39 protein-coding genes (1 of these 39 only partly in view) are annotated in these 57671 nt (G+C 59.3%); 29 read left to right on the top strand and 10 right to left on the bottom strand.

What is annotated here, in order from left to right; translation table 11 throughout:
• The 7 genes in view from ABHR76_RS01175 to ABHR76_RS01145 are tightly spaced (at most 27 nt apart) and all read left to right on the top strand, a layout consistent with a single transcriptional unit that may run on beyond the window.
• Positions 1–443, top strand: partial view of an AAA family ATPase gene (locus ABHR76_RS01175; RefSeq protein WP_346976571.1) — the 3' portion only. It extends 1513 nt beyond the left edge of the window; the window shows 443 of its 1956 coding nt (coding positions 1514–1956); the start codon falls outside the window, past its left edge; the stop codon is at positions 441–443.
• Positions 440–1201 carry a PP2C family protein-serine/threonine phosphatase gene (locus ABHR76_RS01170; RefSeq protein ID WP_346976570.1) on the top strand — a complete coding sequence of 254 codons (762 nt, stop codon included), beginning with the start codon at positions 440–442 and terminating at the stop codon, positions 1199–1201. Before ABHR76_RS01175 ends, ABHR76_RS01170 begins: the two co-directional genes overlap by 4 nt.
• Positions 1202–1203: 2 nt before the next feature.
• On the top strand, positions 1204–4734 hold the full coding sequence (locus tag ABHR76_RS01165; protein WP_346976569.1) for a protein kinase domain-containing protein: 3531 nt from the start codon (positions 1204–1206) through the stop codon (positions 4732–4734).
• Between the two features lie 14 nt (positions 4735–4748).
• Complete coding sequence (locus ABHR76_RS01160) at positions 4749–5360, top strand: hypothetical protein (protein ID WP_346976568.1); 612 nt, start codon at positions 4749–4751, stop codon at positions 5358–5360.
• Positions 5361–5379: 19 nt separating this feature from the next.
• Positions 5380–6621, top strand: coding sequence for a hypothetical protein (locus ABHR76_RS01155; protein WP_346976567.1), 1242 nt, complete (start codon positions 5380–5382; stop codon positions 6619–6621).
• A 21-nt stretch (positions 6622–6642) separates the two neighbouring features.
• Positions 6643–7548, top strand: a complete 906-nt coding sequence (locus ABHR76_RS01150; RefSeq protein WP_346976566.1) for a hypothetical protein — start codon at positions 6643–6645, stop codon at positions 7546–7548.
• 27 nt (positions 7549–7575) lie between these two features.
• On the top strand, positions 7576–8640 hold the full coding sequence (locus ABHR76_RS01145) for a hypothetical protein (RefSeq protein WP_346976565.1): 1065 nt from the start codon (positions 7576–7578) through the stop codon (positions 8638–8640).
• Between the two features lie 92 nt (positions 8641–8732).
• On the opposite strand, the gene ABHR76_RS01140 is transcribed toward ABHR76_RS01145, so the two are convergent.
• From ABHR76_RS01140 to ABHR76_RS01115, 6 genes are all read right to left on the bottom strand, one after another.
• On the bottom strand, positions 8733–9746 hold the full coding sequence (locus ABHR76_RS01140) for a DUF4357 domain-containing protein (RefSeq protein ID WP_346976563.1): 1014 nt from the start codon (positions 9744–9746) through the stop codon (positions 8733–8735).
• 37 nt (positions 9747–9783) lie between these two features.
• Positions 9784–12183, bottom strand: coding sequence for a hypothetical protein (locus tag ABHR76_RS01135; protein WP_346976562.1), 2400 nt, complete (start codon positions 12181–12183; stop codon positions 9784–9786).
• 60 nt (positions 12184–12243) lie between these two features.
• Complete coding sequence (locus ABHR76_RS01130; protein ID WP_346976561.1) at positions 12244–13515, bottom strand: hypothetical protein; 1272 nt, start codon at positions 13513–13515, stop codon at positions 12244–12246.
• A 191-nt stretch (positions 13516–13706) separates the two neighbouring features.
• The gene (locus ABHR76_RS01125) at positions 13707–15593 is read right to left on the bottom strand and encodes a hypothetical protein (RefSeq protein ID WP_346976560.1); all 1887 of its coding nucleotides are present in this window, start codon (positions 15591–15593) and stop codon (positions 13707–13709) included.
• Positions 15569–17095, bottom strand: a complete 1527-nt coding sequence (locus ABHR76_RS01120) for a hypothetical protein (protein ID WP_346976559.1) — start codon at positions 17093–17095, stop codon at positions 15569–15571. Before ABHR76_RS01120 ends, ABHR76_RS01125 begins: the two co-directional genes overlap by 25 nt.
• 277 nt (positions 17096–17372) lie before the next feature.
• Positions 17373–17816, bottom strand: coding sequence for a hypothetical protein (locus ABHR76_RS01115; protein WP_346976558.1), 444 nt, complete (start codon positions 17814–17816; stop codon positions 17373–17375).
• Between ABHR76_RS01115 and ABHR76_RS01110 the strand changes: the two genes are divergently transcribed.
• The 13 genes from ABHR76_RS01110 (at position 17808) to ABHR76_RS01050 (ending at position 34010) form a co-directional block, all read left to right on the top strand.
• Complete coding sequence (locus ABHR76_RS01110) at positions 17808–18056, top strand: hypothetical protein (protein WP_346976557.1); 249 nt, start codon at positions 17808–17810, stop codon at positions 18054–18056. The two genes, ABHR76_RS01115 and ABHR76_RS01110, sit on opposite strands and share 9 nt — an antisense overlap.
• Before the next feature lie 225 nt (positions 18057–18281).
• Positions 18282–20162 carry a DUF6273 domain-containing protein gene (locus tag ABHR76_RS01105; protein WP_346976556.1) on the top strand — a complete coding sequence of 627 codons (1881 nt, stop codon included), beginning with the start codon at positions 18282–18284 and terminating at the stop codon, positions 20160–20162.
• Between the two features lie 153 nt (positions 20163–20315).
• On the top strand, positions 20316–21629 hold the full coding sequence (locus ABHR76_RS01100) for a WG repeat-containing protein (protein WP_346976555.1): 1314 nt from the start codon (positions 20316–20318) through the stop codon (positions 21627–21629).
• Positions 21630–21631: 2 nt separating this feature from the next.
• Positions 21632–23260, top strand: coding sequence for a zinc ribbon domain-containing protein (locus ABHR76_RS01095; protein WP_346976553.1), 1629 nt, complete (start codon positions 21632–21634; stop codon positions 23258–23260).
• A 289-nt stretch (positions 23261–23549) separates the two neighbouring features.
• Positions 23550–24095, top strand: coding sequence for a hypothetical protein (locus tag ABHR76_RS01090; RefSeq protein WP_346976552.1), 546 nt, complete (start codon positions 23550–23552; stop codon positions 24093–24095).
• 96 nt (positions 24096–24191) lie between these two features.
• A complete protein-coding gene (locus ABHR76_RS01085) occupies positions 24192–24740 on the top strand; it encodes a GNAT family N-acetyltransferase (protein WP_346976551.1) in 549 nt (182 codons plus the stop codon).
• Between the two features lie 607 nt (positions 24741–25347).
• Positions 25348–27612, top strand: a complete 2265-nt coding sequence (locus ABHR76_RS01080; RefSeq protein ID WP_346976550.1) for a DEAD/DEAH box helicase — start codon at positions 25348–25350, stop codon at positions 27610–27612.
• A gap of 449 nt (positions 27613–28061) precedes the next feature.
• Complete coding sequence (locus ABHR76_RS01075; protein WP_346976549.1) at positions 28062–28574, top strand: PTS sugar transporter subunit IIA; 513 nt, start codon at positions 28062–28064, stop codon at positions 28572–28574.
• 18 nt (positions 28575–28592) lie between these two features.
• Positions 28593–29447, top strand: a complete 855-nt coding sequence (locus tag ABHR76_RS01070; RefSeq protein ID WP_346976548.1) for a PRD domain-containing protein — start codon at positions 28593–28595, stop codon at positions 29445–29447.
• A 99-nt stretch (positions 29448–29546) separates the two neighbouring features.
• Entirely contained in the window at positions 29547–31163 is a 1617-nt protein-coding gene (locus ABHR76_RS01065; RefSeq protein ID WP_346976547.1) for a PTS transporter subunit EIIC, read from the top strand.
• Positions 31164–31166: 3 nt separating this feature from the next.
• Positions 31167–32549, top strand: coding sequence for a 6-phospho-alpha-glucosidase (locus ABHR76_RS01060; protein ID WP_346976546.1), 1383 nt, complete (start codon positions 31167–31169; stop codon positions 32547–32549).
• A gap of 304 nt (positions 32550–32853) precedes the next feature.
• Positions 32854–33075 carry a type II toxin-antitoxin system RelB/DinJ family antitoxin gene (locus ABHR76_RS01055; RefSeq protein WP_022093947.1) on the top strand — a complete coding sequence of 74 codons (222 nt, stop codon included), beginning with the start codon at positions 32854–32856 and terminating at the stop codon, positions 33073–33075.
• Between the two features lie 23 nt (positions 33076–33098).
• A complete protein-coding gene (locus tag ABHR76_RS01050) occupies positions 33099–34010 on the top strand; it encodes a CPBP family intramembrane glutamic endopeptidase (RefSeq protein WP_346976545.1) in 912 nt (303 codons plus the stop codon).
• Here the strand turns inward: ABHR76_RS01050 and ABHR76_RS01045 are convergent.
• Complete coding sequence (locus ABHR76_RS01045) at positions 34007–36139, bottom strand: YgiQ family radical SAM protein (RefSeq protein WP_346976543.1); 2133 nt, start codon at positions 36137–36139, stop codon at positions 34007–34009. The genes ABHR76_RS01050 and ABHR76_RS01045 overlap by 4 nt on opposite strands.
• A gap of 253 nt (positions 36140–36392) precedes the next feature.
• Between ABHR76_RS01045 and ABHR76_RS01040 the strand changes: the two genes are divergently transcribed.
• The 3 genes from ABHR76_RS01040 to ABHR76_RS01030 all read left to right on the top strand — a co-directional run bounded on the left by ABHR76_RS01040 (position 36393) and on the right by ABHR76_RS01030 (position 40089).
• A complete protein-coding gene (locus ABHR76_RS01040) occupies positions 36393–37109 on the top strand; it encodes a YoaK family protein (RefSeq protein WP_118377270.1) in 717 nt (238 codons plus the stop codon).
• A 165-nt stretch (positions 37110–37274) separates the two neighbouring features.
• A complete protein-coding gene (gene fucO, locus ABHR76_RS01035; protein WP_195234670.1) occupies positions 37275–38441 on the top strand; it encodes a lactaldehyde reductase in 1167 nt (388 codons plus the stop codon).
• Positions 38442–39045: 604 nt separating this feature from the next.
• Positions 39046–40089: a M42 family metallopeptidase gene (locus tag ABHR76_RS01030; RefSeq protein WP_346976541.1), complete on the top strand. Its 1044-nt coding sequence runs from the start codon at positions 39046–39048 to the stop codon at positions 40087–40089.
• 136 nt (positions 40090–40225) lie between these two features.
• Here the strand turns inward: ABHR76_RS01030 and mnmA are convergent, their stop codons facing one another.
• Positions 40226–41449 carry a tRNA 2-thiouridine(34) synthase MnmA gene (mnmA, locus tag ABHR76_RS01025; protein WP_346976574.1) on the bottom strand — a complete coding sequence of 408 codons (1224 nt, stop codon included), beginning with the start codon at positions 41447–41449 and terminating at the stop codon, positions 40226–40228.
• Positions 41450–41506: 57 nt separating this feature from the next.
• The gene (gene cysK, locus ABHR76_RS01020; RefSeq protein ID WP_346976540.1) at positions 41507–42445 is read right to left on the bottom strand and encodes a cysteine synthase A; all 939 of its coding nucleotides are present in this window, start codon (positions 42443–42445) and stop codon (positions 41507–41509) included.
• Between the two features lie 253 nt (positions 42446–42698).
• On the opposite strand from cysK, the gene ABHR76_RS01015 reads away from it, so the two are divergent.
• The gene (locus ABHR76_RS01015; RefSeq protein ID WP_022094857.1) at positions 42699–43127 is read left to right on the top strand and encodes an RrF2 family transcriptional regulator; all 429 of its coding nucleotides are present in this window, start codon (positions 42699–42701) and stop codon (positions 43125–43127) included.
• A gap of 138 nt (positions 43128–43265) precedes the next feature.
• On the opposite strand, the gene ABHR76_RS01010 is transcribed toward ABHR76_RS01015, so the two are convergent.
• A complete protein-coding gene (locus ABHR76_RS01010; protein WP_346976539.1) occupies positions 43266–43631 on the bottom strand; it encodes a phage holin family protein in 366 nt (121 codons plus the stop codon).
• A gap of 324 nt (positions 43632–43955) precedes the next feature.
• Between ABHR76_RS01010 and ABHR76_RS01005 the strand changes: the two genes are divergently transcribed.
• The 5 genes from ABHR76_RS01005 to ABHR76_RS00985 all read left to right on the top strand — a co-directional run.
• Positions 43956–44255, top strand: a complete 300-nt coding sequence (locus ABHR76_RS01005) for a YerC/YecD family TrpR-related protein (protein ID WP_022094855.1) — start codon at positions 43956–43958, stop codon at positions 44253–44255.
• A 183-nt stretch (positions 44256–44438) separates the two neighbouring features.
• Positions 44439–47573 carry a PD-(D/E)XK nuclease family protein gene (locus ABHR76_RS01000; protein WP_346976538.1) on the top strand — a complete coding sequence of 1045 codons (3135 nt, stop codon included), beginning with the start codon at positions 44439–44441 and terminating at the stop codon, positions 47571–47573.
• A gap of 3 nt (positions 47574–47576) precedes the next feature.
• A complete protein-coding gene (locus tag ABHR76_RS00995; protein ID WP_346976537.1) occupies positions 47577–51203 on the top strand; it encodes a UvrD-helicase domain-containing protein in 3627 nt (1208 codons plus the stop codon).
• 175 nt (positions 51204–51378) lie between these two features.
• Positions 51379–55182 (top strand): DNA polymerase III subunit alpha, encoded by a 3804-nt coding sequence (dnaE, locus tag ABHR76_RS00990; protein WP_346976536.1) that lies wholly within the window; start codon positions 51379–51381, stop codon positions 55180–55182.
• 28 nt (positions 55183–55210) lie between these two features.
• Positions 55211–57671 (top strand): SNF2 helicase associated domain-containing protein (locus ABHR76_RS00985; RefSeq protein WP_346976535.1); only part of this gene is annotated, 2461 nt, incomplete at its 3' end.

Raw genomic sequence — 57671 nt, 5'->3', positions numbered from 1 at the left:
ACGAGATTTGCGAGCGTGTGCGCACCGAGATGGATCGCGAGTTTAAGCCCGAGTTCTTGGGCCGTATCGGCGACAACGTGGTGATCTTCAACTTTATCGACGATGCCGTGGCGCTTCAGATCCTTAATTCCAAGATCGATGCCGTTAACCGCAACGTGCATAAGGCACAGCCCGATATTACGGTTGAGGCGACCGACGCTGCCCGCGAGCTGCTGCACTCCATTGCCATGACGGATGCTGTCAAGGCTAAGGGCGGCCGCGGCATTGGCAACTTGGTGGAGAGCGGCTACCTTAACGGGCTTTCCGATTTTCTATTTGAACACCGCGCCGAGTGGCGCGGCCGTCCCGGTATGGTGGCACGCGCCGTGCCGCAGGGCGAGGGCGATGATGCGCATATCGCATTTGAGCTCGTGCCCGGATCGATGGGAGGCGATTGGCGATGACGAAGTTTATCGCTGCAGCAAAAACTCAAGCAGGAACCAATCACCCCGTCAACGAGGACCGTTTGCTTCTTGACGGTAACGTTCTTTGTTATGGCCTGGTGGGCGATTGCGAGCACGAGATGGGCTGCATGGCAGTCTTTGACGGCGTGAGCGAAGGCGGGCACGGAGCGGCCGCCTCGACGCTCGCTGCTCAGGCGTTTGCACAGGCGACTCAGGTTTTTGAAGCCGATTCGATTGATGTCCTGCAGGATCGTTTACGCATGGCGGGCGAGCGCGCTGAGAACGATGTTGAGTCCTATGCGGCCCGTTATGGCCTGCCCGTTGCCGCATCCACGGTTGCCGGGCTTATGGTGGCACATGATGGGTCTGCCGCAATCTTTAATGCTGGCGATTCGCGTGTGTATCGCTTGCGCGATGGCGTACTTGCGGTATTGAGCTACGACCATACGCCCGAATCCCGCCTGGGTGGCGTTGGTTTTGAGTACAGCGATGAGTCGGTCTCGCATTGCATTGAGCTGGCGGTCGGTCTTAATCAAGGCGGACGAAACTTAGAGATCAATACGGCCACGTTGTTTCCGGGCGATCGCTATTTAATCTGCTCTGATGGCATAGATGGGGAGATTGACCTTGCGCGCCTGCAGCAGATGCTTGCGAGCGATTCGACCTGTGCGCAGCTGTGCGAGGAGCTGTATGCCGAGGCCCGAATGAACGGTTCGACGGATGACGCGACGCTGATCGTGATTGAGATAGGGGAATAAAGATGTCTGATGAGACGATAACGGTACACCGAGATGGTGGCACCGGCAACGATGAAACCGTGACGGTCCGCCGTGGGGACGTACCCGTAAACGGTGAAACGGTCACCGTGTATCACGGCAATCAGGCTCCTGTACCGGGTGAGACCGTGACGGTGCGCCGAGGCGCTGCTCCGGTGTCCGGCGAAACGGTGACCATTCGCCGCGGCGACGCCCCGTCGGCAGGCGAGACGGTAACGGTGGGTCGCTCGGTTCCTAGAGCAAACGGCGAGACGGTGACGGTAAGTCATCCGGTTTCTGCGACTGGTGGCGAGACCGTTACGGTTGCAAGGCCGATGGCTGCTCCCGCTGTCGGCGAGACGGTCACGGTTTCCCGGCCGGTGACGTCCGTGGCGGGCGAGACCGTAACGGTGCCGCGATCTGCCGCTTCTGGCGGTCAAACGATAACGGTCCCACGCGGTGCGGTGGCAAATCCCAATGGCGAAACGGTGACTGTTTCTCGTGGGGACGTTCGCGCCGCTTCCTCCGTGCCCGCATCTCCCTTCGTCCCAGAAGATGTGACGATTACCTCGCATGATGGCCAGCAGTTTATTGTTCACCTGGGCCAAGTTGTCGGTCATGGTGGTCAGTCCACGGTCTTTGCTGCCGAGCGGGTGGATGACGGCCTAGCATGTGTTGCCAAGGTGTTTCGGCCTCTTATAGAAAAAGACCGCACGGAATACGAGAAGACTGTGCGTGCCGTCATGAGCCTCAATGGTCGTCCCGTGTCAGAAACGCATTTGCTGCCTATTTTTGCCTATTTGCACCAGGGCTTGAGCGCGACTGAAGTAGGGGCCATAGCTCCTCAGCTTTGGGATATTGCCATCACTCCTAAGGCTACCTGCCTCAGTGATCGACCCCGCAGCAAGCATATGGTTAAAAGTCGCGTGATTCCGGAGCTGAGCCAAGCGATTAACCTACTACACACCGAGTTTGGCATCGTTCATCGTGATGTGAAACCGTCGAATGTCTACCTGTACGATAAGCAAATCGCACTTGGCGACTATGGGTCCGCTCGTTCTCTTTCCGGAATTGATAATCGTACGACTAAAACCGAGACGCGATCAAACGGGTATACGCCTGGTCACGGCAGAATGGTCGACCCTCGCAACGATTGGTATTCGTTTGGCTATACCATTTGGACTCTTTATGAGGGCAATGTCCACCCGCTCTATGAGCGTTTGAAGGACGACACGTTTTTCGAGTTTCAGGACGCGGGTCAACCTGCTGAGTTCACTCACCCTGATGACGCTACCTTGGGAAATTTGCTTCAAGGCCTTACGTTTGAGCTTGCAAACAAGCGCTTCGGATACGAAGAAATTAAAGACTGGATCGCTGACCCCGACCACTTCTACCGTCAGCTGCCCATCTTCGATTTCAAGAGTGACCATGCGCCGTATGAATTTGTTGGCAGGCTTTATACCGATCCTGTGTCGCTCGCTCGCGGACTCGCGTCTCATTGGGACGAGGCAAAACAGCGCATGCAGCAGTGGCAGCTCGAGCGTCAGATGCGTAAATGGAACGAAAATGACCTTGAGACCAAGATTCATCAGATTACCGAGGCAAAAGCGAAGGGCGGGGAAAAACCGAATTACGATTTCAACCTCGCATGTGTGATTTACGAAATGTCGGGCGGCAAGATCATTTCGTGGCGCGGCGAAGATGTTTCGCTGGGCGCTGGCAAAAACGATCTTCCGGCGCGCATTGCCAACATGGCAAATGCAGAAATAGATCGCTATGCGGTGAAGTCGGGGCTTGACGGCACCGAGTCTATGGGTGTGCTCCCCTCGGGCTTTCTTTCCTACGTTCTTTCCCGCCAAGGCGAGCACGACGATTCGGTTGCAACTATTGCCGAGAATATCAAGGCAATTGAGGATCTTGCCGTTGCTTCCGACGGCCCGCATTTTGCTGCCTGCCTATTGAAGGGCTTTCTTACGTTCGACGAGTTGGCAACTCACGCTGCGGCCCAGCAAGAGATCAAGAGACTCATTGGGAACCCCGGGGCATTTTTTGCCACTTGCTCAACGTCTCGCACTGTCGATGAGTTCTTCCTGCTCTTTGCAGGAGACGTTTCCATGGACGCTATTATCAAGGCACGCGGTGACGCCCAGAGTGGCGGGACAATTGACGTTGATGTCGTACTCGATTTCATGGACCGTGTCGCCGACAACAAGGCTTCCGTGCGTGCGTTCTACCGCAAATACGGCAATATGGCTGGCTGGATTTGGCTTTCCGAGCACACCGCCCTTTACGAGGCGCTTCCGGGCTCTGCCGGAGAATCCGCAATCGTCAATCTTCGCGGCCTATCTCCTTCGGCGCAAGCATCGGTTGCTTCGCTCATGCAAGCGGGGTCCAATATCCGAATCGAAGGCAGCAAGCTTCGTGCCGACATGGAGGTGACACCTGTTCCCTATGTGAATGGCTGGCAGACGAGGGACGTTCTTCTTACTCGACCGCTTACGTTGAATGCTCTTTTCTGTGCCGAGGCGCGAGGAGAGACAGTGCCACGCGGATATGTGGCAGAACTGCTTGCAGGCGGTGCGGACGAACAGCTACTCGATGGCATCGGAATCAGGCTTTTGGCTCATGCGAACCTGACGCCTTCCGCCAGTTATTCTCAATTTCTCGAGGACGAGAGAAACGACGCAGATGGCGCGCTCGAAGGTGCTATCCAACGGGATACTCAGGACTACAGCATGACCGAAGGCATCGCTGATACTGCCGCGCGTATTGAAGCTGTAAAGAAAGAGCAGAGCCGGGTGCTGCGCTGGACATGCGTTGTGGCAGTAATCTACTTCGTTGCCATCCTATGCGCACGTGGCTCTTTTGGACAGTTCATCGTTATGTGTGGCACCCTCGCCCCGCTCGCAGTACTGTTCTTGGTCGCGGCGTTTGTTGGAATCTTCGGCTTCTTGGCCTTGAACCTGCTCCGTTCCTTTTCCGCGGTTGACCGCGTTCAATCGCTCGACAGCGATTTGGCGGCCAACGCAGATCTTCTCGAAAGCCGTCTGGTTCAACTCGTCGATTTTGATGGCCGCACGGGCGCAACGGTGGAAAAGCTCTTGATGGTGGGCGTTGACGAAGATCTTCCGATGACACAGGGAACCGATTTTTCGTTTGGTTCTGAAGGCAAGGCCTTCTACGCCGATCCTGAAGTTATGGATAGGCTTGGCAGATTGGCAATTCGCCTTTTGCTTATCACGTCGGCCGTGATTAGTGCGTCTGGGTTTATGGGCACTGTGTTCATTGACGGTGATGTGATAGCCAAAATCGAGGTCGTCTCCGCTATCGCCGTTGATGCACTCATCTGCATTTACGTGCTGGGCGATGACGAACATCCTGGCAGCGCCGCGTCAATACTGTCATGGTCTTGGATCTGGTTGGGCCCGCTGGTCATCGCGTTTTTGCTTTGGGGCGTCGTATCGGTTCTTCAGGCGTTCGGAATGGTGGGCGCTATTATCGCCGTAGTATTTCTCATCGGATGTTTTATTAAGTAAAGGGAAATTCAACCATGCCAACTTTAAATTTTCGTAAGCTGATTCCGGGAGGCTATTCGGGGGCCGGCCCGAATGCCGGCAATTCGGCTGCGCCGCGGAGAAACGATGGCCTTCATGGCACCGAGCGACGTGCCATGGGCGCTTTTGACGACATGTTGGGTATTGAGAACGTGGCATCCCAGCGCGGCTCTCAGGCGAATACACGTTCTCGCTCGAACATGGCGCAACGTGAAATCCGAAATGACGTGGTGATCAATGAGGGCTTGGGCTCGTATGACGGACGCCCGTGCTCCATCAGGATTTTCGAAAATCACCTCGAGATTGTCGCCAAGCGTGAGGGCTCGACGCTCGATAATCACCCCGCGCTCAAGATGCTTGTCCCCGGCATAGGCAACAGCAAGGCGGTGGCGGGTAGACTTTTCGCTCCGGGTAATTCCAATCCGCCGATCATCATTCCCTTTAATTCGTTGAGCGGTTTCCAGGAGGTGAGCGGGTTTATGCCCACGTTTGTCTTCAACCGGCGTAATCCTCAGACCAGAAAGATGGAGACGCACACCATCAAGACGATGACCAGGGAGTTTAGGTATGCGCTTAACCGCTATGCCCAGACACACTTCCATTATTAATTAGGTAAAGGCAGAACACATGGCAGACGATAACCAGCAAGAGGGCATGTCGGCGCAGGAGAGACTTGCGCGCCTCTATAGCTCTCGCGTTGATGATCAGCAGGGGGATACGGTGCCGACTGCGGGACAGGCGACGGGGGCACGTGTTTCGGCAGGTACCCCGCAGACACAAGCCTCTTCCGCCCAGGAGCGTCTCGACCGCCTGCGTGCGCGACGCGCTGGCGTGCCTCTTCCGGGCGATCCGGAGGCAGCTACTCCGGTAAACAACGAGGGCGCGAATCGCCCTCGCTTTAACATCAATCTTTCGCGCATCGTGGACGCGATTCCCACTATTGTTCGGTTTTTCCCACTGCGTATTTTTACGGTTTGGGGGCTCTGCTCGGTCTGGTACCGCATGTACTTGAACGTTGGCGGAGACGATGTGTTGCATACGGGGCTTCCGGCGCCGGGGTATAGCGCATTCAATCCATTCGCTCTGGGCGCTGTTGTATTCATTGGTCTTCTCGTAGTTTTGACGGAAATCATTGCCGGCCCGTTGAGCCTGATCATTAAGCAGCTAATCATCGGCGCCACGTATTTCTTCCGCGGTTCCGCCGCCACCCGCGAGGCCCGCGACCGTGCGCATGCGAACTTCAGCCTGCGCCGGCTCGTCACCGAGACGGTCCGCGGCTACCACAGCGGCTACTCGGTCTTCGGCTCCATGGCCCGCGCCGCCCGCGGCGCCCGCAACAGCGCCTCCACGCTCGACTACGGCGTCGGGGCCTTCACGGGGGAGGACCCCAACGCGCCCGTCTACGACGACGGCCTGGGCGACCGCCCCTCGCGGATGGAGCTCACCGACGAGGCGGCGTCGAGGGTCTGGGACCTGTACTACCCGGCCTACGGCGCCGAGGGCCCCATGTCCAACCTGCACGAGGCGCTCGCCTCGGGCGACCCGCAGGACTACACGACCCTGATGAGCCTCGCCCTCAACGTGGCGGAGTGGTGCGAGCAAAACGGCACGCCCGACACGCACGGCTGGTTCGACGACCCCGCCTACCCGGGCGACTACGTCGACGCCGGCACGTTCTACCTCATGGCGTACTCGTTCTGGGAGCAGGCGGCCGAGGCGCGGCGCGTGGGGCCGATCGAGCCGCTCGCGGACGACATGAGCCGCTTCATCCTGCGCCACCTGAGCGACTGGTCGCGCGAGAACGCCCACGCCTACCGCTGGCGCGGCGACTGGCGCGACGCGGACTACTTCGACAAGGACCGCCTGTAGGCGGCGGAGGGGGAAACACGGATGGCAATTAATCAGAACGGGTCTGACCGCGGAGGCGCCGGGTCTAACGGATCGGATATCAACGATATCGTGAACCGCATGGGCGGTCCGCGCGTAGTGGTTGTCCTTGCCGTGGTGGTAATCATTGCCATTGTGGCGGTCACGTCCATCACAAGCGGCATTTCCGACACCAATCGGCAGACCGAGCAGCGTGCCGAGGCCAAACAGCAGCAAGAAGACGAGGCGGCACGCGCTCAGCGTAAAAAGGAAAAAGAAGAGCGCCACCAGGAAGAAGCGAAAAAGGCCACAGTGCTCACGCTCGATGAGATTACGGACGAGGCGCTGCGCTCGGACTTAGCGCTCGATGCAGATGAGGACGGCAATATTTCGCAAGAGACTGCGGATGAAGCTAGATCAATCGACGTCGAGTCGTTTGATTCGCTTCCGCTGTTGGCCAACTTCCACAACATCACGACGTTTGGCATCGGCGACTACGACAGCGAAAGCTACGACATAAGCTCCATTAGCAATATCACTCATCTGTCCATTGGCGACTGCTCGGTGCCTCAGGTTGATCTCACACGTTTTCCTCAGCTACAGCGCGTTACTGTAAACAGGCTCGAGAGCCCCGTCGATACCTTGAATGCCAAAAACATGTCCTCGTTGACGAACGTCCAGATCGAAGGCCTTGATGGCAGCATTGGGACGCTTGACCTGTCGGGTGATGTGAACCTTGAGGTCCTGAAGATCAGGAGCAGAGTCGAAACGCTCAATTTGTGCGGCGCGGGCAGGAAAGATGCCTTCGATATTACGTTTACGCCCAATCGCGTTGGCAAGATCTTGTATGACAGCGACACAAGCAGCAGCATGGTCGAGTTTTTGCAAAAAATGAGCAGTGACTACGGCTACACCATGGAGCAACAGTAGCGATGCGCTCAAGTGAGGAGAAGCGTTATGGCGAACTTCAAGCCTGATATGTCATGGCGGGATAACGAACAGGTTCATCGTGTGATCGAGCAGCCTTCGGGCGGGGCTAATGAGCAGTCTGCCGAGACGCCGGATATGCGCGTGAATATGCGTCCGAACGGGCAGGCAACCGGACAGTCTGCTGGGCAAGCACAGCAGGCGTCGGAGCGTTCGACAAGTCGGATTCCTCGCCCTGCCGGGCAACCGAATGGGCAGGCAGCCGAGCGTGCAAATGAAGCCGTTTCTTGCTTGGGTGGCGTTCGCGCCCTGGTAGTGCTTGCGGCGGTTGTGGTCATAGGTGCCGTTGCCGCCTTCGCCGTGATTGGCGGCGTTGGTGATGTGCAGGGCGGCGGGGGAGCCTCGTCGAGCGCCTCTAAAGAGTCGAGCTCAACTGACGCCTCTGACTCCGAGACCAAGAAAGAAAAAGGCCTCGTCGATGTTGATGCGATCTCGGATGATACCCTGCACGGACTGCTTGCCGACTACGATAACGATGACGATGGCCAGCTGACCGCCAAGGAGACCCAGCGCATCACGAGGCTGGTCGTAACCGACGAGGTGACGGATTTCACGCCCATTAGCAAGCTGGACAAGCTCGATACGCTCGGCATCAATACCCTGAGCGCCAAGAGTGCGGACTTTAGCGAGCTCGAGGCACTCGAGGTGCTCAAGTTTGGCGACATGACGACTCAGAACCTCGATCTGAGTGTCTGCCCCAAGCTCAATTCCTTTTGTATTGAAGGCCTTAAGGGCGCTGTCAATTCCATCAACGCTTCGGGTCTTAAGAACCTGATGTTCTTTACCGTTGACCAAGGGCTTCAGGGCGATGTCGAGAAGATCGATCTTTCGAACGATGACATTCTTGGCGCACTCGAGATTACCTGCAATGTCGGCGAGCTCAACCTGTCGGGTTGCAGCCACTCGTTCCCCAAGCTCAACATTGCCGCTGATCACATCGACAAGATCGTGGTCGACAGCAACACCAACGCGGACCTGGTGGCAACCCTACGCGACCTTTGCACCCAGAAGGGCTGGACGCTGGAGGAGCGGTAGAGTCCTTTGGAACGCCAAGGTAATACCTGCTGTAAAGCTATAAGCGAACGAAAAGAAGCGGGCTCGGTTATTTCCGAGCCCCGCTTCTTTGTCTATTTCTGAGGAGCGGCTGCCTTCTCTTTTTCCTCCTTGAGCAGCTCGCCAAGCTTCTTGCCGTCTTCGGTCTTCCAGTCTTCCTTTCCATTGCTGCTTCGGCCGAGTACGAATGCCGAGGCCGCGGAAGGACTCTTGAACACAAGATCTTTTACGAGGACAAAGTCTTCGTTGATCGCGTCCTTCTCTTGCTCGCGACGTTTAGGAACGGAAGCGGGGCAAGTCGCTGTCAAATCTCTGACAAGTTCACTTCCTGCTTTTACGATATAAGCGTGCTCTTTCGTGCAGATGCAAGTCGCTTTGATGCCCTTTGATTGAGCCTTGAGCACGATGCCAGCAATCTTTTCGGACTCGATTTTATCTGCCTCGTTTTCTTCATCCTCTTCTTTATTGATTTCGCCAGAAAGAATAGGGTTGGATACCTTATAGATCTTGTCGGCGAGCCACGTGGCTATGCAACTTTCGACATAGTCGTAATCTGAGTCATTGGCTTTGGCCAGCACTTCAACCAGCTTGGGAAGGACTCCCTCGAATCCGTTGAATTCAACAATTTCATCCCAAACCATCTTGGCGTCTTTTTGGGTATTGGAATCGTTGAACTCTTTGCTGTCGGCTCGGTTGAGTTTAAGTTCCGTCTCGTCCTTTTTGCTCCAGAATACGGGGATGCAGAGCTGCTTCTTGGTATTCTTCATTTCGTTGAAGTAGGTGTACTCATGTCGGCACTCCTTGCTCATGATGTAGTTAGACGTCACGAACGCAAGAAGCATGTCCGAGTCTTTGACAGATGACTCGACTTTCGTTTTCCAGTTCTCGCCGTATCCGATGGAGTTGCAGTCCAAAAAGGGCTCTGCTTCAAAATCTGTGCCCTTATAGTACTTTTCGCTGTTGTTGAGCAGGTCAAAAGTCCTGTTTACGACACGAATGAGATGGTTGTAAAGGTTGTCATCACGCTTATAGCTGATAAAAACCTTAATCAGTGTCTTGTTGGTAGGCGTTTTCGCTTCACTCTGCATGTTTGCTCCTTTTGGATTGATGGAACGGTTCGTGTGTTTAGCCTTTGACAATGCTTCCCTTGGCGATGCGGGCTGAGAGGGCGACGATGACTCGGTCATAGGCGTAGACGTCTTTTCCTAGCAGGAACCCGCGGGCGCCGAGCACGTCGTTGTCAGGTGTCAAGTAGGCGTGACGCATGAGGATGTCGGACTTGCGAACGCCTTCAGCCCCACTCTTGTTGGGCTTGCCGCTCAGGAACGCATCGACGACTGCCGCGCGCGTGCGCTGCTCGCGTTCCTGTTCGACGGTGCCGTGTCCCAGTTCGGTCATGCCCGTTGCCCGGCAATAGGCAAGCCAACGATCGTGCTCCATGTCGCCCAAACGACAGATAAGGGCGAACTCATTGCGGTTGTTCTGCTCATTGGCATCGAACTCGTCCTTGGTGGCTGTGTCGGGAACGACCGAGCTTAATATCGCGCTAGCAACGTTGGCCTGTTCGGTGACCGACGTGACCTTGCCTTGCAGCTTTTCCTTCCAGTTCAGTTCGAAGGATTCTTGTTTAACATCGGCATCGCTATAGCCAAGTGCCCAAAAACGGTAGGGAATGTGTGCCGCCGAAGCTCGGCTGCTGCTCTTGTTGGACTCCTTTCCGTTGTAGCTTTCAACAGCTTTATCAGCGGCCAGCGTTGCGTCGAAATTACTTTCGATAGAGCCATCAAAGCAAAGGTCGTATGCCGCATTAAGCTGAATGGCCAGACGCTCGCGCTCGTCGTCGATGATGTTGTTGTAGGTGTAGAACGTTTTACGAGCGCCAAACGGATGCATGATGTTATTAGCACCCCCGCTGGTCCCATTGGTCTTATCGAGGCTTCTGAGGGCCTCCAGAATCTCCTCGCTTTCGATATGGGGGCAGATGACGGGCTGCCGTTTGGTGTAATCCGGTGTGCCCTGATCAACAAAGCGATTGAAGATCTGGCGCTGGAGCATGAGCGAGTACGAGAGATTTTGGCTGCAATCTCCCATGGTCACAAAGGCGTAAAGTCGAGCGTCATCGGGGATAAGCACGCTTTCGGTCTTGGACGACACGCACTTATTCTGGATGTCGTAGCTCAATGCGGCGACAGCGCCGCCTGCAATAAGGCGATCAGTTGTAATCGAGGGCGCTTCGGCCTCAACGAAACGAACGGTGGGCTCACCGTCGCAGCTTTCGCCAAACATCTCGGGATAACGAGCCGCTTCGCGCTCTAGTACTGCTCGGGCATTGGGGTCGACAACCACAATGTTCAGGCGGACGCCCGGCATGCGGCCCATCCAGAATGTTGTTCGTGCAGCCTGCATGCCGTAATCGCCTGCGCCGACAACGAGGACGGTAAGGTTCTGAGGCCTAGGATTGGGATTGACGGAGATATCGATGGGCTCGAGCGCGCTGTAGAGCGGGGCCTCTTCGAGTACATCGTAGATCTCGTCTTGTACACGCGAGATCAAATGAAGGCAGGTTGGCTCATTGTTGGTTTTGATGGCATCGAAGATCTGGGCATCATCGGGGTTCCTGTGGGTGCAATGGAGCGTAATCCTGGGTGTGCCGTCGCTCTGGGGCTCCCTGTGTGTCGCTTCGATCATATCGATCGTTGCGCTTACGTTGTGCTCGGTCTCTTCGCTCGTCGTGACAATGTCGACTGCAACCAGGTGTTTGGCTGTATCGTGCAGCGCCGCAATCGTTGCAAGCACGTCTGCTGCCTCGGTATCGGTGAACACATAGCGCACGTAGCCCTGGCAGAGATTGCGCAGCACACGCTGACGTTCGCCGTCTTCATCGTTGTCTAGGCAAAAGATGAGGGCGATGTCGCCATTGTTGTTGCCTTTGTTGAGCGTCCCATTTTTGATGTTGTCGACGATATCGCGAGCGAGCAGCTCGGTGTTAGCGTCGACGCTTTCAAAGATAATTGCATGGTCGGCGTACTTGAGATGACGCTTGATAACGCTGCCCGAGAGACGCGTGGCAACAGCGTTGAAGGCAAACAGGCCAATTTCAACGGGAAGGGCGATGATGTATGCGAGTGTGAGCAGCGAATAGAGCAGGTTGAATACCTGGCCGACAACACCGCCGCCTAGGGGAATAGCGCCATAGACGGTTGACGTCACATCGGTGAGACCGGTCTGGATGGTTGTTGTCCACCCTACGGTAAAGAAGTTGGTAATAACCCAGCTAATGAAGTTGAAGGCTCCTGGTTCCCAGCCTTCGCCAAGATCGGAAGAAAAGCACTGCGCCCAGGTGACGGGGGCGAATAGGCAAAAAGCGCCAAGAGCGAGAATTCCAAAGGCGACGATACGACGGTTGGAATTGATCTCGAAGCCAAAGAGCTTGTGCTGATAGTTGTGCCGTTCCAAGTGTATGGAATAGCAGAACGCGACGAGAGCGACGAGGAATGCCGCAAACCAACAGATTGGAGAAATCAAAGTAGGTACCTCCTGTGAGTATGGAGATGAACGGATATCGGGAACCGGGTTTGTTGCCGCCTACGTGAACATGCGATCCCTCAGCTCGGCGGCCTCGTTAATTTCGACGTTGGTGCGGCCTTGGAGATCTTCGGTACGCTTACTGGTGAGCTCGTCGCCCTTTAGTCCGTAGGTGGTGTACTGAACGATTGCACCGGCAGTTTCGGCTGCTTGACGTAGCGGCTCGTAGGTATCGGTCTGTTCGCACCATGCGTAGAAATCATCAACGGTGGCGTTGGGGTTGCCACTATAGAGTCGATACCATTCGCGTCCAAAGCTGCCAAGGACCGAGAACGTCTTTTTCTCGACAAGCTTGTCGCCCTTGTATTTGTAGTCCAGCGTGAGGTCCACCAGATAGGCGGCTCCCGTTTCAAAAGCGTTCTCGTTGCTCTGACGACCGATGATTTCGGCCTCTGGATAGTACTTGCCAATAAACTCGGCGGCGTCGCCTTCGTAGTCGGCAACGATGCGTACGCTCTGTACCTTGCCGCGCTTGTACGTGCAGTGCAGGATGCGCAGCAATCGCTCCTGCCAAAACGCATAGGAAAACAGGTGATCGACAAAATGAGGGTTCTCGAGTCGATTTGCCTGCTCCATCCAAACGGCTTGGAACAGCTGGTAGTCGGCCTGCGGCTCGCCCGTGACCTCGCGGAACCACTGTACGGCGACGTCGGCGGGGATATAGAACGATAGTCGCTCCTGCGGAGTACCGCTCTTGGTCGTTTTGGCGCGCAGGGGAATCTCGACCTCGTAGCCAGAACCGTCGTCCGTTCCGCAGTTTAAAACGGGCGGCAGCATAAACTTGCAGGGGCCCTCGTCGCATACGCGCATCGGCTGGGGGCTAACAGGTTGCCCTTCAAACTCCATCTCGATGTCTGTGTCGTCTTCTTCGTCCTCGTCATCATCGTCGATGCCAAGGTCGTAGCCGGTGTAGTAGTCATCCAAGTGCCGTTCGTTTACATTTCGCCCGTCTACGACGTCAAAGACGGTAACGCCCGTCATGCGGTCGCAATACTTTGCGACTTCAAAGAGGTTGCAGCTCTCCTCGGGCGTAAAGTTATCCATGCGGTGCTGGAACTCGGTAGCGCATTCCTCGGGATTGTAGCCGTCCATGCCGCTGCCATTGACCCACCAGTTGGGGTCGCGATTGCTTTTGAAGTACCACCAGTACCAGACGGGGCAGAATACCGCATTTACGCCAAAAAAGACTTTCTGGATGATGTTACCGTTGCCGTCGAACTTGTAATCGAGCGGCAAGTTAACAACCGGATCGTTTGATGTGTCACGCGCCATGGTGTGCTCCCTGCGATGATTCGTATTGCGCGCGAAGGCCAGATTCGATGCGTCTGACCTGCACGCGCCTGTTACTTCGCATACTAGGCCGCCTGCACTGCATTCTGTTGCGCAACATCGTGGACGGTGCGGTTCGACGTCCACGATGTTGCCGCGCAACAGATATATGGCTTGGCCGTGCCAATCGCTCTCTAGTAGCGCGCCGAGCGCTGGGCGTTGCCCGGGTTGTAGCCCGCCCAGGCGGCGATGACGTCCGACTCAACGACGCTCGTTGCAATGTTGATAAAGCTGCCGGTACGAGGCAGGTCGGTGTGGAAGTCTTCGAGCAGGTTGGGCTGGAACCTAAAGTCCTCAAAGTTGAGGGTGTTGGGGTTGTAGAGCTGACAAGTACCATCCTCGGTAGAGATCGGGCCAACCATGTAAACGGCCTTGTGCTCTACGACCTCGATATCGTCGACGTCAATCACCTCTCCGCGATCGTGCGCGGCAGCGGCGTGCTCCATGAGCTCGAGGAATCGGTCGGCTTCGGCGCTGCAGAGTACGCAGCGCGAGAAGAGCACCGTAAGGGCATAACCCGTTTTACGCCCCAGTTTTTCTCGTAGCTCGCTAAATCGTTGCGACTGCTCCGGGGTCATGCGCGTCTTGGACGGCGCGGTCTGCTTGAGTCCGCACGTCTTAAGGAACATCGCGTTGGCCTTGCGCAGGGCGCTCATAGCGGCAGAATCGCTCTTTGCCGCGGAGACGTCGATGCGTCCTCCCTCGGGAATCTGCTTATAGCGAGAGAAGCCCTTTTCGCCCTCGACGGGCATCCAGTACGTAATGACGTCATTTTCCACAACGCTAAAGCGGCATGTAAAGGGCGCGCCGATTGCCGGCGCCTCGCCGTAGAACTTTACGCGTACGGCTTGGTCGGTGTCCGCCATCCACATCATAAAGCGATGGCTATTGTCGCCGTCATGGCTCCGGAGCTTTGCAATAAGGTAGCAAACCGAGTCGCAACGGCTCTCGAGTGCGGCGCCTCTTCCGGTGGCAATGGCGCTTATGCCCTGGGCCTTGAGCTCGATGTCGCGGTGCAGCGCGTTGAGCTCTTCGGATGTCAGCAGGTCTTGGCCAAGAAGTCCCGCGACAAGCGCGCCGACTTCTATGTCGGTATTAAGGGCGGCATCGATAACCTTGCGATGCGCCTGGTGGCTTGCATAAGCCGGCATAGGTTTGCGACCTGTGGCAAATCCAAATGGGTCGCGGATCTGGTCACCGCCGCGATAGAGCGGCTCCAAAAAGAACATGTTCATGTCATTTTGCTTGCCCTGCTTTTGGCCGTAGGCATCGAGGGAGTTCCAGACATGCTTCTCTGCAATGGGGTTCATCCACAGGCTGATTTTCGATTTTTCTGCCGAGGAGGTCGAGGTGCTCTTTTTGGAGCTTGCGGCGGGACGCGAGGCGGGTTTCTGGTATCCCGCGGGGAGAACTTGCTCAAAATCGAATTTTTTAAGCAGCCTGACGTAGACTCCGACCGATGCTTCTTCTGCCATTTCCGCCATGACCGATTGCGACGGGTCATCGACAAAGGAAATGCGCGTTTTGCCGTCATCGGAGACCGCCTGGCAATAGCCGCATCGAAGTGCAACGTAGCCTTCGTTATCACTGCCGCGGTCAAAGTACATCTGCTCTTTGCAGCCGAGTGTGCCGGGGACGAATGCGGTCGGGTTTGCAATGTCGGGGATCGTAATGGCAGCGCCGGTCGCGCGCTTAAGCTCATCGAAATACTCGACGTACAACGGAATTTTGTAGTGCTGGACGAGCGCCTCGAGAACGACGGCGTTGGGCACGGAGTGCGCCACGCGATAACGCACGGAGTTATAGCCCCATTCGACATCAGTTGCATCGTCGGGGATTCCGTGACCCGCCATGGTGGGCAGGACTTCATCGGGTGAGTCGAACGTTCCATCGGGCGTGCCGCAAATCGCCTGGAGCGAGAACCCGCCAAAGCACTTGTCGAGATCGTCGTGGATATATGCGCAGCAGTCATGATTGGGAAAGACGATGCGAAACGTCATCGCACCCATGGCTTGGGACATGTAGACGTTGCCCGACGCCTGGGCATCGGACTCTGCCTGGGGCTCGCCATCCTCGTCTTCGTCGTCATCGTCCGATGGGTCTGCAAACGAGCTGTAGTTGCATTGATCAGGTCGAGATACATGGAGACGGTCCCGCGGGTTGCCAGCTTTTGCATGATGGGATTGAACGTGTCCGCAAACGAGACCTCGCGGTCCTGGGGCACGCCATTTTGGGTCATGGAAAGCGTGACGGTCGCCACGCCGCAACGAACTGCCGTGGCATCTCGGTACTGGCTGTTGTCGGGGAAGAACGTCCACTGGCTTTTAGTGAGGCTTGCCGCAAACGAGACGTCGTCGTCATCGGGATCGGCTAGCCATGCTCCGGCCTTGTAGCCGTCGGTCACTACGTACTCGTAATAAACGGGCGCCCCGAGCAGGACGGCGAGCGCCTTTGCAGCTCGCAGCAGCGGGATGCCGTCGTATTCGTATTGAAGCGAGTTGTAGCCCCACATCTCGTTGAATGTCCGTCCACCTAGGGCGCCACAGATATGGATGCACATGGCGGCGTTTTGCGGCTGACTCAAATCGCCAAGGTCGGAGATTGCGGGTATCAGCGTGGCGAGCGAAAAGCCGCCAAATTCCTGTTCCAGGGTCTCCTTTACCTGCATGCAAGCATTGTGTCCGGGAAAGACGATGCGGTTGATGACTCTTTGGGGCTGGATCTGACCGCCTGTCTCTTCGATTAGATGGCGAAAGAGCACGTCAACGTCCGATACGTCCATGGTGGCGGTTGCGACCTCCTGCGTCTTGGTCGACTCCTTTTTGCGTTTGCTTGCCGCAGAAGACGATTTTTTGCGCGAGGGCGCCGGCTGTGGCTCCTCTTGGGCACCAAACTGGTCCTTGAGAAAGTCGAAGTACAGGGACACGTTTCCGCGCTGCGCATACGAACGCATGATGGGGTCGGTGGTGTCCTCAAAGTACTTTTGGCTTCCGTCGGGCATGGACATGGTTCCCATGCCGCAGCGGAACAGGGTGTCGGTGGCACCGTCGAACCCCTCCGGGAAATACACCCAGCAGCTCTTGTCGACCACGTTTGCAAACGAGACGCTGTCGCCCTGCGCATCGGCGATCACGGCGCCGGCGGCGAGCTCATCGGCATCGGTGTATTCGTAGTAGACGGGAACGCCGATCATCTTAGAGATGGTCTTGGCAACCTCCAGCGAGGGGATGCCGTTGTATTCGTACTGGAGCGAGTTGTAGCCCCAGACGGCGTTGGTGACCTCTTCGCCGTCGGACCCGCAGGTTTCCAAGGCGGCATTGGTGGCGTCGGTCGGATCCATGTGCTGGAAGTCCTCGTAATCGGGGATCACGGCAGCAAAGCAGAACTCGCCATAGTCTCGCTCCAGGGCAGCTTTGGCCTGCATGCAGATATCGTGGTTGGGAAACACGATGCGATTGACAATCTGGTTGATCGAGATCCCTCGGTCAGTATCTTGAAGCAGATGCTCAAAAATCTCGTCCATCGTTCCTTCTTTCGTATGCGGTGGAAGCCCACGATCCCGGGTTTTAGGGCTCGTGGCTTTGCTAACCCGAACGCTACCGCCCCGATGGGCGAGAACGTTGCGCAACATCCGCGAGTGCGCAAATTGCAATGCGGAACGGTCTGTGCTGGGGCGGTGGTGGTGATGGGGGAGGCGGACGACCCGCGTTCGTATGCCCCGCTGTCTATGAAAAACGTGCCCGCCGACAGGTCGTTATCGGCGGGCACGTTCAGGGCTGCATATGGATTGATGCTCGAGATCAGGCTTCTTTCTTGATGGAGCTGGGTGTTACGACCGTGGTGATTGAGGCGATGCAACACAGAAGCGGGTAGATGGGGCCGGAGCAGGTCGTAGACATCCATGCCATAATCGCGGCAACGAGGGCGAGCAAAGTAAAGCCGATGCGTGCGATGGATACCTTTTTCTGTAGGAATGCAATGATAAGGCCGATAACGGAGACAATGACCGGAATGGCCCACGTGTAAGTTAGCATGTTGACGTCCCCGATGCTGCTACTGCTGCTGCCGTACGCTGCCATTGTGTCGGCGTAGTCGCCCATCTCCAGCATGGTATAGCTGGACTTAAGTCGATATGCCTCACCAGCCGCGCTGTCGCCACCAAAGAAGCCAGAGAGGTTGTTGGCGCCATCGGAGATGTACTGGGATATGGGTATGCCGCGAACGGTCTTCGCGGAATGGCTCACTTCAAGCTGATCTTCAACCCCGAACAAGAGGGTAGCCTAAAGCTGTTTAAGAGCGAATACCAGCAGCAAGCAACGGAAAGGTACCAGCTGTTTATTGCAATTGCCAACTACCGTCATGGCAGCAGCCTCAATAACCTGCACAAGTACTCGGCTGGCGTCATCGGTATTCCTGACGACTTTAGTGGCGGTCAGAGCTCGTTTGACGATACGAACTTTACCTATATCAGGAAAGACGAATAGCCGCCCACATCACGTGGCGAACGATAGGGCCCGAGGGTTATCCTCGGGCCCTTTTTTGCGTGGACGGCATTTTACTGTGCCCCGTTGTATGCTTGCCAATTGCCCGATCCTTTAAATGTTGCGCAACAGAAAATGTCAAGCTCCGCTTAAAGTTGAAGGCGTCCGGTGGATAAGAGAAAGGAATCTGCCATGCGAAACGTCAAGAAATGTTTCAGGGGGGGGTTGTTGGTCGGAGCGCTTGCGCTCTCGATTAGTTCCCTAGTTGTGGGCAGCGTGGCGACCATCGTCGCGCCCACCCCGGCGTACGCCGCCTCCAAGAAGTCGTCTGAGAAATCTAAGAAGGGAAAAAAGTCCAAGAAGGATTTGCTCAAGGGCGTCAAGGTCAAGAAGAAGGTCGATAAATACACCTGGGCCGAGCTCGCGAAGATCTCCGACGCCATGACCGAGTCCGGTAGCCGCAAGGCCGCGCTCAAGATCGCCAAGAAGTACAAGCTCTGCGACAAGAAGGGCAAGCTCGACGGCAGCCAGACTAAGAGGATGACGCTGTCTAAGGGTGAGACCTCGGTCCGCATCGTCGGCTTCTACCATGACGACCTGTCCGATGGCTCCGGAAAGGCTGGAATCACGTGGCAGTTTGTCGATGGCATGTGTAATTTATATTACTACGCGTCGCTCTCAAGCGATCTCAGCGGCAACATTCAATTGATGGATGGGGCTCTGCAGGACCTGGCCTCGGGTTCATATCTTCCTTCCGATGTAGCCGGTCGACTTGCGACGGTCTCGGTCAAGACGGCATCGATGGATTCCATTAGGAGCGGCGAGGCCGTGTCTTCCGACAAGAAGTTGTGGGCACCTTCTGCTGTTGAGGTTCTGGGCGATGCCGAGGATATGTCTGGCGTCAATCGGGATTCCGAGTGGATGGCAAATGCCCTGAATGCCGAGGGCACACAGTACGACCTATTTAAGGACCAGGGTCTAAGCTGGGCCGATCAAAAGGGTGCGTTTTCCGACTTTCCGACAACGTGGTTTTATGGGTATGGTTACAGCGGAGACGATTACGAACAAACTGGTGGTTCCTTAAAGCTTCGTGACGGCGCAAGGCCGCAGTTTTTTGACGATCAGTACTCGGACGATACCGCCTGTATTACGGCCTACAGGTCTTTGTACGTAAACCCGGAAGACCCCGATGCCACTGTTGGCAATATTGCAGTTGCGATTGGCATGAAGGGTGACTCTTTCTGTGGGCGTTATACAGCGACGGGCAACGATACAAAAGTGATTCAGCCCCTGTTCTGCCTTACTGCCGTGAATGACGATTCCACAGCCGAAGAGTCCAATGGTATTTCTATCCAAGACAGCGTTGATAATTACAGCTGGAAGGACCTCAAGGTTATCGCCGACGAGATTGCGGCCGCAAAGGATGAGGAGTCTGCAACGGGCATTGCGAAGAAATATCATCTGGTCGACGAGGAGGGCCATCTGAACGCTTCGAGCTACAAGACCGTAAAGCTCAAGAGCGGCGTGGAATCGAAAGCATATATCGCCGCGTTCAATCACGACGATCGAGCTGACGGCAAGGGCAAAGCGGGCATCACGTTTATGTTCGACGAAGTTGCCCCGCTTAAGGCTGCGATGAACAAGGACGGCGCTAACTCTGGCGGCTGGAAGGATAGCGACCTTCGCAAGACGCTCAACAAGCAGTTTATTAAAGAACTGCCCAGTGACCTTAAGAAAAATCTTGTTAAGGTCAAGAAGCTTACTAACAACACTGGCGTGACGACCGATGTTTCTTCGGTTACGGAGACCGAGGATACGCTGTGGCTGCCGTCCGCAGTGGAGCTCTTTGGGAAGCCTGGAATCGAAAGCGAATCTGAGGGACTCATTAGTTGGCAGCCCGACCAGGTCGCCGTCTACGAGAAGGAGGGCGATTGGTATCAATATCAGATCACGTGGCCCAGCGAAGGTGCGAATGCAAATGCTGCCGCTATGTGGACGCGCTCGTGCGATGCGGCTCACTCTGGTGCCTTTATTACCTATGACGGTTCTGCTCTCGACTCGGGTAATGGGAACGCAACAACTGCGGTTTTCCCTGGTTTCTGCCTGTAGTCGTTAATGCTGCCCATCGGTAATCTTGAGCCCTCGGAGAGGAAATCCTCTCCGAGGGCTTTTCGTTTTAGGTTCGCCGATGTTGCGCAACAGAATGCATGAATCGTGCCAGAAAATGAATACAGTACAAGATGATGTCCGAGAGGAGACGGCATGTCTTTTGATATGACAAGGCGCGAGGCGCTGGGAGTGTTGGGGGCTGCTGCCGGTACGCTGCTGGCTGGTCCTTTGCCCGCGATGGCAAGCGATAACAAGGACGAAGACTCGACTTCCGATGCCGCCAAGGGGTCTGAGCCCGGCACCCTGTACGCCGCGCTGCCTGGCGCGAACTCCAATTGGGGATTCGTCGACGTCAACGGTTCGTGGGTGATTGAGCCCTCGCTTGGCACCATTGCCGGTGTGCCAGGTGGCAGCTGCTATGCGGTGCCGCATGTTAATGAAGCGTCGGGGATACGCGACAATCAGATCAATGAGAACATGGAGTGGCACGGCGGCGTGTTTGACGGAGACTTGTTCCCCGCCACCACGGCGGATGATAAGGAAACTTGGGGTTATATCGATCGTACGGGTAAGTGGGCGATTGAGCCGCAGTATCTTTACGCCGCATGCTTTATCAACGGCTTTGCCATTGTGCAGGATAAGGATGAGGATTTCCACTTTATTACGCCCAAGGGCAAGGACGCCTTTGGCAAGCTCGACTGTAAGACGGTCACGCCGTTTTTTGAAGGCTATGCGAGTCTGTACAGCGGAGATGGCTGGGGCATAATCAATACCAAGGGCGAGTGGGCGCTTGCCTCGGCCAAGGACACGACCAGCCCGTATAAGTACAGCGCGCCGCTGATCTTTAACGAGGGCAAGTGCTTTGACGATTTTAAGTACATCGACACCTCGGGTAATACGATTTTTGAGTTCAGCGAAAAGGACCGCGGCTACACGAACCGTCTCAACGATGGCTACAAGGACACGAGGCCGATCTTTAAGTCGTTCCATCAGGACCGCGTTTTTTACGGTCACCGCATGTACGATGCGCAGGGCAAGGTGCTGACGGACTTTACGTTTAACGACTTTAAGCAAGTCATTATTGCCACGTACCAGGACGAGCTCATCTTTCATGAGGATCTTTGCGCTGCCAAAGATCCGATAACGCACGTGTGGGGCTATATCGACAAGGACGGTACTTGGGTTATCAAGCCACAATTCAAAGTGGCGTATAGCTTTAGCCAGGGGCTTGCCATGGTTCTTGACCCGGCAAGTGACAACTACGGGTTTATTGACAAAAACGGCGACTGGAAGATTCCTCCGCGCTTTAGACTGCCCGATGGCAATGCGGGTGATTTGAGCTACACGTTTGATGCAAATGGCCGCGTGTTTGTCGTGGCCGATTTTCCCGATGGATCTAACTCGTCTCGCATGCGCTACGGCTGGATCGATACCGACGGCAACTGGGTCTGTTCTTGGGAGTACTAGTCATGAAGTGCAAGCAGTGTGGAAAAGAGCTTAAGCAGGGCGCAAAGTTTTGCGTCTACTGCGGTGCGCGCGTGGACGATGCCGACTTGGGGCAGACGGTGACGGTTGCGCCAGTTGAGCCTGCGGTGGATCCTGATGCAACGGCGACGGTTGGCCCCGATATGACGGTTGCAGTCGATCCCGATATGACGATGACGGTTGAGCGTCGCGAGGCTGTAGCAGATTCTGATACAACGACTGTGGTCGAACCCGTTGATGAGCCGATGGGCGACGCGGCGGATGAGGCTGCAAGCGAGCCGGTGGACGATGGCGCGGACGAGTCTGCGGATGAGCCGGTTGACATGAGCGCTGCGTTCGAGCTGAGCTCTGAGGCCACGACGGTACTTCCGGACGATTCCTTTACTGTCGCGCCTACTCAGCAGACTGTGGCCATGCCCAAGGTGTCTGCGCCGATCGATTTCTCGGATGCCAATAGCTCTGTCTCGGCTTCTGCGGACCCCAAATCGCCTAAGTCTCGCCGCGCCGCTATCGGCGTGGGCGTTGCCGCTGCCGTTGTGGCAGTGGGCGCCATCGGTGCGTTTGCTCTCAAAGGGTTGGGTGCCAATATCTCGGCCGATGACTCAGATTCCGTTACGAAGTCGTCCTCTAAGGCGGCATCTCAAAAGCACGGGGTTATCAAGGAAAAGCAGATCAAGACCGACCTTACCGCGGTCGGCCAGCTCTCCAAGGGCTTCATCCCCGATAGCAAGTTTGTCGATGGTGGCAGCTATTCGCTTGAATCTTTGGATGTGACCTCTCAAAAGGAGGACGCGGATGGCAATGTGATCGTTAAGGCTACGACTGTGACCAGCAACGATGCTTTTGAGTCCACGGCCAAGCTCACCGGCACCTATACCAAGAAGGGCAAAAAGTACACGCCCAGCTGGAAGGTGGATTCCTCGACCACTAAGGCCATTGCTCCCATCGAAAAGGATCCAAGTGGACTTTGGACTCAGGGCGATATCAAGTTTGACAAGAAGGCTCAGACTTCGACCGTCAAGGTAAACTACGAGCCCCTGTGGTTTGAGACGGTCGACGGAGACGTCGAGTACACCTACAAGTTCGATGGCTCCAAGTGGGTTCTCGATGGCGACAAGGCGCCCAAGGTGAGCTATGAAAACTTGGTAAGCGATAAGTACACCGATACGTCCGATGAGGGCCACAAAGCGCTGGTTGAGCACTTTAAGATCACCTCGGCCGATAACGGTAAGATCGCGTTTAGCTTTAAGTGGACGCAGCTCTTCGAGTCGTTCTATTCGGCTGTAACGCCTCAGATGAGTACTGATGTTTCGGGCGAGGCCACGATCATTCCCGTGACTATGGATTCCGGCAAGCGATTTATTATTTGCAAGACACTTATTGAAAAAGACTCCGAGGTCAAAGGCAATAAGGACGCGTTTGCCGTGAGCATTATGGCCGAGGGTCCTGCCGAGTATGACGATGCGTCTAAGCAGGAAGTCGTCGTTGCCGTAACGGGCAAGATGTCCAAAGAGGATCACGACGGTCTTAGATCCGATTTTGCGGCCACGTGCGGCCAGACGTTTAATAGCAGGTTCGAGATTCCCCAGGAGCAGAGTCCTACGAAGGAGTAGGGGTTCTGCGAGTTTTTTTGGCGCCACGCGGTTGCGGACCCGCGTGGCCCCGCTTTGGCCGGCCCAAAAGGCACTGCTCCCCATGCCATCCCGGGAGCAGCGCCTTTTGGGCCGGCCGTTTGCGTTGCGATGGTGATCTTTAGGGCTTGGTCGTGTTATCGGGCTATGGGTTCATTCGCCGCCAGTAGATTCATCTCGTTCCCGGCAATGTTGCGCAACGCCTGCTTGGCATGGATTTCTACACTTGAGTTGTCCAAAAGGGATTCGGTTCTTGAATGAGGGATGAACGATGAGCAGGAATTCCTATTACGATGACGATATGTCTGAAGAGGACTACGAGCGGGTCATGGAGCATATGTACGAGCTTGAGTGCGAGCTCGAGGAGCCTCATGACGCTCGCACCGACCAGTTGATTCGCGAGGAGCTCGAGGATCTTTCGAGTGCCATGTTGTTTGAGCCGGTGGTCAAAAACGGTGAGTACCTTGGTGAGCGCGACCATGTGCCCGGGTATTGGACGGATCGTCGCGATTTGGAGTCCGAGTCTTCAGGCGCTTCGAGCGATGCCGACGAGGTGGAGAAGGATGAGCCGTTTGATTTAATTGGCTATCAGGGCTCTTCTTCGGGCGGTTCGGTGCTCGACATGTTTACTCCCATTTTAAGGAGTCGCGTGTTCTGGATCTTCATTGCGTTTCTGGTGTTTATCGGCATGCTCGACATGTTCTACGACAGCTTTATCGTTCCTTCGGGCTTCGCTATTAGCCGCATCAATTTTCAGGGTTTGGTGTTGCTGGCGATTGTCGTAGCATGCATTGCCCTGAGGCGTCGTCGCCGTTAGCGACGGTATTGACGCAGTTTCCGATGTTGCGCAACAGGTTATCTGGACAGCGGCGTATGCTCGGGTTGTCCTGAAAGCGAGAGAAAGGACAGGACAATGGCTGAAGTTGAAGTAAGGGCTTTGGGTCCCGACGACGTCGACGATATGGTCGATCTGGACGAGCAGTCGGGCTACGAGGTCTATGACGCGTGGGCGGACTATGTTGAGGACGAGGACGAGGAGAACTGTTACCTCTGGGGCGTCTTTGCCGATGATGAGCTGGTCGGTTTTTGCGTAACGGGCGGTGCAGATGACCCCGACCTGCCGGATGCCGTTGCGGAGCACCCGCTCAACGAGTGCACGTCGACGTTTTTGAGCCATGTGTATGTTGACCCCGACTACCGCGGTAACGGCTATGGCGCGCGCCTGGTGCACGACGCCCTGTTGGGATACTGGGAGAGCGAGGGCGAGCAGCAGCCTACATTCCTGGATCTGAGCGAATATCTCTTTGACGATGCTGATGCGGATCCGATTAAGCTCGCGCAGCTGCTCATCGACTTCTTTGGCAAGAACGGGTTTGAGCCCATCCCCGACGATGAGCGCGACATCACCTATACCTGCATGGTCTTGGATCCCAAGAACTTTAAGGACCCGGACGCAGAGTAGAGGCTGCTGTTGGTTCAGCTTCCCTAGTTGGTGCTTGACGGGACCGGACGTTCCAGTTGAGATGGCTGGACGTCCGGTCCTTTTTGTTGCCTGTCGGGGTTGGTGATCGGCAGGTTTATCTCGATCTGTAACATCTGGCGGGGGATACGGGGTCTAGTTGTTACAGATTGAGATTGTTCCTCGGCAGACAACTCAACTGTCTCAATCTGTAACATCTGGGGCCGGTTTTGCTCCGCAACTGTTACAGATCGAGATGTTAGCCAAGGGGCTGACTGAATGTCTCGATCTGTAACGTGTAGACCCGGTTTTGCTCCGTAACTGTTACAGATTGAGACGAACAGCCCAGACCCGCTGCGTCCGCCTCGTCATCTGTGGTTTACGTGGGGGCATACGGAGTACGGGTATACTAACCGGCGGCGAATCTGCTCCATCGCTTAGAGCTGCTGCGTCTGGACGGCGCGTGATAGGGCTGCCAAAGCGATCGCCAGCGTGCTGAGCAACGTCCTCTCTGTGCGCACCCGTTTTTGTATGTATTAGCGCACTACCAAGCACGCCCGCGCGGCCGCATGCCGCGCCCATGACGCGTGCAGATAAGGAACAACAACATATGCGTAATTCTGTGTCCGACGTCACCGACGCCGAGATCCTGGACGAGGCCCGCGAGGCCATGACCCAGGCTGCCTTCGATGCCGCCGATGAGGCAAATGCTGCCCAGGCCGTCGAGTCCGCTACCGAGAGCCTGCCCGCCTTTGACGAGCTGGGCCTTTCCGACGAGATGCTCCGTGCCATCGAGAACCTGGGCTACACGGCGCCGACGCCCGTGCAGGCCGGCTCGATCCCCGTGGTGCTCGAGGGCCGCGACTTGCTTGCCGCCGCCCAGACCGGCACCGGCAAGACGGCCGCCTTTTTGCTGCCGACCATGAACAATCTGGAGCACATCGCTCCTCCCAAACCCGTGCGCGAGCGCGGCGGCCGCAACCACCGTCGCGGTGCCAAGAAGCCCGAGGGCAACGGCCGTGGCCCCGTGATGCTCGTCATCACCCCCACGCGCGAGCTTGCCCAGCAGATCGACGAGGTCGCGAGCAAGATCGCCGACGTCACCGGCCATGTCGCCGTGACCGTCGTGGGCGGCGTGAGCTACAAGCCGCAGACTGCTGCCCTCAAGTACGGCTGCGACATCCTGGTCGCCACGCCGGGCCGTCTGGTCGATCTGATCGAGCAGGGCGCCTGCCACCTGGACGAGGTTAAGGTCCTGGTGCTCGACGAGGCCGACCGCATGCTCGACATGGGCTTTTTGCCCGCCGTCCGCCGCATTGTGCGCGAGACGCCGGCCGAGCGCCAGACGCTGCTGTTCTCGGCGACCCTCGACGAGGAGGCCGTGGGTGAGATCACCGACCTGGTGAGCGACCCGGCTCGCGTGGAGATTGCACCGGCCACGTCGACCGCCGACACCGTCGACCAGTTTGTGTTCCCGGTGTCCATCGAGGCCAAGAACAACCTGCTGCCCGAGTTCCTCAAAAAGGAAGGCCCGGAGCGCACTATCGTCTTTATGCGCACCAAGCACCGCGCCGACAGCTGCTGCCGTCGCCTGGAGCGCAAGGGTATCAAGGCCGCCGCGATTCACGGCAACCGCAGCCAGGCCCAGCGCGAGCGTGCCCTTTCGGCCTTCCGCGACGGTACCGTCGACGTGCTGGTGGCAACCGACGTGCTTGCCCGCGGCATCGACATCAGCGACGTGCGCTACGTCGTGAACTTTGACGTGCCAGCCGAGCCGACCGACTACATCCACCGTATTGGCCGTACGGGCCGCGCCGGCGAGCTGGGCTGGGCCATTACGTTTGTGACCGAGCAGGACGTGGACGAGTTCTACGAGATTGAGAAGCTCATGGACAAGACCGCCGACATCTACGAGGCCGGCGACCTGCATGTGGGTCCCAACCCGCCTGCGGTTGATCCCGAGCGCGACCCTTCGGCCTTTAAGGTGAAGAAGAAGACCAAGCGCGGCAAGTCCAAGAGCAAGAAGAAGCTTGAGCAGGCACGTCGCGACGGCAAGCGCAACGGCGATGACTATGGCGATGTGGCCGGTCGCTCCAACCGCGGTCGCGACGAGCGTCGCGGCGACGGCGAGCGTCCGAGCCGTCCCAAGCGCGGCGGCAAGACCCGCGTGCGCGAGGGCGTTCAGGCTCGCGTGGACGAGGCTGTGGAGAGCGTGGCCCGCGAGGTGGCTGCCGAGGAGCGTGCCGGTGCTGTTGAGCAGGGCCCGCGCGGCAACCGTGCCGAGCGTCGTGCCAAGCAGTTCCAGGGCGAGGCGCATCGCCGTCGCCGCGAGGACGAGGACCGCGGTGGTCGTCGCCGTGTTGAGCGCGAGGACGAGGGCCGTGGCTCGCGTGGCGGCAAGCGCGGCTCGGGTGACCGTCGTCGCTCCGGTCGCGATAGCGAGCGCGGCGGGCGCGATGAGCGCCGTGGCGGCGAAGGCCGTGGTTCGCGTGACGAGCGTGGTACCCGCGGCGGCGAGTCCCGCGGCGGCAAGCGCTTTGACGAGCGCGGAGGCCGCGAGGGCGGCCGCGGCGGCGAGCGTCGCGAGGGTGCTCGCGGTAATGGCGGGCGCAGCGGCGCCGGCCGTTCTGGTGAGTCGCGCGATCGCCGTGATCCGCGTGCCAGCCGCGATCGTCGCGATGATTGGCGCAACTACGACGATACCCGCGAAGAGCGTCGCGGCGGCTACCGTGGTGGTCGCGGCGGCAACCAGGCCGGCTCCCGCGGCGGTCGCTCTGGCGGCCGCGATAACCGCGGCAGCTATGGCAACAACCGCGGCGGCAAGCGCGGCGGAAACTCCCGTCGTCCCGGCGACGGCGGTGGCAAGCGCAAGTAACATACGCGACGCACGCTAGGGCGATGCGAGCCAAGGGCCCCGAGCAGACAACGCTCGGGGCCCTTTTTGGTGCAAGGGGGGGAAGGTTCGTATGCACCAACGTCTTGAAGTTGCGGTGGAATACGGACTGTTTTGGCCTTCTGAGCGGCTTTTCAGTCCCTATTTCACCGCAACTCACGATTGGTGCAAAGTAACCTGTCCCCAATGCAGCAAACAAGGAGTGTCCCCAAGTGCCGCCAAAATACCGTTTATCGGAGAAAAAATACCGTTCGCCGTTCATAATGGTTGTTCTGGCTTTGGGCTTGCCTACAATAGCTCCCGTAAAAGAAATGCGGAAGGTTACCGAGTCCCTCGGACGTGGGCCTAACCAAAGTCTTTGAACGGGTGTGTCTCTATGGACGCATTCGCTTGATTTTGGTTGGGCTATATTTATGAAGGGACATGCCACCATGGGTTTCTTTTCTCTCCTGATGGGCGGCTCGGATGAGCAGAAGACTACGACCTCCGAGTTCGAAATCCTCGCCCCTGTTTCTGGCGAGCTTGTTCACCTAGAAAAAACCAATGACCCCGCTTTCAGCAGCCGTGCCGTGGGCGACGGCGTTGCCGTGATCCCCAACGAGGGATGCGTGTGCGCTCCTGTCTCCGGCACCGTCGCGGCGCTGTTCCCGACTGAGCATGCGTTGGGCATCATGTGCGACGATAGCTCCGCTCAGGTAATGCTGCATATCGGAATTGACACCGTTAAGCTCGAGGGCAAGGGCTTCCATGCGCTTGTTGCCCAGGGCGATCATGTCGATGCGGGCCAGCCCCTCGTCGAGGTTGATTTCGATGTGGTCCGCTCCGCTGGCTTCGACCCCACGGTTTTTGTTATCGTGTGTGAGCGCCCGGAGAACTCTCTTCTTCGTGAGCACGCTTCTGGTCCTGTTGCTGTTAAAGAGCCTGTCGTCTGGCTTTCCGAGTAAGTTCTTGTGGTGGATGCCGTGGTTATCAAGCGAGTTTTTAACAACAACGTCGCAATGGTCACTTCGGACGATGGCTCCGAGCTCATCGTCATCGGTCGAGGTCTCTGCTTTGGCCGTCATGCCGGCGATACCATCGACGAGGCGTCGATCGAAAAGACCTACGCGTTGCAGAAGGGAACTTCTCAGGATTCGCGTACGATTGACCGCTTGGCACATCTTTTGGAGTCCATCCCCACCGTCAACCTCGTGATTTCCGAGGAAATCGTTCAGATGCTTCGTCGAGAGCTCAATGTCGACATCAACGATAAGATTCTCATTGCTCTTGTAGACCATATCAGCCTTGCTTTGGAGCGTGAGCGCAAGGGCGTCTCCTGTGAGAATCCGTTGCTGCTCGAGATCCAGCAGTTCTATCGCAAGGAGTATGCACTTGCGGGCCGTGCACTGCAGATTATCAAGGAGTATATGGGCATCCAGATGAGCGAAGAAGAGCAGGGTTTTATTACGCTGCATATCGTCAACGCCACCATGCCGCAACGCTCCGATCGTTTGATTGTTTCGGTCCAGCTTGTTCGCGACGTGCTTGCGATTGTTTCTGAGCGCTATGCTACGACCCTCGATGACACCTCGCTGCCTTACGAACGTTTCGTTCGCCACCTGCAGTTTTTCGCACAGCGAGCGCTCGATCCTACGGCCGGGCAAATCAACGGAGACGCGCTGTTCCGAATCGATGAAACGGCGTATCCGTGCGCATTCTCGTGCGCGGACGCCATAGCCGCCCACTTGTCGTCTACCTATAACGTTGTCGTTACCGATGCCGAGAAGAGTTATCTCGCATATCACATTGTTAACCTGCTTGGAGAACCTGGTCTCTAGGCATAACGTGCCCACACATCGATTGATATAAGGCAAGGCTCACGGTCTTGTCCAGGGCACATCTGTCTTAATTTGCGGAAAAGGAAGGGGAGTACCGCTATGACCGCAAAAAAGAAGTTCAATTTCAAAGCGCCGTTGGAGGTGTTCGCGAAGTCGATCGTTCAGCCGATGATGTATCTCTCGGTTGCCGGCATCCTGCTCATCGTGGGCATCATTCTGACCAACAAGACCATTTGTGCTTTGGTCCCCGTACTGGGCTCCGGTCCGTTCCAGCTTGTGGGCGCCGTTGTCTACCAGTCGCTGATGTTTATCATCAACAACCTCTCGATTCTGTTCTGCGTGGGCATTGCCGGCGCCATGGCAAAGAAGAACAAGGGCCATGCTTCGCTGATTGCCCTGATGTCGTTCTTCCTGTTCCTGCAGGCTAACAACATCGTGCTCAACGCCACCGGCTCTCTTGCCGATGCGAGCGGCATGCTCGGTCTTACCGGAACCGGCCAGGCCACCGTTATGGGCATCCAGGTGCTCGATACCGGCGTGTTCGGCGGCATCATCCTGGGCTGCATCACCGGTGCCGTGTTCAACAAGTACTCGAACAAGCAGTTCCCCATTGCCCTTTCGATGTTCTCGGGCGTTCGCTTTCCGTTCCTGATCATGATCATCATTTCCTGGATCATGGGCGCTGGCTTCTGCATCGTTTGGCCTCCGGTTCAGGGTGCCATCTCCTCCGTTGCCGGCATCATTAAGGAGTCGGGCAACATCGGTCTGTTTATTTACGGCATGCTCAACAAGCTGCTCGTTCCCACCGGTCTGCACCACCTCATCTACACCCCGTTTCAGTTCTCCGATGTGGGTGGCACCCTGACGCTGGGCGATCAGGTTATCGCCGGTGCCTACCCCATCCGTGTCGCCGAGATGGCAATGACGGGCCAGCCCTTCTCCGATAGCACCTACTTCAACAGCTACACCTTCAACAACCTGTGGCCCTACATCGGTATCGGTCTCGCCTTTATCGTCACCGCTTACAGGGGGAACAAGGATAAGACCAAGGACGTTATCATCCCGCTGATCATCACCGCCGTGCTCTCCTGTGTCACCGAGCCCATGGACTTCCTCTTTGTCTTTGCCGCTCCCGTGCTCTTTGTCGTTCACTCGGTTCTTTCCGGCATCTTCCTGGTCCTGCTCAAGGTCCTCTCCGTGCCCGCTTCGACTGCAGGCGGCATCATCAACATCGTGGTTTCCAACCTGGTCCTCGGTGTCGACAAGACCAACTGGCCGGTTATGCTCGTGCTCGGAGTCGTCAACGCCGCTCTGTACTTCTTCCTCTTCACCTTCCTTATTAAGAAGCTCAACCTCCACACGCCTGGTCGCGAGGAGGAGTCCGAGCTCGCCGAGTCCGTTGCCGAGGGCGAGGCCGCCGCGTCTGTCGCGGTGAAGCAGGGCGCCGTTACCGCAGCTCCCGCAGAGGGCGTCGATGCAGGTGTTGCCGACCTGGTCGCAGGTCTTGGCGGCAAGGACAACATCGAGGAGCTCGAGAACTGCTTTACGCGTCTCCGCGTGAACGTTAAGAACCCGGACCTCATCAATGAGGACCTCATCAACCACGTGCCTAACAGCGGCATCAACCGCAACGGCAATAATATCCAAATCATCTTTGGTATGAAGGTCGCCGAGATGCGCGACAAGGTCGAAAACGCAATTGAGAAGGAGCAGTAAACAATGATCATTACTCTGTGTGGTGGCGGATCCACCTTTACCCCCGGCATCGTCAAGTCCATCGCTCTGCGCAAGGACGAGCTCGACGTTGACGAGATTCGTCTGTACGACATCAACGAGGAGCGTCAGCGCAAGATCGGCGTGCTCGTGGACTGGATTTTGCACGAGGACCTCGGCCTGGACATCAAGCTCACGGTGACCACCGACAAAAAGACGGCTTTTACCGACGCGAGCTTCGTGTTTGCCCAGATGCGCGTGGGTGGCTACGCCATGCGCGAGCAGGACGAGAAGATTCCGCTGCGTCACGGCTGCGTGGGTCAGGAGACTTGCGGTTGCGGCGGCCTTGCCTACGGCATGCGCACCATCTTCCCCATGGTCGAGCTGATCGATGACGTTGAGAAGTACGCCAAGAAGGACTACTGGATTCTCAACTACTCCAACCCTGCCGCCATCGTCTCCGAGGGCTGCCGCGTGCTGCGCCCCAACGCTCGCATCATCAACATCTGCGACATGCCGATCGCGATCATCGACGTGGTTTGCGCTGCGCTCGATATCGAGAAGAAGGATGTCGAGTACGATTACTTTGGCCTCAACCACTTTGGTTGGTTCACCTCGATCCGCCACAAGGGCGAGGAGGTCCTGCCGCAGCTGCGCGAGTACATCAAGGAGCACCAGATCCTGCTGCCCGACTCCTACCTCAAGGGCATGGGCTCGCTCATGGCAAAGAAGCCCGAGGAGACCGCCGACGAGCACCCCGAGCAGAATCGCCACACCAAGGGAAGCTGGTACTACGTCTGGAAGGGCGAGTACGAGATCATGGAGTGCTTCCCGGAGTACCTGCCCAACACGTATCTGAACTACTACCTGCAGCAGAAGGAGTTCGTCGAGCATTCCAACCCCGAGCGCACCCGTGCTAACGAGGTTGAGGAGACGCGCGAGAAGAACCTCTTCGACGGCATCGACCACTACGAGAAGACGGGCGAGATCGACGAGAGCACGTTCTATGCGGGCAGCCACGGCGACTGGATTGCCGACCTGGCCATCGCTCTGAAGAACGACACCAAGCAGCGCTTCCTGGTCATCTGCGAGAACAAGGGCGCTATCCCCAACATGCCCTACGACGCTATGGTCGAGCTGCCTGCCTACATTGGCAAGAACGGCCCCGAGGTCATCAGCCGCGACAACATTCCTCTGTTCCAGCAGGGCCTCATGATGCAGCAGCTGAACTCCGAGAAGCTCGTGGTCGAGGCTACGATCGAGGGTTCGTACGAGAAGGCGCTCAAGGCCTTTACGCTGAACAAGACCGTGCCTTCGATGAAGGTCGCCAAGGAAGTTCTCGACGACATGATCGAGGCCAACAAGGGTTACTGGCCCGAGCTTAAGTAAAAGCAACAGGGTCGCTGACCGCATGCCTGGAGCAATGCCCCGTCCACGTGATTGCGTGGGCGGGGCATTGCCGTTTGGTGCAAAGTAACCTGGCCCCTTTGCACCAAAAATAATCCGTTTCCTCCGTCTCCATGGGGCCGGGTGTGGTATTCTATCTGCGGGGTAATACTTAGGAATACCTAGTAATACCAACGCCGCAGAAACAAACTCCGGATGCGGGCCAATCGGGTTGCCTTCACAGCCCGTCGCCCAGCCGCGTGGCCCGCATCTATCCGCACTACCGTCGTTTCAAAAAGGAAGCGCCATGGCAGAACACATGACCCCCGTAGTCGCGAAGGTCTTGCCCGAGGAGAAGGCAGCCTTCGCGGCGGCAACCCAGCTCGTGGGCACCACGCCGTCCAACGCCATCCGCATGTTTATCGCCGCGTTCAATCGCTGCGGCACCTTCCCGTTCGACATCTCGCCCAGCGGGGCCTTTGGCAAAGAGTGTCCCCAACAGCTAGTCGTTGAAGAACGCCCCCAATGACTAGTCGTCGGGAGGAGGTTGGCATGCTCAATGCGATGATTTGGGCGCTTGCCTGTTTTGGCGTCGTCGCTGCCGATATTGCCCTGAGCGTCGTTTTGTTTTCCGCCCTTGGCGTCGCGTCAGTGTTCATGGGTTTTTCGATCGATGACCTCGACATTCAATTGCTTCAGGCCGTCGCGCAGACAGCATCGTTTTTGATGGCGCTGCTGTGGTGGCGTTATCTGTGGCCGCGTTCGTTTATGGCACGCCGGCAAAGCGAGCACCCGCTCGGCGGGGGAGCGCGTGGGGCGTGGAAACGCATCGCCTGCGTTATCGTGATCGGCCTGGCCCTGCAGGTGGTTGTTGGCTACGTGACCGACGCCGCGCTGTCGTTGTTGCCCGATGCCGCGGCCGACTACAGCGAGCTTGTCGAGGAAACAGGCATGGGCGACACCAGCTATCTCGCCGTCCTGACCACGGTGCTCGGCGCCCCGTTTTGTGAAGAGCTGCTGGTGCGCGGCATTATTTTTGAGTTTTCGCTCCGAGCGTTTAATCCGCAGTGCCGCCCACTTTGGAAGCGCCGGCGTCGTGCGAGCGCGCAGGACGGCGCCATGGTGCCCTGGGCGGCCCCAAGCACGTGGGGTATCGCTGCGGCGATTGTGCTGCAGGCGGCAATCTTCGGCTTTATGCACATGAATTGGGTGCAAGGTTGCTACGCGGGTGCCGCCGGCCTCATCTTTGGTTGGGTGCTCGTGACGACCGGAAAGCTCCGCTACACGATCCTGCTGCACTTTGCCTTTAATGCCGGGTCGTATCTCATGACGTTGCTCTGGTTTGTGAACACGCCGTTCGACGTGGTGGTCACGGTCGCCATCGCTGGCTTTGTGCTGGTAGAGGCGATGCGCTCGCTGCGCCACGCGTGTGGGATGGACGCAGCGAGCGCACCGCTGCCCTAGTTGCGGCGTCCGCCGCCGTTGGCGCCCTGACGCCCCTGGGCTGCGCGATTGCGACCGGCAGTGTTCTGTGCGCGCGACATGCCGCTGTGCCCCTTGCTACCCTTGGGCCCCTTGCCGGCGCCACCGTGCGGCTTGCCGCCCTTCTTGCCGGTTCCATGCCCGCCGTTGGCAGATGTCTCGCCCGGGCGCGGCGGCACGGGACGAATCAGGCAATGCTTGGTGTAGCCAATCAGATCGCGGCGGCCGGCTTTTTCCAGCGCCTCGCGCACGAGCTTGTAGTTCTCGGGCTTGCGATACTGGATGAGCGCACGTTGCATGGCCTTCTCGTGCGGGTCGCGCGCCACATAGATCGGCTCCATGGTGCGCGGATCCACGCCGGTGTAGTACATACAGGTCGACATGGTGGACGGCGTGGGGTAGAAGTCCTGCACCTGCTCGGGCATGTAGCCCATGTCGCGCACGGCTTCGGCAAGGTCCACGGCTTCCTTCATCGTCGAGCCGGGGTGGCTCGAGATCAGATACGGCACCACATACTGCTTGAGTCCGTATTCGCGGTTCAGGCGTTCAAATTTACGGCAGAACGCGTTGTAGACGGCGCGGCTCGGCTTGCCCATCACGGACAACACCGCGTCGCTCACGTGCTCGGGCGCTACGCGCAGCTGGCCCGAGACATGGTGCTCCAGCAGCTCGCGCAAAAACTCGTCCGAGGCGTCGGCCATGGTGTAGTCAAAGCGGATGCCGCTGCGGACGAAGACCTTCTTGACGCCCGGCAGCTGGCGCAGATCGCGCAACAGCTGCGTGTAGCCGCTCTCGTCAACCACCATGTTCTTGCACACACTCGGCCACAGGCAGCGCTTGTTCTTGCACACGCCGTGCTTGAGCTGCTTGTCGCAGGCAGGGCGGCTAAAGTTTGCCGTCGGTCCGCCCACGTCGTTGATGTAGCCCTTAAACTCGGGATCGTGCGTGAGCAGCTCGGCCTCGCGCATGATCGAATCGTGGCTGCGCATCTGCAGCACGCGGCCCTGGTGGAAGGTGAGCGCGCAAAACGAGCACTCGCCAAAACAGCCGCGGTTGGAGCTAATGGAAAACTTGATCTCGGCAAAGGCCGGCACGCCGCCTGCCGCGTCGTAGTCGGGATGCCAATCGCGTGCGTAGGGGAGCTCGGCCACCTCGTCCATCTCATCGGTGGTGAGCGTCGCCGACGGCGGGTTCTGCACCACATAGACGCTGTTGGGGTAGGGCTCTACCAGGCGGTGTCCGGTGATGGGGTCCATATTCTGCTGCTGCACATTGAAGCTGCGTGCGTAGTTAAGCTTGTCGGCGGTAAGGTCGTCCCAGCTGGGCAGCAGGTCGTAGTCGTAGACCTCGTCGAGCGAACCCGTGCGGTAGACGGTGCCGTTGATATAGGTGATCTGATCGACGGGCAGTCCCGCGTCGAGCGCGTCGGCGATCTCGACGATCGCGTGCTCGCCCATGCCGTAGATGAGGATGTCGGCGCCCGAGTCGAGCAGTACCGAGCGCTTGAGCTTGTCCTGCCAGTAGTCGTAGTGGGCCAGGCGGCGCAGGCTTGCCTCGATGCCGCCGATGATGATGGGAGCGTCCTTAAACGTCTGACGGATGAGGTTGCCGTAGACCGTGACGGCTCGGTTGGGACGGCGCCCCTCCTCGCCACCGGGGGTATAGGCGTCGGTGTGGCGGCGGTGCTTGGTCACCGAATAGTGGTTGACCATGGAGTCCATGTTGCCGGCGCTGACGAGGAAGCCCAGGCGCGGCTCGCCGAGCACGGTGATGCTGGCGGGGTCGGTCCAGTCGGGCTGGCAGATGATGCCCACCTTGTAGCCGTGCGCGTCGAGGACGCGGCTGACGATGGCCATGCCAAAGCTGGGATGGTCCACGTAGGCGTCGCCGCAGATGTAGACAAAGTCGCACTGGTCCCAGCCGCGCGCATCCATGTCGGCGCGGCTGACGGGGAGGAACTTATCGCGGCCCGGTCGCCAGGGGCGGGCGGGCGTCGCCGGGGCATGCGTGGGTCGCGAGCCCTGCGTCTTACCGCCGCGCTTTTGCTGCTGGCCGCGCTGGGCATGCTTGCCGTGCTGGTTGTGCTGAGCGTCCTGGGGCTTTTGTGCCACGATTCCTCCCGTTGTTAGTATGCTGCACGTAATTGTAACCAGTCTTTTTGGGACGGGGCTAAAAAGACTGGTGGAGTACATGGGCTGGCGGATCGGCGTGTCGATGCGGGTGCCGTTTGTTTCCAGACTGTGTATCCCCGTGTCGAAGGGGCCGTCTCGCGCGCACGCCATGTTGTCAATGGGTTACAGTATGAACGGCGGCTATGTTTCCGCCAACGCACGAGAGAGTCGTCAACAAGGAGGATGCACGACGATGCAGCGTGCCAAACAGATATCGGAGTCTATTGAGCTGGGCATCATCTTGGCGCTCGCCGGTGGCTTTATGGACGTGTATTCGTACATTGGGCGCGACCATGTTTTCGCCAACGCGCAGACGGGCAACATCTTGCTCGTGGGCGTGAGCATCTCGGAGGGCAACTGGGCACTTGCGGGGCGCTACTTCTTCCCTGTGGTGTCGTTTGCCGTGGGTATTATGCTTGCCGACCTGGTACACGAGCGGTTTGGCAGTGTGATCCACTGGCGTCAGGTGACGGTGTTCTTTGAAGCCGTCATCTTGCTGGGCGTGAGCTTTATCCCCGGTGGCGGTTACAATCTGCTCGCTAACTGCCTCACCTCTTTTGCCTGCGGCATGCAGGTTGAGAGCTTCCGCAAGATACATGGTCACGGCATCGCCACGACCATGTGCATCGGCAACTTGCGCAACGCGCTGCAAAACGTGGACGATTACATCATCACCCACAGGCGCGGCTTTTTGGAAAACGGCCTGCTGTACTTTGGCGTGATCTTTACCTTTGTGTTTGGCGCCGTGTTGGGCAACTGGTGTATTGAGCGCATGGGCCTGCACGCCATCGTCGTGGCGAGCTTGCTGCTGTTTGTCGCGTTTGCCATCATGTTCATCGACCGCGAGCGCGACTTGCGCTTACGCTGGAAGGTTGCGGCCGAGGCTTGGAAAGAGGGCTGCCGAAAGTAACCGAATGCGGCAAAGGGGCTGTCCCTTTGCCGCAATATTTTTCATCGTCTGTTGAAACGCTTTAAATAGTTTGACGTTCTCACGCGTTTTTTGTTTCAAAAGCGTTAGGATGGGACTCATAGCGTGGGGCGTAATGGATGCCCCGCACACGATGGGAGGCTATCAATGGCTAATCGTTTCGTTCTCAATACCATCTCTTATCATGGTTCCGGCGCCATCAAGGAGATCCCCGGCGAGCTCCAGCGTCGCGGCTACAAGAAGATCTTCGTCTGCTCCGACCCCGATCTGGTCAAGTTTGGCGTTACCGCTAAGGTGACCGACGAGCTCGACGCCGCCGGCATCGCTTGGAGCCTCTACTCCGAGATCAAGCCCAACCCCACGATTCAGAACGTCAAGGACGGCGTCGAGGCCTTCAAGGCCGCCGAGGCTGACGCTATCGTGACCATCGGTGGCGGCTCCTCCATGGACACCGCCAAGGCCATCGGCATCATCATCAACAACCCCGAGTTCGCCGATGTCCGCAGCCTCGAGGGCGTTGCTCCCACTAAGAACCACGCCGTGTTCACCATCGCCGTGCCGACGACCGCCGGTACCGCTGCCGAGGTGACCATCAACTACGTCATCACCGACCCCGAGAAGGTCCGCAAGTTCGTGTGCGTCGACACCAACGACGCCCCCGAGGTTGCCGTCGTCGATCCTGACATGATGGCTTCCATGCCCGCCGGCCTGACCGCTTCCACTGGTATGGACGCTCTGACCCACGCCATCGAGGGCTACACCACCAAGGGTGCTTGGGAGCTCTCTGACATGTTCCACTTTGAGGCTATTAAGCTGATCAGCGAGAACCTGCGTGACTCCGTCGCCGAGGCCAAGTCCGGCCAGCCCGGCTCCGGCCGCGAGGGCATGGCCCTTGGCCAGTATGTCGCCGGCATGGGCTTCTCCAACGTTGGCCTGGGCATCGACCACGCAATGGCTCACACCCTGTCTGCTCACTACGACACCCCGCACGGCGTCGCTTGCGCCATGCTGCTGCCGATCGCCATGGAGTTCAACAAGCCGGTTTGCGCTGAGCGCCTGGCCAAGGTTGCCCTTGCCATGGGTGTTGACACCACGGGCATGAGCACCGACGAGGCTGCCGACGCCGCTATCGCCGCCGTCAAGCAGCTTTCCGCCGACGTGAATATCCCGCACGTCTGCGAGGCTATGAAGGCCGACGAGATCGAGGTTCTGGCCAAGGACGCCATGGCCGACGCCTGCTTCCCGGGTAACCCGCGCGAGGCAACGCTCGACGACGTCATCGAGCTCTTCAAGAAGATCTGCCCGGCTGCCTAGCCCAGTTTGGTGGTCCTTCGCCCGTAGGTGTATGGTCTTTTGACGTGTCGCTGGCCCCGCCGTGCTACGCACGGCGGGGCTTTTTGTGCTGCGTCGATGCCCTGAGACGGACAAAACCAAGGCGTACTGCCCGCTGCGGATAGGTGGTGCACTTCCCAGCGTGCATTTTTGGGAGTATTCAGCAAGCTCTTAAAAATGCATAACGTTTTGAATGGCCCGTAGTGGCCCGCAGGCGCCCATCGACAGCCATTGTGGGCGGGCTATCGATGAGTGGAGGGGGTTGTTACTGAGTTTTTGCTTTGCGACGACCTGCAACACTGCTGTAACCACGTCGTTTTGTCGTTCGTGATGGGGCCGTTGGGGCCCACGGTGCTGAATACTCCGTTTTTTGCACGGCCCAAGGTGGGGTACCCTGAGACGAAGCAAAAAGACTCCTCATTTCTATGCAGATACCGATAGGATTTATGCAAGATTGGGATTGTAAGCCGTGCGCGTGCGCAAAATCGGCGCGAGGACGTCTGGAGGTGGCTCGGCTCCCAGAGCCTTGCGCGTGCAGAACGGTTAAAATCGGGACTCGGTCTTAGTTTTGCTTGGAAGGATGCACATGGCTTCTGTAATCGATGCTTCTCTAGAGGAGACGCTCTCCTATATCGCGGGACAGCTTAAGACACTGACTTCTATTGCTTCGCCGACGGGCTATACCCGTGCGGCGACTGATTATCTGATGGAGACCCTGCGCGATATGGGGTTTGGGCCTGAGCGTTCCAATAAGGGTAACGTGCTCGTTGAGCTTGGTGGCGAGGGTGAGCCGCTCGTACTGGCGAGCCATGTCGATACCCTGGGCGCCATGGTGCGTTCCATTAAGGACAATGGTCGCCTGCGCCCCACGACGCTCGGCGGGCATCAGTGGTCTACGGCCGATGGCGAGAACTGCACCGTCTACACGCGCGACGGCAATGTCTACACGGGCGTGGTCCTCAATACCGAGCCTTCGGCGCATGTGGCCGACGAGCCGGTCAAGACCATCGAGAAGAACATGGAAATCCTGCTCGATGAGAATGTCGACAGCAAGGACGATGTGCTTGAGCTGGGCATTCAGACCGGCGACATCATCGCTATGGATCCGCGTACCACGGTGACGGAGAGCGGCTACATCAAGAGCCGCTTCCTGGATGACAAGCTATCGGCCGCCATTTTGTTGGGCTTGGCGCGTGCCGTCGCCGCTGGCGAGGTGACGCTTTCGCGTAAGGTTTCGCTGCTCTTTACCGTGTACGAGGAGGTGGGCCACGGCGGCGCCTTCGTGCCGGCCGACACGCGCGAGATGATCAGCGTTGACATGGGCTGCGTGGGCGACGACCTAGGCTGCACCGAGCACATGGTGTCGATCTGCGCCAAGGATTCGGGCGGTCCGTACAACTACGACCTGGTGACGGCGCTGTCCAATATCGCGCGCGAGCTTGAGCTCGATTACGCTATCGACGTGTATCCGCATTACGGTTCGGACGTCGAAGCCACGCTCTCTGCCGGCTACGACATTCGCCATGGTCTGATCGGCCCCGGCGTGTATGCGAGCCACAACTACGAGCGTAGCCACGTGGACGGCGTGCGCAACACCTTCGAGCTCGTCCGCGCCTACGTACAGCGCTAGCGATGCAGCGGCCTCGGCTGATACGGCAGTACCGACCGAGGCCGTCCTCTCTAAGTTGCGGTGAAATAGGGACTGTTTGGCGGTTTTAAACGCTTAAACAGTCCCTATTTCACCGCAACTTATGAAGGGGATGGGGCTACTTGATGGCGCCGGTCACGGTACCGCCGCCCAAGACGATGTCGCCGCGGTAGACTACAACGGCTTGGCCGGGGGCGATGGCTCGCTGCGGCTCGTCAAAAGTCAGCAGCATTTGCCCGTCTTCGTCACGCGTAAGGGTCGCTGCCTGGTCTTTCTGACGGTAGCGGTACTTGGCGCCCACGCGAATGCCGCCGGCATTGAGCTCCGCCTCCATGCGGTCGGCAGGGGCGCTCCAAATCCAGTCGTTGGCCGTGAGCGCTGTGGCCGTCAGGTCCTCGGCCTCGCCCAGATGCACAATGTTGCTGGCGGCATCGACGCCCGTTACGTACACGGGATGCGCCATCGCGACGCCCAGACCCTTGCGCTGGCCGATGGTGTAGCGCAGTGCGCCGTTATGACGTCCGACCACGCTGCCGTCGCGCCACACAATGTCGCCCGGTGCAGCGGGATGTCCGCAGCGGCGCTCGATATAGCCCGCGTAGTCGCCGTCCGCGATAAAGCAGATATCCTCGCTCTCGGCTTTCTGGGCGTTGATGAAGCCCTGCTCGGCGGCAATGCGGCGCACGTCGCGCTTTTTGTCCAGCCCAGCCAGTGGAAAGATCGTGCGTGCCAGGCGCTCTTGCGTGAGCGAATACAAAAAGTAGCTTTGGTCCTTTTTGGGATCTTCGCCGCGGTTCAGCTGCCAGGTGCCGTCGGACGCTTGGCTCGTTTTGGCGTAGTGACCTGTGGCGATGTAGTCGCAGCCCATATCGAGTGCCGCATCGAGCAGCGCGCCAAACTTAATATGGCGGTTGCAGATGATGCATGGGTTGGGCGTCAGCCCTTCCTGGTAGGCGGTCACGAAGCGCTCGATAACGTTGCGATCGAAGGTCTGCTGCAGGTCGAGCACGTGGTGGGGTATCCCCAGGCGCTCGGCGACGGCCTTTGCATCGGCGATGTCGCGGTCGACTTTGCTCATGCCCGTGACGGGATCGGGCGCGGGACAGGTGAGGCGCATGGTGGCGCCGACGCATTCGTAGCCCTGGCTTTTGAGCAGGTACGCAGTCACGCTGGAATCGACGCCGCCGCTCATGGCGACGAGCACGCGCTTGTTGTGCATGGGGAGGTTCTCCTTGGTGGCATGTGGCCAAAAAAGAAAAGCGGCGCGGGAGGCTGGTTCCGCGCCGCAGACATTGTAGCAAGTTCGGACGTCTCGTGGGACACCCTGATGGGATGGGCTCAGACTGCCGGGAGAGGGGAGACCGGTTCGCCCTGGGCTCAGCCTATGGGCGACGGGCCCTTAGTCCTGGAACAGTGCCGTGGACAGGTAGCGCTCGCCGGTGTCGGCAAGCAGGGCCACGATGGTCTTGCCCTCGTTCTCGGGGCGCTTGGCCAGCTGCAGCGCGGCCCACACGGCGGCACCGGACGAAATGCCCACGAGCACGCCCTCCTTGTGGCCCACGGCACGACCGGTGGCAAAGGCGTCCTCGTTCTCGACGGGGATGATCTCGTCGTAGACTCGGGTGTCGAGGACGTCGGGCACAAAGCCGGCGCCGATGCCCTGGATCTTGTGCGGGCCGGCCTGGCCCTTAGAGAGCACCGGGGAGGTAGCGGGCTCGACGGCGACGACCTGAATTTCGGGGTTCTGCTCCTTGAGGAACTCGCCCACGCCGGTTACGGTGCCGCCGGTGCCGACGCCGGCGACGAAGATGTCGACCTTGCCGTCGGTATCATCCCAGATCTCGGGGCCGGTTGTGGCCTTGTGGACGGCGGGGTTGGCGGGGTTCACAAACTGGCCGGCGATAATGCTGTTGGGGGTCTCCTTCTGCAGCTCCTCGGCCTTGGCGATGGCGCCCTTCATGCCCTTGGAGCCGTCGGTGAGCACGAGCTGTGCGCCGTATGCCTGCATAAGCTTGCGGCGCTCGACGGACATAGTCTCGGGCATGGTGATGATCACCTTGTAGCCGCGAGCCGCCGCCACCGAGGCGATGCCAACGCCGGTATTGCCGCTCGTGGGCTCGATGATGGTGTAGTCTCCGCCGCGCACGAGCTTGCCGGCCTTCTCGGCCTCGTCGATCATGTTCTTGGCGACGCGGTCTTTGACGGACCCGGCGGGGTTGAAGTATTCCAGCTTGACGAGCACGCGGGCCTTGAGGTCCTCATCGGCCTCAAAGTGAGTGAGCTCCAGAAGCGGGGTGTGGCCGATAAGCTGATCGATGGACGTATAAACATTGCTCATGGTGAACCTCCAAAGTGTTCAAATGACTGGATACCGTGTGGTTTTACGGTGTGTACAGCAGCGAAACCCATAAACCTTATGGGTTGTTCTTTTTGCTGTTGGCAAGCATAGTAGACAGTAAAGCCTAGTAACGCAATAGGAAATAGAAGATTATTACGAGTCGATTAACCAGCTTGACGGGAATAGGTATTTTCAAAACCAATTTTTCGGCTAGAATTTCTACGAATTAACAGACCGAAAGGCAGCAATATATATGTTGGTTTCCACAAAGGGCAGATATGCCCTGCGCGTTATGGTTGACCTGGCCGAGCACCAGGCGGCAGGCCGCATTCCCCTCAAAGAGATCGCCGCGCGTCAGGGGATTTCGGAGAAATATCTGGAGAACATTTTGGCCACGCTCGTGCGCGCCAATATGCTCTCGGGCATGCGCGGCAAAGGCGGCGGCTACGTGCTCACGCGCCCGCCCGAGCAGTACACGGTGGGCGAGATCTTGCGCCTGACCGAGGGCAGCCTGGCGCCGGTCGCATGCCTGGACGGCGACTGCAAGGGCTGTTCACGTTCGGATGAGTGTCCCACACTCGACGTGTGGAAGAACCTGGACAAGCTCATCAATGACTACCTCGACGGCGTGACGCTCGATCAACTTGTCGCTCCCAACCATGGTTACGACTACGTCATCTAACCCATACTCGCCATTTGGGGACGGGGTGGAAATGGTAGATTCTCTCGCCCTTTGAGACTTGAAAAATAAGAAGGCCGCCCATTTTTGCGATGGGCGGCCTTTGTTTTGGGTCGATATGACGGTTCGTATTGAACAGTTCTAGCCCTCGGCGATGCTGTCGAGAATGCTGCGCATGATGGATACCAGGATGCTGCCCATAAAGGCCGACCCAAAGTTGGCGATGGAGATACCCGCGCCCAGCAGATTGACCGACAGGTAGCTGGCCAGCTCGAGCATAAAGCTGTTGACTACGAGCTGAAAAATACCAAGCGTGATAATAGTGAGCGGCAGCGAGATGACCGTCAGGAACGGCTTGACGAGCGAGTCGACGATGTTGAGGAACAGTCCCACAAAGGCAAAGCAGACCCAGGCCTCGGCAAAGCCGAAGGGTTGGATACCAGGGACGAGGAACGTGGCGATCGCGATGGCGATCGAGGTGAAGAGCCAGTTAAGCATAAAGCGCATGGCGTGAATCCTTTCTTGCGCCGGGGTTGCTGGCGTCGCGTGAAGCGGCTTGCGGCGGCGACCTGGATGGTTGCGCGGGCGCGCCGCGGTGTTTGGGCGCCCATTGTCTCAAATATTCGTGGAGCTTACGTGCGCATACGGTTTCTAAACGGCGTTCGTCCTGAAAAACGCGCCGCTGGCAGAGAGTCTTGTCGCTTTAGTTTGGTGGTGTGCTACACTGCTACGGGCAGAAGCCACAGGCGTTGCCCTATTGCATAGAACGGGCGAACGATGCCCGATGTCAGTATCAACTTCGATGCCTTTTGGCGGGTTTGGCGGTGATCGATGAATATCGAGAACATGTTTGACAAGCCTGATGTCAAGCAGCTGGTCCACGCATTTAGTCTTTTGGATGACGAGAAGGATATCCAAGCGTTTTTGACCGATATCTGCACGCCGCGCGAGATCTGCGACCTTTCTCAGCGTTTGCAGGTTGCGCGCTATTTGGACGAGGGCGAGCCTTATGTTGAGGTTCAGGCCCGTACCGGCGCTTCGTCCACCACGGTGAGCCGCGTTTCAAAGGCGCTCAACGGCGAGTACGGTGGCTACCGCAAGATCCTCATTAAGTTGGAGGATGGCGAGTAGGCCGCGCCAAAAACGAATTGTGCAAAACCGCTCCCCCGGGGGCGGTTTTTATATGCCCGCAATCGGCTGGTGCGTTGGGGTCAGGTTGCTTTGTACCAAAAGATGGAGCTGCGGTGGCAATGTGTCCGCGTGGGCGGGTAGGATGGATACATTGATTATTGCGAACAGTTTGAGCGGAGGACCATGCCTGTTCGAATCTATACCACCAATGCCGGCACGGATTTGAGCGATGCCGAGTCGGCACTGCTTGCCGACCTTATTGACTGCCACGGACGTGCCGTGCTGCTGGCGCCTACGTATGCCGAGCTCGACCTGTGCCGTCATGATGCGGCGGAAGCCGGGATTTCGCTGGGTATTGACTACAAGACGCCTACATCGTGGCTTCGCTCGCTTTGGGAGCTTTTGGGCGACGGGCGTGATTTCGTCGACAACCTGCAGCGCCAGATGCTGTTCTCGGACATGGTCACGCGTCTCGACGATGCCGATTTGCAGCCGCTTTCGCGCAGCCAGGGCACGGTGCGCATGCTCGCGCGCATGGCCCGCGACGTGCTGCCGGGTGTGGCGGGGACGGGTGCCGAACGATGCCGTGGCGACAACTGCCAGCCGGAGCCAAAAAGCGATGCCGAGGCTCGTGTGTTCGAGCTTTTGCGCGCCTACGCGGACGGTTTGGACCGTCGAGATATGGTCGAGCCCTGCGAGGCGGCTGACATTATGGCCGGTGCCCTGGCCGATAACCTGCCGGCGTGCGCCCGCGCCGTATGCGTGCGCGGTATCACGTCGTTTACGCACGGCCTGCTCGAGCTGCTGTCTGCCGTGGCGAACAATGGGGGAGAGGTCGTCGTGCTGCTTGCCTGCGAGCAGGCGGCGATGCGCGAGGAGCTTGCCACGGCATTTGATGCCCGCGGTGTGCTGTTTGAGGTCGCGCCGCTGGGGGAGGACGCCGTCGCGTCTGATGCCGCTTGCGGGCCCTCCGCTCAGCCTGCCTTTATTGAGGTCGCCGGCCCCCATGCCCGTGCCCATGCTTATGCGGACGCCATCGATAAGTTGGTGAAGGCGCACAAGGAGTCCAAGGCCGCTAAAACTACGGCAACGCCCGCCGACCCCGCGCGCGTGCTCGTTGTTTCTGCCCGGGCACCCCAGCTGTTCGGTGAGCTCGCCTCTCGTCTGGCGGCTCGTCATATCGCCGCCGAGACAGTTGAGTTTACGGCGTTTTCCCAATCCATTGCGGGCAGGCAGTTTGCGGCGCTCGCCGGCCTGATCGAGCGTATGAAGGCCGCCGATGAGGGCATGGCGTCAAAGACCGAGTGGTGGCCCGCGCCGGAGCTTACCGACTGGATCTACAGTCCGCTTTCGGGCGCTGATGCCGTCAATGCCCGTACCTTCGATAAGAATATGCGTCTTTCGCGCAGCAAGACTACCGCGGGCGTTAAGAGCCTGCTGCAGAGTGTCCAAGGCCAGGTAAGGGGCGCGCGCAAGGCGGCGAGCGACGAGAACTGGTTTAAGAACGTGCCGTGTGTGGTCTCGGACGTGTTCCAGGCGCTGTGGCGTGACAAGCCCGTGACGGCGCTCAAGGCCATGCTTGCCGTTGCCGAGGCGTTGCCCGATCGCTCGCTGGGCAGCTTGGATGGCCAAGCCCGTCGCCAGGCGGAGGTGGCCCTGCTGCGCCATGTCATCGACATCCTTATGAATGGCGCTCGCGCGCTCGACGTGTCGCAGGCTGCGACCGTGCCCGTGCTCGACGGCATTCGCACCAAGGTGGACAAGCGTAGCGCCGCCTACGATTACGAGACCCACGAGGTCGACCGCGCGCCGCGCGCCCAGGTGCGCTTTGCGTCGCTTGCCGATGCGGCGGCTCTGCGCCCCGGCAGCTACGATGCCGTGCTGTTTGCCGATGTCGATCTGGACAGCTATCCGCTCTCACACGAGGAGGGGCCGCTGGCCACGCTGACGGCGAGCCTTGGTCGCGAGAGCGTGACGCTTGAGCCCGCGGCTTTGCTGCGCGTGCGCTTTGGCCACGCGATGCAGGCGGCACGCGGCCCTGTTGTGCTTGCACGCGTGACGCACGATCGCCAGGCGCGCGAGTGCTATCCGGCTGCTGTGTGGACCGAGTTGCGGGCGCATGCCGAGGCCGCTGACGATGCTAAGGCCGCTGACGATGCTAAGGCCGCTGACGCCGACAAGGCGAAGTGCGTGGGTGAGGGCGATATCGTCGCCGATTTTGATCCAGCGGCCGGCGAGGGCATCGAGTGCAAGCGCGTCGCGTGCGAGGCTCCTCAGCATTTGAGTGAAGCGGCTGTGCCGTACCTGGTCCTGCGTCGCCGCGACGGTGAGGGCGAGGACGCGCCGCTTGTGCCGCGCCTGACGTCCGCCTCGCAGATCGAGGCCTATTCCACCTGCCCGCTGTGCTGGTTTGTCTCGTATCGCGTCAAGCCCCAGTCTATCGACGCGGATTTTGGCAACATGGAGAAGGGCAACTTCGTCCACGACGTGCTGGAGCACCTGCATGCCCGTCTGCCCCAAGAGGGCATGGAGCGCGTGACGCCCGAGAACTTGCCGCGCGCACAGGAGCTGCTGCGCGAGATCTTTGCCGAGACCTTGGCCGAGCATGCGGGCAAGCGCGGTACCGAGGGCCCGCTGGTGCCGCTCTCCCCGGTGGAGGAGCGTCAGGTGGCCGAGATCTTGCCGCAGCTGGAAGGCGTGCTCGCCTACGAGTCCGAGGCGCTTGCCCCCTTTGCCCCGCGCTACCTTGAGTTCGCCTTTAATGAGCTTAAGGTCGAGTATGCCGGTTGGCCGCTCGGCGGGCGTATCGACCGCGTTGACGTGGATGCCGAGAATCGCGCCGTGGTGATTGACTACAAGCATCGTTCGGGTGTCGAGGAGTTTAAACTCGCCGACCCTACGGTGCGCGACGAAGAGTCGGGCGAGGCCCCCATCGACGACCCGCGTTGGCTGCCGCCCCATACCCAGACACTCATCTACGCGCAGGCCATGCGTCGGGCGCTGGGCCTAGATACCCGTGCTGCGCTCTATTTTTCGACCAAGGGCGGCAAGCCCGCGCTGCGCGGCGCCGCAAGTGCCGAGCTGCTCGAGGAAGGGCGCGGCGACGGTCGCATCCCGGGCCTTAAGAAGGGCTTCCCGGGCGAGGGCGGCAACATGGACTTCGATGTGCTGCTCGATCGCGTGGAGACCGGCATTGCCGAGCGGCTGCGCGAACTCGAGGCGGGCGTCGTGACGGCGGTCGATCCGACATCGGCGCAAGCCGCGCATGCGCGCTGCTCGTATAACCACGAAGGAACGTTTGTAAGGAGGGACGTGTAGACCATGGATCTTTCGACTTTGATGCCGCAACAGCTGCAAGTCGTCAAAACGCTCGACCGCCCGTTGTTTGTCTCGGCGGGTGCCGGCTCGGGCAAGACCTTTACCCTCACGCGCCGCATCGTCTATGCGCTCTCGCCCGAATCCGGTCCGTTTGTCGAGCATCTGGATCAGGTGCTCGCCATTACCTTTACCAAAGACGCCGCGGCCGAGATTCGCGACCGTGTGCGCCGTGCGCTTATCGAAGAGGGTATGGACGAAGAGGCCCTGACGGTCGACGACGCTTGGATTTCGACCATCCACGGCATGTGCTCGCGCATCCTGCGCGCGCACGCGCTGGAGCTGGGCATCGACCCCGAGTTCACGGTGCTCACCGATACCGACGAGCTTATGGATCAGGCTGTCGAGCATGTGCTGGGGCGTGCGACGGCGCCCGACGTCGCGCCCGAGCTCGCCGCTTCGCTTAAGACCCTCTACGCCTGGTATCCCATGGCGGGCGAGGGCGGGCCGTTTGGCGCCGGTACCACCATCAAAGGCCTGGTGCGCGACCTGCTGGAGCTATCGAGCCAGCTTCCGGGCGGCATGGACGATGTGCGCGTGGCGCGTGGCCAGGCCGACACCTCGGCGCTTGCCGATGCTTATCGTGCGGCGCTGGGCACAAGCAAGGCCACGACCGAGAAAGCGCAGGTGGCACTCGACGCCATCGACGCGTTTGAGGCGAGCGGCAAAACCATGGAGGATGCGGCGCGACTCATGATGTCGTGCGGCATGCCGCGCGCGAGCAAGGCGTTTCCTAAGGAGCAGGTGGAGCTACTCAAGGCCGAGGCAGCCGATGCGTTTATCAATATCGTGCTTGCCTGCGGCGGCCCGGCGCTCGATGCACTGGTGGGGCTTGCCCGTGCCGTAGAGGCGGAGTACCGTGCGCTCAAGGCCGACCAGTCCGCGCTCGACAATAACGATCTGTTGCGCATGGCGTACGGGGCGCTGCGCGATTATCCCGCCATCCGAGCCGCCTACGAGGGCCGCTTTAAGATGGTCATGATCGATGAGTTTCAGGATACCGACCAGATGCAGGTCGATTTGATTCGCTATCTGACGGGCGCGGGGGAGCGCGCGCTGTGCACCGTAGGCGATGCGCAGCAGTCGATCTACCGCTTCCGAGGCGCCGAGGTTGAGGTGTTTCGCCGCCAGGAGCGCAAGGTGGGCTCCTCTGCTGCGCCCGAGACGGCTGTCGCATCCGATGCCCCCGCCGGCGAGCTCGTCAAGCTTGTCCGCAACTTCCGCAGCCACGACGAGGTGCTGCGCTACGTGGCGCGCGTCTTTGACGGCGACACCGGTGGTTTGATGCAGGGGTTCTTGGATCTTGAGCCGAGTGACGATCGCGAGGACAAGCTCAAGGCAAAGGCTTCGCGCCGCCAGGCGATCTTCGTTGCCGGTGGCAGCACGCAGGAGCGAACGCAGGCGAAAGCTCGTGCGATTGCAGAGCGGTTCCAAGCGCTCGTCAAAGCGGGGCAGCCCCAGGGCGATATGGTGTTGCTGCTGGGTCGCATGACCAATGCCGACGTCTACGCACAGGCCTTCCGTGACCAGGGGCTCGACTGCGTCATCGCGGGCGGCTCAGTCTTTGCCCAAGCTGCCGAGGTGCAGACGGTGCGCGCCCTGGTGTGCGCACTTGCCAATCCGGCCGATACGGCGCAGGGTCTTATGCCGCTGCTGGCCTCGCCGATGTTTGCACTCGGCGCCCAGGAGTTCCTGGCGCTGGCGACCAAACTCGACGAGCAGACGGGCGAGACGTCGCGTCGCAACATCGATGCGGGCATCATGAGCGATTCCGATGTGCCGGGCTTGCAGGGCTTGCCGCTCGTAACGCGCGCCCGCGAGGTGCTGCGCTATGCACTACGTCGCGTGGGGCGTGATTCGTTCGCCGCCGTCGCGCGCGACGTGGTCAATGCCTCCGGCTGGTTCGTGCGTCTGGCGCAGCGCGGCCCCGAGGGCAAGGCCATTGCCGCCAACGTGCTCAAGGCGCTCGACGCCGTGGCCGAGGCAGAGACCGAGCTCGGCAATTCTCCGCGCTCCATTGCGCTCGCCTTCGACCGCTTCTTGGCGGGCAAGGAGGCCCCGGGCGCCCTCAACGAGGAGGGTGACGGTGCGGTGCGCATCATGACGGTGCACGCCTCCAAAGGTCTGGAATATCCGGTCGTGGCGGTCGCGGAGTGCTTTGGCGTGCGTAAGTCCTCGGGTGCGGCGCAGATGGGTCGCGTCGAGGGTGGAGCGCAGGTCGTGGCACTGCCGGCACGCTTCGACGGCGTTAAGCTCGCCGACGGAACCTTTGTGAAGGGCGACGACGTTAAAAAGCAGTTTGAGCATGCGTTTAAGGGCAAGGGCACGTCGCTGTGGTTGCCGCCGGAGCTCATGGAGGACGTCTGTGCGACGGGTTCTCCCGCCGAGGCATTTGCTCGCTTGCGCAACGACGACCTTCAGCTTTCGCTCGAAGAGCGGGCTCGTTTGCTCTATGTCGCCATGACGCGTGCGCGCGAGCTGGTGATCTTGGCGATGGATGCCGGCGTGAGCCGTGGCAAGGTGACGGCGCCGACCTTCGACGTCGAGACCGATCTGACCTACGACGTGCTGCGCCGTATTTTGCCGACCGACGCTCTGGGCATGCCGCAGCTCGATGCCGACCGCCTGGTGTTCGACAACTCCCAGCCGGGCGACTACGAGCTCATCACGCTGGCGAACTTTACCTTTGGCGAGCAGGCGTTTGAGGCCAACGCTTCACTGGATGCCGAGGGCAGGCTTGTTCGCGGCGATGTCGATGTCGCTGATAATGCTGCGCACTCAACTGTGCCCGGTCCTGCCGACCCCGAGCCCGATTCGTTTGAGCTTGTGTATCCCCAGGCAGTGGGCGTGCGCATGGGCATCTGTCCGTATCCGATGCGTGATTCGTATAGCTACTCGTCAATCGCCGCGGCGCTCCATGCCGAGGCGGAAGATCGTTCCGCCGAGGCGCGTGTTCCCATGGACGAGGCCGGCGATGATGCGGAGTCGGATGGATCGGAGATGACGGATGCAGACGTGGCCGCCGTTGAGCCCGCCGGCAACCCCATGGCGCTGGGCTCGGCGTTCCATGCCGCCTGCCAGTGGCTGATCGAGATGGGTGCCGATGCGCTGCCCGCTGAGCGTGCCGATGCGCTGGCGCGCCTGTGGTGCCTGACGCCGGAGCAGCGTGAACGCTTCGACGTTGCCCTGGACCGCTGGCTCAAGTCGGCTGTTCGCGCCGACCTGCTCGCGTGGCCGTGCATCCGTGCCGAGGTGCCGTTCTTCTCACTGGGCTGCGAGGACGAGGACATTGCCCGCTACGGCGCCTATGCCGAGGGCGCCATCGATGCACTGGCCACCGACCCGGCCGATCCGTCGTGTGCACTGGTCATCGACTACAAGACGGGCGGCACGCCGGACGAGACGCCGGAGCAGCTGCTCGAGAAGCACGCCTTGCAGGCACGTGTCTATTCGGATGTCCTGCACAAGGCGGGCTTTAAGACGGTGACGGTCAAGTTCGTCCGCGTGGAGCAGCCGGATCCAACCATCTTCGTCGAACCCGCCGAGCCCCAAGTAGTCACCTACAACTTCTAGTCCTCAGATAACTTGCGGTGGAATAGTTCCTGTATTGCGGCCCAGATGGCCCAAGCGGGAACTATTTCACCGCAACTCAAGAGGAGCCGTGTGGGTTTGGCTAGGTTCGGGTGCTGTCCGTGCCGTGGGGTAAAATCGTTCAGTCAGAACACGAACCCGCATCGGAGCTCATCACATGGCATTCGTCCATCTGCACAATCACACTGTTTTCTCCATGCTCGACGGCGCAACCCGTATCCAGGATATGGTCAACCGCGCCGTTGAGCTGGGCATGCCCGCCGTGGCCATTACCGACCACGGTTACATGTATGGCGTGCCCGACCTGGCGCTGGCCTGCGACGCCGTCAACCACAACACGCCCGAGTACAAAACCTGGAGCCACGACAAGGCCTTCCTGGAAAAGGACCGCCGCGACGAGCTGGTGGAGCCCGATCCCGAGGAAAACCCGCGCGAGCATGCCCAGTATGTGAAGGACATGGTCATGTGGGACGAGAAGGGCAACATCGACGAGCTCAAGCCGCCCCTGGTCATCAAGCCCATCTTTGGCTGCGAGGTCTACTTTACGCCGGACGAGACCCTTGCCCGCGACCACAAGCCCGAGCTCTACCACATGATCCTTCTGGCCAAGGACCAGGAGGGCTACGTCAACCTGATGCAGACGGTCTCCGAGGCCGCCGTGCAGGGCTTTTACTACAAGCCGCGCGTGACGCTCGACAACCTGCGCCGCCACGCCAAGGGCATGATCTGCACGAGCGCCTGCATCGCGGGCATCATCCCCAAGTACATCGACCGCGGTGACATGGAGGGCGCCATCAAGTGGGCCGAGACCTTCCGTGACACCTTCGAGCCCGGCGACTTCTACATCGAGATCCAGGAACACGGCATCACCACCGACAACGGCCTGACCGACGAGCAGATGGACCGCGCGCTCGTCGACATCGCCAAGCAGGTGGGCGTCAAGGTCATCGCCACCAACGATTTCCACTACCTGCGCCGCGAGGACGCGCCCGTGCAGGACGTCATCATGTGCATTGGCATGAACGCCAAGGTCGACGACCCTAACCGCATGCGCATGACCGGCTCGGAGTTTTACATGAAGACCGAGGAGGAGATGCGGGCGATGTTCCCGTATTGCCCCGAGGCCTGCGACAACACGCTCGAGATCGCCGACAAGTGTTACGTTGAGCTGGACTGGGACTCCATCATCCTGCCGCGCTTCCCGTTGCTCGACCCCGGCGAGACGCACGAGAGCCAGTTCCGCCGCGAGTGCGAGAAGGGCCTGCGTCAGCACTACGGTGACGACTGGGCCACGCGTGAGATCGGTGGCGTCAACATCAAAGAACGCTTTGAGTACGAATACAAGGTCATCTGCGACAAGGGCTTTGCCGCCTACTTTTTGATCGTTGCCGAGTACGTGCAATGGGCCAAGGACAACGGCATCGGCGTCGGCCCCGGCCGTGGCTCGGCCGCCGGCGCTATCGTCGCCTACGCCATGAACATCACCGCGTTCGATCCGCTCGAGAACGGCCTGATGTTCGAGAGGTTCCTGTCCCCGCAGCGTACCGAGATGCCCGATATCGATATGGACTTCGACGATGAGCGGCGCCTCGAGGTCGTGGAGCACGTTCGCCAGCTCTACGGCCCCGAGAAGGTCACCCACGTCATCACCTACTCGACCATTAAGGCCAAGCAGGCCATCAACGACGCCGCGCGCGTGCTGGACTATCCGGTCTACATGGGCCAGCGCCTGTCCAAGATGGTCTCGAGCGACCCCAAGGTCAAGCTCAAGCAGGTGCTCGAAAAGCAACCCGGCAAAGAGGATCTGTTTAACCCCGATTTTGCCGAGGCCTATAAAAAGGATGACGACGCCCGCCGCATCATCGACACGGCGCTCTCGATCGAGGGCCTCACCCGTGGCGAGGGTGTGCACGCGTGCGCCGTTCTGATCTGCCGCGATCCCGTCAACGAGCATGTGCCCACCAAGCTCGATACCAAGGGCGGCGTCGAGATTACTCAGTACGAGGGCCATACCGTTGCCGACATGGGCCTGCTCAAGATGGACTTCCTGGGCCTGCGCACGCTGACGGTTATCTCTAAGGCCAAGGCTAACATCAAAAAGAACTTCGGCATCGACATCAAAGAGGAAGAGATTCCCTTTGACGACCCCGAGATCTTTAAGCTCATGGGCTCCGGTCACACCGCTGGCGTCTTCCAGGTCGAGTCCGCCGGCATGACGGCCACGATCAAGAACATGAAGCCCACCGAGTACAAGCACGTCGTGGCATTGATCGCTCTGTACCGCCCGGGCCCGCTGGGCGCCGGCATGGTTTCGTCCTACATCAACCGCATGAACGGCAAGGAACCGGCCGTCTCCTACGACGACCGTCTGGACGACATCCTGGGCGAAACCTACGGCACCATGGTCTACCAGGAGCAGGTTATGCTCATCTCCGTCGAGATGTGCGGCTTCTCCAAGGGCGAATCGGACTCGCGTATCCGTAAGCCCGTGGCTAAGAAAAAGATCAAACTGCTCACGTCGACGGTGCTGCACTGGGAGGATGGCTCGGACGAGACCACCTACGACCACTGGATGAACGGCGCTATCAAGAACAACTACACGCGCGAGGTCGCCCAGAAGATTTGGGACGATGTTCTCGAATTCGCATCTTACGCCTTTAACAAGTCGCACTCTGCCGGCTACGCCATCCTGGTTATGCAGACGGCGTGGCTCAAGGCGCATTATCCGCACGAGTACATGGCGGCCGTCCTGACGTCCTACACGGGCAAGACCGACAAGATCGTTCACTACGTCTCGGCGTGCCGTCACGACGGCATCCCCGTGCTGTCGCCAGATGTCAACGAGTCCGGTACCGAGTTCACGGCTACCAAGGAAGGCGTGCGCTTTGGTCTGGCTGGCATCCGCGGCGTGGGCACCGGCGTGGCGCAGGCGATTATCGCCGAGCGCGAGGCGGGTGGTCCGTTTAAGACGCTGCACGACTTTGTCGAGCGCGTGGACTCGAGCCAGGCCAATCGTCGCGTGATCGAATCGCTCATCAAGGCAGGCGCCTTTGACTCCACGGGGTATCCGCGCCGCCAGATGATGCACTTTGTGGATAAGAACAACCCCGAGAACATCATCGATGCCGCGGTAAAGCGCCAGAAAGATCGCGCGAGCGGCCAGACGTCGTTCTTCGATATGTTTGGCGACGTTGAGGGCTCGGGCTTTGAGGTGAGCGTGCCCGATCCGGATGGCCAGGAGTGGGACCGTCACCTTAAGCTGAGCCAGGAGAAGGAGGTTCTGGGCATCTATGTCTCGGACCACCCGCTGCGCCCGTTTGAGTATGCGCTCAGCAAAGCGCGCGACTTCTCGTTCTCGCAGATCGACACCGGCTACGAAGTTCAGAATCCTACGGGCGGCACCATCAACCAGGAGATTCCCGAGGGCAAAGCGCTGTGGTGGGCCGGCATGGTCTCGAGCGTGTCCAAGCGCGTGACCAAAAACGGCGACCCCATGGGCATCGTGCAGCTCGAGGACATGGAAGGCGAGGCCACCGTCGTCGTGTTCCCCAAGACCTATAAAGAGGCCGAGGGGTACCTGTACGGCGAGGTCGATCCCGAGACCGGTGCGCAGCTGTCCGACGCCTTTGTGCGCATCAAGGGCAAACTCGAGCGCTCGGACCGCGGCGACCAGATCATCGCGCAGGAGATTGTGCCGCTTGAGCTCAACGAGGAGAACAACAAGCCCAAGGTGTTTGAGGTCATGGTGCCCAACAGCCGCTTTAGCCAGGGCAATATGGCGCGCCTGGCCACGGTGCTCACCGCTAACCCGGGCGGCGACCGCGTGGAGATCTTTATCGAGCAGGTGGACGGGCGCGTGCTGCGCGCCGAGGTGCCTGCCAAGGTCAACGCGCGCTCGATTCCGCTGCTGGCCGAGGCCAAGGCCATCGTCGGCAACCAAGGCCGCGTGACGGTTATCTAAGCTACCCCGGGTGAGATTGGAGGAAGTGATGGCGCAGGGGACGTTTGTGCAGGCGCTCCGGAAAGAGGCGGCGCTGAGCGGCACCTTTATGAAGGGCCGCTCGCTCATGCTCAACGGCGCCGTGCTGTCGATCGAGGACAGCGGCTCGCGCTTCTCCAAAAACGTGACGGTTGAGGGCTCGGTGCGCGGCTCGCGCGGCGACCTGTACAAGACGCATGTGGAACTCGACATGGACGAGCACGAGGTGATCGACTACGACTGCGATTGCCCCGCTGCCTATCGCTACCCCGGCATGTGCAAGCACGCCATCGCCACGGCGCTTGCGTATCTGGACGCAAGCGGCGCCGAGCCCGTCGAGGGCCTGCGCACACCGGTTCGCACGTTTACGGCGGCGCCTAAGCAAGCCGCGCGTCCTGCGTCTGCCGCACCGGCGGTCAACCCTAACTTTCCCTTCCCGGCGCCCGTCCCCACGAGCCCGAGCCTCATGAAGGCGCTCTCCGATCTTTCGGACGCGCGCATGGATGAGTTGGCGGGCATGCGCCGCAAGCTCGCCGGTACTGTCGACCCCGATGCCCCCAAGGCGGTGTTGGAGCCCTCGCTGGTGCCGTACTACAATCCGCTGTTTGCCGACCGCTTTAGCTGGGCGCTCGAGCTTCGCATCCGCTGCGGCTCGGTGTCCTACGTGGTCAAGGACATCGACGGCATGGCCGCCGCCTACGTGCGCGGCGGCACGTTCTCGTACGGCAAGAAGCTCACATTCCTCCATACGCCCGAGGCCTTTGACGAGGTTTCGGTGCGTCTGCTCGACCTTGTTGTGGCAACGGTTGTGTATCTGAGCGACATCACAAGCTCGCGTTCGGCGTCGTACGATTTTGCACGCAGCGGTTTTGTCGCCGAGCGCCAGCTGCCGCTGTCCGAGCATGACATCGTATATGTGCTGGACTTGCTGCGTGGCCGGACCATCTCCTTTGAGCCCGCCTGGTCGCGGGGAACGACGACGCATCGTTCCTACGAGGTAGCGGTTGAGTTGTCGCCGGTGGGGGAGGACGAGGCCTCGGCAAAACAACCGCCGCTCCTTGCCGCCAAGATCGCGCCGGCGGCCGGTGGCAGCTACGACCTGCGCCTGCCCGCCGATATGTACTGCTTTGCCTCGGGCGACGTTGCCTATCTGGTCGACGCGCACCGCGCGCGCCGCGCCGATGCGGCGTTTGCCCAGCATGCCGCACCGTTTCTGTCGCGTCTGCTGCCCTGTCGCGCGCCGGTCCATATCGCCGCCGAACAGGTGGGCGAATTCTGCCGCATGGCGCTGCCCGTGCTACGCGAATACACCGACCTCACCGCTCCCGCCGTGCTCGACACCGTGGCGCCCGAGCCGAGCTTTGCCATGGCAATCGGTGTCGATGATGGGCTTGTGACCTGCAAGATTACAGTTGCCTACGGCGACTGGTCGGCAGATCTCTTTAGCCTGGGCGCTCCGGGCAGCCTCTTCGAAGAGCAGCGACCGGGCGTGCCGCCGCGCGACGAGATAGCAGAGTTTCGCGTTATGGACACGGCGGCCCTGTATTTCGACTTTTACGAGGGTGGCCTGGCGTTTGAGGAGCGCGACGACGAGAGCCTGTTCCACTTGCTGACCGAGGGCCTGTCTGCCCTGTCCGAGCTGGGTGAGGTCATGCTCAGCGACCGCCTGCGCCAGGTCTCGGTTCGCCCTGCGCCCAAGCTCTCGGTGCGCGCGACCGTCAAGAGCAACCTGCTCGATGTCGAACTGGGCGCGAGCGGTCTTTCGGCGGCAGATCTTGCCATCTATCTCGATTCATATAAGCGCCACCAGACGTTTGCGCGTCTCACGTCGGGCGACATCATTCGCCTGGACGAGGGTGCCCGCGCCGCGTTTGGCCTTGCCGAGGATTTGGGGGTCGATGCTGTCGACCTGCTCGACGGCGTTTCGCTTCCCGCGTCGAGCACCCTGTTCGTCGATAGCATGCTTGCGCGCACACCCGCGCTCGAGGCCGATCGCGACGCGGCGTTCCGCCGTACCGTCGAGCGCCTGGACACGCTCGGCAAGATGGACTTTACGGTGCCGGCATCGCTCAAGGCAACGATGCGCGGCTACCAGGTCGACGGCTACCAGTGGCTTGGCTCGCTCGAACACCTGGGCCTTGGCGGCATCTTGGCCGACGATATGGGCCTGGGCAAAACACTGCAGATGATTGCGCACATTCTGGCGCGCGTGGAGGCGGGGGATACCAAGCCCACGCTCGTGGTATGCCCCGCGTCGCTCGTGTACAACTGGACTGCCGAGTTGGAGCGCTTTGCGCCCTCGCTTGATGTGTGCGCCATCGTGGGCGCCAAGGCGCAGCGTCGCGTACAGATTGCCGGCGTGGCCGAGCATAACGTGGTTGTAACGTCGTATGACCTTATGCGCCGCGATATCGATGAGTACGCCGGGCAGGATTTTGCCCGCGTGGTGCTCGACGAGGCCCAGTACATTA

Source organism: Collinsella aerofaciens, assembly GCF_039752985.1.
Taxonomy (GTDB): domain Bacteria; phylum Actinomycetota; class Coriobacteriia; order Coriobacteriales; family Coriobacteriaceae; genus Collinsella; species Collinsella aerofaciens_BT.
Note: the sequence above shows the minus strand (reverse complement) of the source record. Positions and strands in the feature narration are given on the sequence as shown.

What these genes read in the sequence shown, in the direction of transcription:
- ABHR76_RS01170 (WP_346976570.1), top strand. Translation starts at nt 440, where the DNA reads ATGACGAAGTTTATCGCTGCAGCAAAAACTCAAGCAGGAACCAATCAC.
- ABHR76_RS01165 (WP_346976569.1), top strand. Translation starts at nt 1,204, where the DNA reads ATGTCTGATGAGACGATAACGGTACACCGAGATGGTGGCACCGGCAAC.
- ABHR76_RS01160 (WP_346976568.1), top strand. Translation starts at nt 4,749, where the DNA reads ATGCCAACTTTAAATTTTCGTAAGCTGATTCCGGGAGGCTATTCGGGG.
- ABHR76_RS01155 (WP_346976567.1), top strand. Translation starts at nt 5,380, where the DNA reads ATGGCAGACGATAACCAGCAAGAGGGCATGTCGGCGCAGGAGAGACTT.
- ABHR76_RS01150 (WP_346976566.1), top strand. Translation starts at nt 6,643, where the DNA reads ATGGCAATTAATCAGAACGGGTCTGACCGCGGAGGCGCCGGGTCTAAC.
- ABHR76_RS01145 (WP_346976565.1), top strand. Translation starts at nt 7,576, where the DNA reads ATGGCGAACTTCAAGCCTGATATGTCATGGCGGGATAACGAACAGGTT.
- ABHR76_RS01140 (WP_346976563.1), bottom strand. Translation starts at nt 9,746, where the DNA reads ATGCAGAGTGAAGCGAAAACGCCTACCAACAAGACACTGATTAAGGTT.
- ABHR76_RS01130 (WP_346976561.1), bottom strand. Translation starts at nt 13,515, where the DNA reads ATGGCGCGTGACACATCAAACGATCCGGTTGTTAACTTGCCGCTCGAT.
- ABHR76_RS01125 (WP_346976560.1), bottom strand. Translation starts at nt 15,593, where the DNA reads ATGTCCCAAGCCATGGGTGCGATGACGTTTCGCATCGTCTTTCCCAAT.
- ABHR76_RS01120 (WP_346976559.1), bottom strand. Translation starts at nt 17,095, where the DNA reads ATGGACGAGATTTTTGAGCATCTGCTTCAAGATACTGACCGAGGGATC.
- ABHR76_RS01110 (WP_346976557.1), top strand. Translation starts at nt 17,808, where the DNA reads ATGGCTCACTTCAAGCTGATCTTCAACCCCGAACAAGAGGGTAGCCTA.
- ABHR76_RS01100 (WP_346976555.1), top strand. Translation starts at nt 20,316, where the DNA reads ATGTCTTTTGATATGACAAGGCGCGAGGCGCTGGGAGTGTTGGGGGCT.
- ABHR76_RS01095 (WP_346976553.1), top strand. Translation starts at nt 21,632, where the DNA reads ATGAAGTGCAAGCAGTGTGGAAAAGAGCTTAAGCAGGGCGCAAAGTTT.
- ABHR76_RS01090 (WP_346976552.1), top strand. Translation starts at nt 23,550, where the DNA reads ATGAGCAGGAATTCCTATTACGATGACGATATGTCTGAAGAGGACTAC.
- ABHR76_RS01085 (WP_346976551.1), top strand. Translation starts at nt 24,192, where the DNA reads ATGGCTGAAGTTGAAGTAAGGGCTTTGGGTCCCGACGACGTCGACGAT.
- ABHR76_RS01080 (WP_346976550.1), top strand. Translation starts at nt 25,348, where the DNA reads ATGCGTAATTCTGTGTCCGACGTCACCGACGCCGAGATCCTGGACGAG.
- ABHR76_RS01075 (WP_346976549.1), top strand. Translation starts at nt 28,062, where the DNA reads ATGGGTTTCTTTTCTCTCCTGATGGGCGGCTCGGATGAGCAGAAGACT.
- ABHR76_RS01065 (WP_346976547.1), top strand. Translation starts at nt 29,547, where the DNA reads ATGACCGCAAAAAAGAAGTTCAATTTCAAAGCGCCGTTGGAGGTGTTC.
- ABHR76_RS01060 (WP_346976546.1), top strand. Translation starts at nt 31,167, where the DNA reads ATGATCATTACTCTGTGTGGTGGCGGATCCACCTTTACCCCCGGCATC.
- ABHR76_RS01055 (WP_022093947.1), top strand. Translation starts at nt 32,854, where the DNA reads ATGGCAGAACACATGACCCCCGTAGTCGCGAAGGTCTTGCCCGAGGAG.
- ABHR76_RS01050 (WP_346976545.1), top strand. Translation starts at nt 33,099, where the DNA reads ATGCTCAATGCGATGATTTGGGCGCTTGCCTGTTTTGGCGTCGTCGCT.
- ABHR76_RS01040 (WP_118377270.1), top strand. Translation starts at nt 36,393, where the DNA reads ATGCAGCGTGCCAAACAGATATCGGAGTCTATTGAGCTGGGCATCATC.
- fucO (WP_195234670.1), top strand. Translation starts at nt 37,275, where the DNA reads ATGGCTAATCGTTTCGTTCTCAATACCATCTCTTATCATGGTTCCGGC.
- ABHR76_RS01030 (WP_346976541.1), top strand. Translation starts at nt 39,046, where the DNA reads ATGGCTTCTGTAATCGATGCTTCTCTAGAGGAGACGCTCTCCTATATC.
- cysK (WP_346976540.1), bottom strand. Translation starts at nt 42,445, where the DNA reads ATGAGCAATGTTTATACGTCCATCGATCAGCTTATCGGCCACACCCCG.
- ABHR76_RS01015 (WP_022094857.1), top strand. Translation starts at nt 42,699, where the DNA reads ATGTTGGTTTCCACAAAGGGCAGATATGCCCTGCGCGTTATGGTTGAC.
- ABHR76_RS01010 (WP_346976539.1), bottom strand. Translation starts at nt 43,631, where the DNA reads ATGCGCTTTATGCTTAACTGGCTCTTCACCTCGATCGCCATCGCGATC.
- ABHR76_RS01005 (WP_022094855.1), top strand. Translation starts at nt 43,956, where the DNA reads ATGAATATCGAGAACATGTTTGACAAGCCTGATGTCAAGCAGCTGGTC.
- ABHR76_RS01000 (WP_346976538.1), top strand. Translation starts at nt 44,439, where the DNA reads ATGCCTGTTCGAATCTATACCACCAATGCCGGCACGGATTTGAGCGAT.
- ABHR76_RS00995 (WP_346976537.1), top strand. Translation starts at nt 47,577, where the DNA reads ATGGATCTTTCGACTTTGATGCCGCAACAGCTGCAAGTCGTCAAAACG.
- dnaE (WP_346976536.1), top strand. Translation starts at nt 51,379, where the DNA reads ATGGCATTCGTCCATCTGCACAATCACACTGTTTTCTCCATGCTCGAC.